The organism is Ruegeria lacuscaerulensis (genome assembly GCF_013033355.1).
In the GTDB taxonomy this organism is placed as follows: Bacteria; Pseudomonadota; Alphaproteobacteria; order Rhodobacterales; family Rhodobacteraceae; genus Ruegeria; species Ruegeria lacuscaerulensis_A.
Window position 1 is genome coordinate 115,343 of the sequence record NZ_WQDY01000009.1, and the last position, 53,304, is coordinate 168,646.

The following is a 53,304-nucleotide window of genomic DNA, read 5'->3' on the forward strand; positions in this document are numbered from 1 at the left end:
CCGCCCCAAGCAAGATGGCCGCTATGCCCCAGGACTTTTTCATGCGGCTGCTTGCTTAAGCTCTTTCAGCGCCTCTTCAAGTTCCGAGAAGCCGGGGCGGTTATGCGTCGGAGTATTCTGTCGGCCAACCTCGATACACATCGCGGCATTATGGTTGTGTAAATTGGCGACCAGTACTTCTTTGATCAACTGGTAGAAATGGTTGTCCTCTTCAACCACGGCCTTCAGCTTGCCAGCGAAGGGTCCGACCAGACCATAAGCCAGAAAAACCCCTAGAAACGTACCGACCAGAGCACCACCGATCAACTTACCCAATACCTCGGGTGGTTGGTCAATCGAGCCCATTGTCTTGATAACCCCCAGAACGGCAGCAACGATACCCAACGCGGGCAGGCCATCGGCCACCGTTTGCAAAGCATGGCTGGAATGCATGGCGTGATGGAAATTCGCCTCCATCCGCTTTTCCAGAACTTCCTCGACCTGATGCGGATCGTCGTAATTCATCGACGCGGATCGCATTGTGTCACAAATCAGGTCAACGGCTTCCTTATCCGATTGGATCTTGGGATAGGCGGAAAAAAGAGACGAGTTTTGAGGGTCTTCAATGTGCTGTTCGACCTCGACCGGGTTCGCCTTGGCAATACGGATCATCGAAAACAGAAGACAAAGCAGATCGCGATAGTCTTGGGGTTTCCACTTGGGACCTTTGAAAACCTTGCCCATATCCTTGATGGTGTGTTTTACGGCGCTCATGTCGTTACTGATCAAGAAGGCGCCCACGGCCGCGCCTCCGATCATCATCATCTCGAATGGCAATGACTTAAGGATGATCGTCATTTTGCCACCCGCAGCCAAATAGCCGCCGAACACCATGGCGAAAATGACGACGATTCCGATTATTCCGATCATGTGTGCTCTCCGACGAAGTCAAATGCGGGATTAAAGGACATAGAGTTTATTCCTGAGGGGCGGCAGCATTTCGCCCCGCCATGATGACGCTGATCGTATAGGCCGCCTCGGGGCTGAGCCCGGCAAGGACGCCGGCAGCTGCGTCCGGCGGCATGCGCGACAAAAAACCTGCTGCGAAACCCGGATCCATTGTCTCAAACAAGGCTGCGGCGTCTTTCGGTTTCATGCTTTGGTACACATCGGTCAGCCGCGTCAGATCGGTCTCTGCTGCTTTTTGGGCATAGGACAACGTTTCCCGAAGGCTCGTTTCGGCGTCCCGCAATGCAACAAGGCGCGCCTCGATCGCCTGATCAGCGATATCGAGGGCTCTTTCCTTTTCCAAAATCGCCGCCTCACGCTCTTTCAATGCTTGTTCGCGGCGCAACAAAGCAGTCAGCAATTCTCGGGTTTTGGGATGGTCGTCCATTATCGGTTTCGCGGCAGTGACCGACGGCTCAGCGGCCTTAGCCAAAGCAGGTCCGGCTTCAAGCCCAACGCGTATTGCTGCAGACCCGACCATCAACAACGAGATCACTGTAAGAACGCCGCCTTTGGGCCGGTTAGAAGCCTTGCGAGTCATGCCGTTCCCTCACCGACTTTGCGCGTATGTCGCATAAACATGAGACCCATCGCGCGTTTGGGCTCGGGCTTTACTGTCAGCTCGGTCGTGGATTCGGGTTCTGTCGAAACCTCGTCCTTCGGTAAATAAGCGGTTTCAGTCGCCCCTGCTGTGTCTGTTTCTTCAACCGCGTCTTTTTCTGGAATGACGTCGTGCATCGACGCCATCATCAACTCTAGCTGCTGGGCCACAGATTCCGCCCTGAGAGTTAGCGACTTGAGTTCATCACTGGCCTGATCTGACGTCGCACGAGCCGAATCCAGTGATTTCTTAAGTTCGTCCGCCTGCGAAGACAAAACGGCCACCGCTCCGCCAACGCCTTTTTCAAGATCCGTGAAACGCCTGAGGCGGCGCGATAGAACAAAACAATACAGGCCTGCACCAAGAGCGCTGGCAACCAGAAAAATATCTGCGATCAATTCCAATTTCGCCTCCTAGTTCAGTACGAATTCCATCACGAGAACATCGCGCACGCGGTCTTCTCCGACGACGATCCCGATTCGACGCAGCAGATGGCCGCGTATGCGCATCAGCGCCAGGGAATCTTCCAGATCCCCAACTTGAACGGCACGCAAATATCCATTCAGGACGTCCATGATTCGCGGCTTCATTTTTTCAACGTCGCTCAGGTGTTCTGGATTCACCTCAAGCTGCGCATGAAACTTCAGGTGCCGCGAATCGCCCGACTTGATCGAAACGATGACCGGCGGCAGATCGACAAAAACCACGTCGGGCAGGGCCTTGAGAGGTTTTTCCGTACCTTCTTTCACAGGTGCGTCAGCGGTTGGTTTCGGGCCAAAGGGCAACATTCCCGACGTGGTCAGGTAGTATCCGCCAGCTGCCCCGGCCACGGCTAGAATCGCACCGATAATCAACCCACTTTTCCCTGATTTTTCAGCCTCTTCTGCCTGTTTTGCAGTCGCGTCGGTCATGACGTCCTCATTCATCCGTTCCGCAACTGTCATAACCCGGCAGGGACTAACCGATTGTTAAGGGCAATCGTTCAAACAAGGGATGTGCCGGGCAGAATGCCGGCGAGTCGGAGGTGAGCGTGCAGCAGATCGGGACTGTCTGGGCAAGTTTGGACAGGCGTAAACAAATCATCGTTGCCGGTGCAGTCGTGCTGGTGTTTCTTGGGGTTCTAACGATGTCGCGACTGGTAAGCGCGCCGTCGATGACCTTGCTTTATGCGGGGCTGGAAAGTGGCGCAGCTGGCGATATCGTGCGGTCGCTGGACCAGCGTGGTGTGCCGTATGAGATTCGCGGCGGCTCGATCTATGTACCGGGTTCGCAGCGTGATGAACTGCGCATGACCCTGGCCAGTGATGGACTGCCTGCGAACGGAAATAGGGGATATGAGCTGCTAGATTCGCTGAGCGGCTTTGGCACGACGTCCCAGATGTTCGACGCTGCGTACTGGCGCGCGAAAGAGGGGGAACTGGCACGTACCATTGTCGGTGGTCCGCACATCAGTCAGGCACGGGTTCATATCGCGAACGGATCCTCGAATCCGTTCCAACGCAGCGTTGCTCCGACGGCATCGGTCTATCTGGTATCCTCAGGGGCCGACATTACTTCGGATCAGGCCAAGGCAATCCGCTTTCTTGTGTCGTCCGCTGTCAGTGGCTTGGCGCCGGAAAACGTCGCTGTGATCGACTCGAATGGTGCGGTCATTGGTGCGCAAGACAATCCTGTGGCGGGCGATACGGCCGACGACAAAGCCCAACAGCTGCGCGAGCGTGTTCTGCGCCTGGTTGAAGCCCGCGTGGGGACCGGCAACGCCGTGGTCGAAGTCAGCGTTGACACCGTTACCAAAACCGAGTCGATCCGTGAGCGTCGATTTGACCCTAGTGGCCGTGTCGCAATCAGTACCGATGTCGAAGAACGATCGGATAGTGCCCGGAACCAATCTGCAGATGTGACCGTTGCATCGAACTTGCCTGATGGGGACGGGGCCGGTGGCGATGAATCGAATTCGAATGCAACCCAAACGCGCGAGCGGGTGAATTATGAGGTTTCGGAAACCGAGCTGGAGGTCCACAACGCGCCAGGAGCCATCAAACGTTTGACGGTTGCCGTTCTGGTAAACGGTACGACATCGTCAGACGCAAGTGGCGTCGAGAGCTTTGTGCCGATGCCGAAAGTCGAGATGGAAGCACTGAAAGAGCTTGTCGCTTCGGCTGTTGGCTTCGATGCCGAGCGTGGTGATGTTATTACACTGAAGTCCATGAATTTGCCCGTGGTTGAACCGCAGGGAACCGTGGCTTCTTCCTCGATTTGGGGGAGTATCCATCTTGATGCGATGTCGTTGATCCAGATGACCATTCTGGCAGCGGTTTCGCTAATCCTTGCCCTGTTTGTCATTCGACCCATTCTGATGAAACCGGCCGCCGTGCCTGCCTTGTTGCCGGCAGGTTCCGCGACAGAACCCGAAGCGTACCTGACCGGAGAGATCGCGACCGATGAAGTTGGCCAATACCAGCCGGTGCCTCGACAAGCTCCGGCAGGTGATGTTCCGACCCTCACCAACGCGCCCGGCGCCGATCCTGTGGACCGGTTGCGAACGATGATCGGCGACAAGCAGGAAGAGACCGTGGAAATCCTGCGCAGCTGGCTTGAAGAAGGTGAGGAGCGTGCTTGATGTCGATAGCCCATCTTCTTGAGGATTTCACTCTGCAAGCCGGTGGAGGAAAGCTCCACCTGTTGGATGAAGACGCGCTTGAAGAACAGCGGTTGGCCTCATTCGAACAAGGCTACAGCGCAGGTTGGGAAGACGCTCTGCAAGCGCAAGAGCAAAGCCGTAAGCAAGCCTCAGCCGAGCTGGCCAAGTCGTTGGAGGACATGTCCTTCACCTACCATGAAGCCGTGACGCGTATGACTTTGTCGCTGGAGCCCATGTTCAACAGCCTTGTGAACGCGGTTCTGCCCGACACGCTAGATCGCGGGTTCGCCGCGCGGTTGGTTGAACAGCTCAGCGAGATGGCACAGGAACAGATCGGACAACCGATGCAAGTGTTTGCTCCCAAGGGGCGCGCGGTTGAGGTTCAGAAGTTGATCCCACCCAGCCTGTCAACGGCGGTGAAGGTGATCGAAGATCCCTCGCTCGAAGCCGGACAGGCAAGGCTGCAGGTCGGCGTGGCTCAGCGTGAAGTTGATACTGATGGGCTGCTGGCATCGGTCGCCGGGGCGTTCGACGCGTATGTATTTGAGGCAAAAGAGGCAATGAGCAATGAGTGATCCCCAAACCCCAAAACCAGAGAAAGCCAATCCGTTCGAGTCTGTTCCGATCGAAGTCACCGTATCCGTGGGGCGCGCCCGACCTTTGATCCGCGACCTGTTGAACATGGGTGAGAATGCGGTGCTCACGTTGGATAAACGTATCGAGGACCCGGTCGACCTCTATGTCGGCGACCAGCTTGTTGCACGGGGTCTTCTGGAAGAGTTGGAAGGGGATCAGCCGGGCCAACTGGCCGTACGCCTGACCGAGATTGCTGACCTGCAGAACGGGATCGGCTGATGCGCGTATTGCCGTGGCTTATCGTTGCGCTGATAGGGATGACTCCGTCCTTTGCCATGGCGCAGGAGCTATCTTTGTCGCTGGAGGACGGGGGCTCGATCTCGGCTCGGACGGTCCAGTTGATCCTGTTGATCACCGTTCTCAGCCTGGCACCCGGATTGGCGATCATGATCACCTGCTTCCCGTTTCTGATCACGGTACTAGCAATTCTGCGGCAAGGGATCGGGTTGCAACAATCGCCCCCCAACATGCTGATCGTCAGCCTGGCTTTGTTTCTGACCTATTTCATAATGGAGCCCGTCTTTACCGAAGCCTGGACCACTGGCATCCGCCCCATGGTCAATGAAACGATGGAGGTTGAGCCCGCTTTGGAACGGGCGTTGCAGCCATTTCGCGCCTTCATGGCCGCAAGGCTGGACCCCGATACATTTCACGCAATGGCTGCGCTTCGACCAGAAGGCATTACAGTCGATGTGTCACCGGATGCTCCGCTGTCGATCCTGATGCCATCTTTCATGCTGTCCGAGATCGCGCGCGCTTTTCAGATCGGCTTCCTCATCTTTCTGCCGTTCCTGATCATCGACCTTGTCGTTGGGGCGGTGCTGATGTCGATGGGTATGATGATGGTACCGCCGGCCACGGTATCACTTCCGTTCAAGCTGGCGTTTTTTGTAATTGCGGACGGATGGTCGTTGATCGCAAGCGCCTTGGTCCGAAGTTATATGGCCTGACAGATCAGTGCCGTGTAATCGTCAATCGGGCGCGCAATCCCTGATCTCCGGCCTCAAACCGCAGCGCGCCGCCATGCTGTTCCGCGACCGTCGCGGCAATGGTCAGACCCAGGCCGAACCCGTCTGACGACCCTGTATTGGTTCCGCGCTGGAAAGGGGCCATCAGAGCTTCGATATCCTGAACCGACAGATCGGTACCCTTGTCCTCGACCGTGATCGTGGCAGAATGCGCGTCGGTTTCAAGCTGGACCTCGGCATGGCGGCCGTATTTCAGCGCGTTGTCGATTAGGTTGGTCAAGGCCCGTTTCAGCGAAATCGGTCTAGCGGTGACCAGCATGCGCCGCGCTTCCTGCAAGGTGCCGTGCCCGCGCCGGGACATGAAAACGGATGGCGCACCTTCAACCGCAACAGGATCAATGTTCTGCAAGGTCACGGGGCGATCCATATCCTGGTAGTCGTCGACAACCGACTCGACCAGGGATGTCAGTGAAATCTGACGAGGCTCTTCGACACTCAGTTCGGAGCGTGTGTATGTCAGGACACTTTCAATCATGCCTGTCATCTGATCCACATCCGCTTCGAGCTTTTCACGCAGTTCGTCATCCGCGATGAGCGCAGCGCGCAATCGGACTCGGGTTGCAGGGGTTCCCAGATCATGGCTGACGCCCGAAAGGACAGTGGCACGTTGTTCCAACTGAGCGCGCTCTGCATCGAGATGGGCGTTTACGGCAGACACGATGTCCCGCAGCTCGGTCGGGCCATCCGCGTCGTAACTGTCGGGTCCCCCGCGCCTCCGACGGTCGCGCAGGGCGTGGGCAAATCGCGTGAACGTATCAGACACATTACCGACCGAGGTCAGGATCACCGCCAGCGCTACGATTCCCAGCAATATCGCGGGCAGGCGCAGATCGGCCGGGGCCGCGCCGCACCCCCAGATACCGGTTCCGTCCACGCGGTACCATGGTCCACGTCCAAACTGCGCGATCAGGATCGGCTCGCTGCAATAGGTGGCCAGCAATCGTGTCAGGTTACCCATCTTCTCGGACCCTGTCTGATCGCTACGCGAGACGATATCTGACACCGGATAGACTAGACGATCGGACAGGATTGCCAGCGTCAATTCACGCCCGTTGAGCGGCGCGGAACTGTCTGTCAGGATCGAAAGGTTGGTTAGGAACCGACGGCCCGAAGACCCAGGAAATTGTTGGAACTCTCCCTTATCGGCCAGGACGGCATCCGCCGGTGACAAGGGCGTAATGGACAGCGGGGCTGCTGGGGCCATTCCGGTGCGCAGGTCTTCGTAAACCGTAAACCCCGCGACGAAGGATTGCGTCAGGAACTGATTCCAGGCGCGGGCCGAAGCAAACCACAGGCTGGCCGATACCAGCCCTGTTGCGAAGGCTGAGATCACCCAAAACCAGCCTAAATTGCGTAGGCGCAGTGTCATTCCTCTTGCACCGACACGTCGGCGGCAAAAACATAGCCGACGCCGCGTTCGGTGCGCAGCATCTGCGGGTCCTTCGGGTTGACTTCGATCTTTGACCGCAGCCGCCCCACCAGCATGTCGATGGCGCGGCCCTGCGCCTCGGGCTTGTCGGTGCCGCCGGTGACATCCAGCGCGGCGACGATCTCATCCCGTGTCAGGGGGATATGCGGATTGGCCAGCAAAACCTTGAGCAACGCCGTCTCACGTTGTGACAGCGCCACCAAATAGCCCTCGGGCGAATGCACCTCATCGCGTTTGCCATCATAGAGCCAGCCGTCAAAGCGGAAGCTGTGGATGCGGCGGCGGTAGGCCAGTGACGATGACCGCCGCGCACGTTGCATCACTGCCCGTACGCGAGCGAGCAGAAGCTGCGGGTTGAAAGGCTTGGCGATATAGTCATCGGCCCCGACCTCATACCCCGCCATGCGCTGATGGTCGGCTGACAGGGCCGAGACCAGAATGATCGGCACATCCTGTTCGGCGCGCAGGCGGGCGCAGATCTCGACGCCGTTTTCATCGCCCAGCATCACGTCCAGCAGGATCAGGTCGATGCGGCCGGTGTTCAGGTGGCTGCGGATTTCATTTTCAGAACTGGCGGGTAGGGCGATGAACCCGTTCTGCTGCAGGAACTGGGTCATCATCGCCCGCATCTCGGGGTCGTCATCCACCACCAAAAGTCGCGGGATACTCACGCGGTTTGTCCTCCCAGTCACTGTTCCTCCGATATCGTCAATTGTAACGAACGGAAACAGATTCAATGTCAACGTAACACGCGGTAACAGAAGCGGTGAAAAATTGGGCTGATGCACGGGTTTGGCGCGGATTCCAAGTTGCCAGACGGCCCGTGCGCCCCAGTATGGCCGACATCGCTGCTGCGGCAGTCACTTCGTTCTCTAGGGAGGAGACAAGAAATGAAACGTTTTGCATTTGCCACCGTATCGACGCTGGCTGTTGTGGCCGGATCGTCGGTGTTGGCGGGTCCCCAGGCAGAAGTTCTGCATTGGTGGACATCGGGGGGCGAGGCCAAGTCGGTTGCCGTCCTGCAAGAGGAATTCGCAGCCAATGGTGGCAGCTGGACCGATATGCCCGTTGCTGGCGGTGGCGGTGATGCCGCGATGACTGCGCTGCGCGCCCGCGTTCTGTCGGGCAACGCGCCGACCGCCGTTCAGTTGAAAGGCCCCGCCATTCAGGAATGGTATGAAGAGGGCGTGCTGGCCGATATCTCGTCCGTGGCCGAGGCCGAAGGCTGGGCCGACGTTCTGCCCGCCTCGATCGCGGGTCATATGAAATGCGAGGGCACGTGGTGCGCCGCGCCGGTGAACGTACACCGCGTTGATTGGATCTGGGCCAATGCCGACGTTCTGGCCGCAAATGGCATCGAGATGCCGACCACGTGGGACGAATTCAACGCTGCCGCGGATAAGCTGCAAGCCGCAGGTGTGATCCCGCTGGCCCATGGTGGTCAGGCATGGCAGGACGCGACCGTTTTTGAAACCGTGGTACTGGGCATTGGCGGTCCCGAGTTCTTCCAGAAAGCGCTGGTTGATCTGGACCCTGAGGCGCTGACCTCGGACACGATGGTGCAGGTGTTCGACCAGATGCGCACAATGCGCGGCTACGTGGACGAGAACTTTTCGGGCCGCGACTGGAACCTGGCCACCGCGATGGTCATGAACGGTGAGGCGGCGTTCCAGATCATGGGTGATTGGGCCAAGGGCGAGTTCCTGGCGGCGGGCAAAAAACCCGGCGAGGATTTCCTGTGCGCCTCGACCCCCGGTGACGGCTATCTGTACAATGTCGACAGCTTTGCAATGTTCGATGTGGACGGAGATGACAAGAAAGCCGGTCAGGACCTGCTGGCCAAGCTGATCGTCGCACCGAACTTCCAGAAAGTGTTCAACCTGAACAAAGGCTCGATCCCGGCACGGACCGACGTGGCACTGGATGACTTTGACATCTGCGCCAACTTGTCGGCCGAAGATATGGGTTCGACCTCGGACGCAGGCTCGCTGCTGCCGTCTTATGCCCACGGCATGGCGCTGCGCGGGTCGCAGTCTGGTGCGATCACGGATGTTGTGACCGCGCATTTCAACTCGGATATGTCGTCGGCTGACGCGGTTCAGCAATTGGCGGCAGCAGTGGCTAACAGCTACTGATCCATATCGCTCTGCCCCCTATACTGACGGGGCAGAGCATCTTTCCCCGGAGGAAATCATGTCCGAATGGCTGGAAAACCACCTGCCCAAGGTGGTGCTGGCACCGTCGTTCATTGCCGTATTGATCTTTGTCTACGGCTTTATCGGATGGACGGCCTGGGTGTCACTGACTCGATCGAAACTGTTGCCGAAATACGAGATCAAGGGATTCATCCAGTATGAACGCCTGTTTGACTCGCCCCGTTGGGATACGGCGATTAACAACTTGTATATCTTTGGCGCGCTTTTCATCATCATTGCGATGGTGTTGGGTCTGCTTCTAGCCATTCTGCTGGATCAGAAGATCCGCGTCGAAGGGGCCATCCGCACGATCTATCTGTACCCGATGGCGCTGTCGATGATCGTGACAGGCACCGCGTGGAAGTGGATCTTGAACCCCGGTCTGGGGATCGAGTCCATGGTCCAGGGCTGGGGCTTTACCAATTTCGAGTTCGACTGGCTGGTGAACCCCGACTACGCCATCTACACCATCGTGATGGCCGCGATCTGGCAAAGCTCAGGCTTCGTCATGGCGCTGTTCCTCGCTGGTCTACGCTCGGTGGATGGTGAGATCATCAAGGCAGCCCAGGTCGATGGTATCCCCACATGGCGCATCTACACGGCGATCATCATACCGTCGATGGCCCCGATCTTTCTTTCGGCCTTCATCGTGCTGGCCCACCTTGCGATCAAGAGCTTTGACCTTGTCATCGCCCTCACGGGTGGCGGTCCCGGATACGCAACCGATCTGCCAGCGACCTACATGTACGCCATGGCGTTTTCGCGCGGCGATATTGGTCAGGCGGCATCGTCCGCGATGATCATGATGCTGGTCGTCTTTGCCATCGTGGTTCCTTATCTTTACTCAGAGCTGAGGGCGAAAAATGACTGATCTGTCGATGCCCCAATCCCAAACCCAAACCCGTAGCCAAAGTGCCGTTGGCAAGATTGCCCTGCGTTGGTTGCTCTACGTCCTGCTGGGTCTCTTTGCGCTGTATTACCTGATGCCGCTGTTCGTGATGTTGACCACATCGTTGAAAAGCCTTGAGGAAATCCGCACCGGCAGCCTGATTTCCTTACCGCGCGAAGTCAGCTTTGATGCCTGGAAAACCGCATGGTCCGGTGCCTGTACCGGCATTCAGTGCGAGGGCCTGCGCCCCTATTTCTGGAACTCGGTCCTCATCGCGGTGCCTGCGGTGGCGATCTCGACCCTGCTAGGTGCGCTGAACGGCTATGTCGTGGCGCAGTGGCGGTTCAAAGGCGCGAACATCATTTTCTCGCTGATGCTGTTTGGCTGCTTCATCCCGTTTCAGGTGGTTTTGCTGCCGATGGCGCGCCTGTTGGGCATGATGGGGATCGCCGGGACCATTCCGGGCCTGATCTTTGTCCATGTGATCTACGGGTTGGGCTTCACCACGCTGTTTTTCCGTAACTACTATGTCACCATCCCGTCCGAGCTGACCAAGGCCGCACGCGTTGATGGGGCCGGGTTCCTGCGGATCTTCTGGTCGATCTTCCTGCCGCTGTCGCTGCCGATCATCGTTGTGACCGTGATCTGGCAGTTCACGCAGATCTGGAACGACTTCCTGTTCGGCGTGTCGTTCAGCCAGGCGGGTACGCAACCCGTGACAGTGGCGCTCAATAACATCGTAAACTCCACCACCGGCGTCAAAGAATACAACGTCGACATGGCCGCCGCGATCATCGCGGGGCTACCGACGCTGCTCGTCTATGTCGTTGCCGGTAAGTATTTCATACGCGGCCTGACCGCTGGTTCTGTGAAGGGATAAGACCCATGGCACCCATCCTTGATATCAACAAACTCTATAAGAATTACGGTGCGACCGAGATTCTGAAGGACATCAACATCTCGATCGAGCCGGGCGATTTCCTGGTGCTCGTCGGCCCCTCGGGCTGCGGCAAGTCCACCCTGCTGAACTGCATTGCCGGGTTGGAGGAGATCACTGGCGGCACCCTGTCCATTGGGGGCAATGACATGACCCATGTCAGCCCCAAGGACCGCGACATCGCGATGGTGTTCCAGTCCTACGCTTTGTACCCGACCATGACCGTGGCCAAGAACATCACCTTTGGCATGAAAGTGCGCGGGGTCGATCAGGCGACGCAGGATGCCAAGCTGAAAGAGGTCGCCCAACTGTTGCAGATCGAACCTCTGCTGAACCGCCGCCCCAGCCAATTATCGGGCGGTCAGCGTCAGCGTGTGGCAATGGGTCGGGCGCTGGTGCGCGATCCCAAGCTGTTCCTGTTCGATGAACCGCTATCCAACCTCGACGCCAAGCTGCGGGTCGAGATGCGGACCGAGATCAAGAAGCTGCACCAAACGCTGGATGCCTCGATCGTTTACGTGACCCATGACCAGATCGAGGCGATGACACTGGCGACCAAGATCGTCGTGCTGAAAGGTGGAGTCGTTCAGCAGATCGGCACACCGGCCGAGATCTATAACAACCCGGCCAACCTGTTTGTGGCGGATTTCATGGGCTCACCCGCGATGAACCTGATCCCGGCACAGGCGCGCAAGAATGGCTCGGGCACCCAGATCGCCATCGCGCGTGAGGGTGGCGACCTGCTGTTGACAGAATCGCGTGATCTGGCCCTTCCGCAGGATGTGATCCTGGGTCTGCGTCCCGAGGACATTGCTGAGGCCGGGTTCCGCGCAGGCGACGGGGTGCAAGAGGCTGAGTGTCTTGTCGATATGGTCGAACCTGCAGGGGCCGACACCTATGTGGTCTCGGAGCTGGGCGGCAAGCAGGTCACGGCGCGTCTGCACGCGGAAACCAGCGCGCAGGCGGGGAAACCTCTGAACCTCGCCTTCGACATGAGCAAAGTGTCGTATTTCGCCAAAGAAACCGGCGAGCGCTTGAACTAAGGGTGTTCAAGCGCCAACAAAAAAAGCGCCGCGCGATGGGGGTCGCGCGGCGCTTTTGTCATGTGAACCCGATCAGCTCAGCTTGTTCTGCTTCATGTCCTTGATCAGACGGTTCAGATCGCCTCCGCGCGCGTCTAGCAGCGCGCCAACTTCGGTGCGCTCGGTCAGCAGCATGTTCACCCCTTCGATGAACATGTTGAAAAACCGGTCACGGCCCGATTTGTCCGACACCAGGAACGTCACCTCGAACGGGGACGAGCCCTGAAGTTTAACCGAGGTGCGCACCTCATACCCTGCTTTGATCTTGCGGGCGTTGCGCACGGTGACCTGACCGCCGATGAATTCACGGAAGCGGCGGCCATATTTGTTCGAGATATAGCCCTGAAAGGCGTCGGTGAATTGTCGCAGCTGCGCCGGGCTGGCAGATCGGCCATCGGCCCCCAACACGTAACGTGCCATAATTGGTACGTCGGCATATTGCGCAAAAATCTTCTCGAAATCGCGGATCATCGACTTTTCGGACTTGCCCGAGGCGATCACGCGGTTGATATCGTCCACCACACTGACCACCAGCGCCTTGGCGCTGGCTTCGGTCTGGGCGTAGGCGGGCAGGGCGGCCATCAAAACACCGGCCAGGCCAGTGGCGACAAATCCGCGTCGATTTAGATGGTTATTCAGCATAGGGGTCCTCGTAGGGGTCTAGGTAGGGGTCCCTGACAGGGTCGGTTCCGATGTCTGCGTAGGGGTCGTCATATAGGCCCAGATAGGCGTCTTCATCGTCTCGCGCCAGTTCAAACCGGCGGTTTTGCAGGTAGATGGTCTGTGACTGCGCATAACTGTCGGCGCTTTCATACAGGATCGAGTCGACCGTATCCGAGAACCGACCCCGATCCCCGGCGCGCCGCACAACCTCGGCATAGACGCCGATATTGTCGATCGGGCGCACAGGCGAAAAGTTGATCGGGTTCGAGAAAAGATTGACCACAACACCAATTGCGTCGCGCTGGGTCGATGGGCCGTATAGTGGCAGTTCCACATAAGCGCCTTCTCCGACACCCCAGACATGCAGTGTCTCGCCAAAGTCGGTGTCAACCGGCGGCAGGTTCAACTCGTCCGCAGGTTTGGATAAGCCTGCCCCGCCAACGGTAGTATTGATTGCAAAGCGTAGCAGGGCATTGCCCGACTGTTTCAGATTACCCTGCAACAGATAGTCCAGCGCCTGCCCCGGCATGGTCAGGTTTTCCGCGAAATTGCTGAAACTGGTCACAACCGGATCGGGGAAGATCTTCACATAGCCTTTCGAGGCGGGACGGAACAGAAACCGGTCAACGCCCAGATTGAACTTATGAATACCCCGATTGTTTCTTTCGTAAGGGTCAAACACCTCACCCGGAGGGGTGCCTTCCGGTGGGCGTGTAGCGCAGGCGCCGAGAGTAGCCACTAGGGACAGGAGGATAAGGGGCTTCAAGCGGATTTTGCTTAGCACGGTCTTTGCCACTCCAACACGTCAGGAACGTATGCGCCTGAACGTTCAATCAATACTGCCTTTGGCCGCTTCTAACGGCGCAATTCAATGTCACATAGGTGTTTCACAAATCTATTGAAACAGCCAGCGTGTAACCCGGTTAAGAGGTCAAGGTAAAGTGACACGAGTTCAACACTAAAGAATAAGAGAAGTCATGCTTACAGCAGCAATGACGCTTAATTCGGCGGTTTGGTGCTTTTCGAACCGGTCTTTCCCGGTTAGCGTCCGACCGACTCGAATTAAGGTGAGGACCATCACATGAGCATTGCAGCAAAACTGGACAGCATGGGCGTTACGCTGCCCGACGCGCCGGCACCGGCGGCCAACTATGTGCCTTTCGTGCGCGTTGGTAACATCGTCTATGTTTCGGGGCAGATTTCGAACGATGGTTCGATGATCATCGGCAAGCTGGGCGATGACATGGAGGTCGAAGCTGGTGCAGCAGCCGCCAAAGTGTGCGCGATCAACCTGCTGGCGCAAGTCAAAGCGGCCTGTGGCGGTGATATCGACAAGCTGGTGCGGGTGATCAAACTGACAGGGTTCGTGAACTCGACCCCTGATTTCACAGCACAGCCACAGGTCATCAACGGCGCGTCGGACTTTCTGGTCGAAGCGCTGGGTGAGGCTGGTCGCCATTCGCGCTCGGCTGTCAGTGCTGCGGCGCTGCCTCTGGGCGTGGCTGTTGAGATCGAAGGTATTTTCGAGGTCGCATGACACCCGCCTTGCCTGACGTGTTCCTGCAGGCTCCGATCGCGCATCGGGCATTGCACGACCTCTCGGACAACCGCCCGGAAAACAGCCGGGCGGCCATTCGCGCGGCTGTCGAGGCCGGATATGGTATCGAGATTGACCTGCAACGCACCAGCGACAACCGGGCGATGGTGTTTCACGACTATGACATGACCCGTCTGACGGGCCGTTCTGGCCCGATTCAGCAAATCTCGGCGGCCGAGGCGCAGACGACGCAGCTTTTGCATGCCGCAGACGGTATCCCGACGCTGGACGAGGTGCTTGACATCGTGGCCGGGCAAGTGCCTCTGCTGATCGAATTGAAAGATCAGGACGGCGCGATGGGCACTGATGTTGGCCCTCTGGAGCAAGATACCGTGCGTGCTTTGCAGGGCTATGACGGGGCCGTGGCGCTGATGTCATTCAACGCTAATTCCGTCGCCGAACTGGCACGAATTGCCCCCCATCTGCCGCGCGGCATCACAACCTGTTCGTATCAGCCCAAGGTCGAACATCTGCCACAAGCAATCTGCGACCATTTGCGTGGCATTCCCGATTTCGAACGGGTCAGCGCCAGTTTCATAAGTCATGAGGCTGCAGATCTGGCGCGTCCCCGTGTGGCCGAGTTGAAGGCGCAGGGTGTGCCGATCCTGTGTTGGACCATCCGCTCGCCCGAACAAGAGGCAGAGGCCCGCAAGGTTGCCGATAATGTGACCTTCGAGGGGTATTTGGCCGCCCACCCGGGTTGAACCCCACCCCATCCGTCACAGATAAAGACAAGACGCGGAGGGCACATGGATCAGGCGCAAATCGAGGTTCGGGTACTGGGGTCGCTGTCGCAAATCCCTGCTGCAGAGTGGGACAGTTGTGCCTGTCCCGAGGCGGCCGATGGCGGTCGCCCACTGGATCCGTTTACCACGCATCGGTTTTTGTTGGCGTTGGAAAACAGCGGCTCGGTCGGGCGCGGCTCAGGCTGGCAACCGCAATATCTGACCGCGTATCTGGACGGAATGCTGATCGGCGCGGCCCCAATGTATGCCAAGTCGCATTCGCAGGGTGAGTACATCTTTGACCACAACTGGGCGCACGCTTATGAGAATGCGGGCGGGCGCTATTACCCCAAGCTTCAAATTGCGGTGCCCTTCACACCCGCCACGGGGCGACGGTTTCTGGTGCGGCCGGGGTATGAGGGCGTTGGCCTGTCGGCCCTCGTGCAAGGTGCGGTGCAACTGGCGGCGGATAATCAGGTCTCATCCATCCACGCGACCTTTTGCACCGAGGCCGAGGCCGAAGCGGGTGAAGAAATGGGCCTGATGGTGCGTCATTCGCAGCAGTTTCACTGGCTAAATCATGACTACGCGGATTTCGACGGGTTCCTGGGGGCCCTTTCGTCGCGCAAACGTAAGAATATCCGTAAGGAACGTGCGCAGGCCTGTGGATTTGGCGGTCAGATTCGCACCTACACGGGCGATGACCTACGGCCCGAGCACTGGGATGCGTTCTGGCGGTTCTATCAGGACACAGGCGCGCGCAAATGGGGTGCGCCCTATCTGACCCGTCAGTTCTTTGACATTGCCCATGAAACCATGGCCGACGACATGGCGCTGGTTCTGGCCGAGCGTGACGGGTACCCGATTGCAGGCGCGCTGAACTTCATCGGGCGCGAGACGCTGTATGGCCGCTATTGGGGTTGTGTCGAGCACCATGCCTGTCTGCATTTTGAATTGTGCTATTATAGGGCGATCGACTTCGCCATTGCGCTGGGTCTGGCAAGGGTCGAGGCGGGCGCGCAGGGGGAACACAAGCTGGCGCGCGGTTATCTGCCAACGCGCACGCACAGTCTTCACTGGGTCAATGACCCCGGTTTTGCCGACGCGATCCGAAAATATCTGGACGCCGAGGCCCGCGCAGTGGGAGAAGAGATCGAGATTCTGACGGACTACGGCCCGTTCAGAAAAGCGAACCCGGAGGAACAGCAATGACCGAACTTTTGTCAACGGAAACGCGCGGCCCCCTTCTGGACCCTCTGTTTCAAAATGGCTGGACCATGGTGGAAGGCCGGGACGCAATCACCAAGACTTTCATCTTCCAGGATTTTGTCCACGCCTTTGGCTGGATGACCCAAGTGGCCATCTTTGCTGAGAAATGGAACCACCACCCGGAATGGTTCAATGTCTACCGAACGGTCGAGGTGACACTGTCCACCCATGATGTGGGTGGATTGTCTGCGTTGGACGCAAAGCTGGCCCGAAAGATGGACAGTCTGGTTTAACCCCGGTCGCTTGCCGAGCCGACGCCACCCGCCAGCGAGGCGGCCACACCCATTTGCCGGAATTCATCAGGCGTTACAGTGCCACTGCTCACGTCGATATTTTTCGGGATGCGAGTTTCTCGAAGGCCATTCGATCGCACCGACCGCGCCGCCGGGTTAATGTCTAGACACCGCGTGTCATAACAGGTCAGCCCGCTGGTGTTTATTTGTATCCGCTGCTGACCATCCGGTCCGGTTACAATCGGCGCTTGCGGCACGTCACACGCTGCAAGCAAAGCCAGAACACCCAGAGAAATCCATTTGTTCATAGCGCGCTCCTGTCGGGTTGGGGCGGTCCTAGTCCAACTGACCGTTCCTGTTTTTGTCGGCAGATGAGAAATCCTCAGTCATCTGCGCATCATATTCTGATCGAGAGATAACGTTATCCCGATTGCGGTCAACGCTTTGGAATTGCTTTATGTCCAGAAAGGGTTTGGCTTCCTCCAGACCCAGCGTGCCACTCTTGTCCTCATCCATCGCCTGAAATGCATAGTCTGAAAAGGCGTTGAACTCGTCTTTGGACAGAAAACCGTCATTGTTGGCGTCGATGGCTTTCAGTTCGTTCTCATGCAGCTCTGCCACGGTTTCGGCCACACTGGTGTTGGCCAATAGGGTCAGGCCAAGTGTCAAAATCCCAAGTCTCATGATGTCCTCCTCAGCACGCGAATTTCTGACCTTCGATCCCGCCGACGGCAGCCCCTGCTGCTGTCAGGATCGTCTTGCCGGACCCGCCTCCAAACTGATTGCCGATGGCGCCACCCAATAGCGCGCCGCCGACCGTGCCGCTGAGGCAGGCGATCTCATGCTGGCGGGCGGCTTGTTGTTGCGGTGTGGGGGCCGGACCGCACGCGGCCAGTACGCCTGCCGTTCCCAGACATAGGGTAATGGACTTGAGCTTCATAAAAGGACTCCCTGAACAACTAGGCCGAGTATTTGCCGTTCAGAGTTACCTATCAAGTTAAATAGGGCAAAGGCCCCGACAGAACCGGGGCCAAACCGGATCAGATGACGTCCAAAAGGCCCTCACCAGCAGAGATTTCGCACGCGCCGGGGCTTTCTTCCAGGTTCAGCGCGGTGACTTTGCCATCCTCGACCAGCATCGCATAGCGTTTCGAGCGCGCGATCAGCCCGGCCGGCGGTGCGTCGAAATCCATACCGATGGCCTTGGTGAACTCGGACGCGGCATCCGCCAGCATGGTCAGGCCCGCATCGGACGCGCCGGTGGCCTCGCCCCAGGCTTTCATCACGAAGGGGTCGTTGACCGACAGGCAGATGATTTCGTCCACGCCTTTGGCATCGAACTGATCTTTGGTGCGCATGAAGCTGGGCACATGAGCCGAATGGCAGGTGGGCGTGAACGCGCCGGGGACGGCAAAGATCACCACTTTGCGCCCGTTTGTTTTATCGGAAATCCGGACCTCCTCGGGGCCTTCCGCACCGATCTGGGTCAGTGTGGCGTCGGGCAGCGTATCACCTGTTGAAATCATTTTTGTGCTCCTGTCGTTTGGATTTGCAGAGTCGGGCTTAGCCGCAATATAGGTGGTCGCGTGGAGGAGACCACGGGAATTCGACAGGGTGAGGGGAAGATGAGCCATATTGTCGTGATCGGTGCCGGGCAGGCGGGTGCATCGCTGGTGGCGCGGCTGCGCAAAGACGGGTTTGAGGGCGATATCACCCTGATCGGGGCCGAGCCGCATCTGCCTTATCAGCGCCCGCCCTTGTCCAAGGCTTACCTGCTGGGCGAGATGGAGTTGGAGCGCCTGTTCCTGCGCCCCGAGAGCTTTTATGCCGAGAACAACATTACTCTGCGTCTGGGCCAGCGCGTGACTGCGATTGATCCGCAAGCCAAGACCGTGTCGCTGGGCGAGGAGGTCATTTCCTATGACGAACTGGCTCTGACCACCGGGTCCGACCCGCGCCGCCTGCCTGCCGCGATTGGTGGCGATCTGCAAGGCGTACATGTGGTGCGCGATCTTGCCCATATCGACGAGATGGAGCCGCGCGTGACCGACGGCGCCCGCGCGCTAATCGTAGGCGGAGGTTATATCGGGCTCGAGGCGGCTGCGGTTTGCGCCAAGCGCGGGGTCAAGGTGACCTTGGTCGAGATGGCCGACCGCATCCTGCAACGGGTCGCCGCACTTGAGACCAGCGATTATTTCCGCGCGCTGCATTCCGGATACGGGGCCGATATCCGTGAAGGCGTCGGGCTGGACCGTCTGCTGGGCGAAGATGGCAAGGTGACAGGCGCAATTTTGACCGATGGCACCGAGATTGCCGTTGATTTCGTCGTAGTCGGCGTGGGCATCGCGCCTGCGACTCAGCTGGCTGAAATGGCGGGGCTGGAGCTGGAGAACGGCATCAAAACCGACGCTCATGGCCGCACCTCGGATCCGTCGATCTGGGCGGCGGGCGATTGCGCGTCTTTCCCGCATGGCGAAGGGCGTATCCGTCTGGAGAGCGTACCCAACGCCATTGATCAGGCCGAGATCGTGGCCCAGAACATGCTGGGCGCGGCCAAGGATTACACCGCGACACCGTGGTTCTGGTCGGATCAGTATGACGTCAAACTGCAAATCGCCGGTTTGAACACGGGCTATGATCGCGTTGTGACCCGGCAGGGTGAGGGGCAGACGGTGTCCTTCTGGTATTACAAAGGCGATCAACTGATTGCGGTGGACGCGATGAATGACCCGCGCGCCTATATGGTCGGCAAACGCCTGATCGACGCGGGCAAAACCGCCGATCCGGCTGTGGTTGCCGACCCGGATGCGGACCTGAAACCGCTGCTCAAAGCGTGAGGATTATCGCTGGCGAATTCCGGGGCCGGGCCTTGGCCTCGGTCGGTAAAGGGGATGCCGGGGCGCATTTGCGACCTACGACGGACCGGGTGCGTGAAAGCCTGTTCAACGTGCTAAGCCATCAGATTGATTTCGACGGTCTGCGTGTGCTGGACCTGTTTGCGGGCACCGGCGCGCTGGGGCTTGAGGCACTGTCGCGCGGTGCGTCCCATGTGACCTTCGTGGATGACGGGCGTGTGGCGCAGGGGCTGATCCGCAAGAATATCGACCTGACTCGCAGTGCTGACCGAACCCAGTTGATTCGCCGCGATGCAACCCGGCTGGGTGACAATCCCGGCACGCCTTATGACCTGATCTTTCTTGATCCGCCTTATGGCAAGTCCATGGGCCAAAAGGCCATCGCCGCGCTGCCCGACTGGATCGAGGATGACGCCCTGATCGTGTGGGAGGAAAACGCCCCCATGCAGCCGCCTGAAGGGTTCATCCTGCAAGACAGTCGGAAATATGGCGACACGCATATCACGCTGATGTGGAAGGGTGGTACAGATGCATGATCTGGTGATCTTTGACTGCGACGGCGTGCTGGTGGACAGTGAGCCGCTGTCCAATCAGGTGCTGGTCGAAAACCTTTCACGCTATGGGCTGGACCTGACTCTTGAAGACAGTGTGGGGTTCTTTCTTGGCGGCACCATGACCGGGGTGCGTGATAAGGCTCGCGCGCTCGGCGCGGACCTACCCCAGGATTGGGTCGATGAAGTCTATGCAGAGACCTACGCGCGTCTTCGCGGCGGAGTGGACCTGATGCCGGGTGTTGCCGATCTGCTGGTCACGCTGGACGCGCAAGATATCCCATTCTGCGTCGCCTCAAACGGCAGTCCCGACAAGATGCAGATCACACTGGGCCAAAACGGACTGTGGGACAGGTTTCGGGATGTGGCCTTCTCGGCCCATGTTCTAAAGGTGGCGAAACCCGATCCAACCCTGTTTCTAACGGCGGCTGAACAGTTTGGGGCGAAAGCTCCCGTCGTGATCGAGGACAGCCCTAGCGGCGTCACCGCCGCAATGCGCGCCGATATGCGCTGTCTGGCTTATGCGCCACAGGGCGGAGGGCAAAAACTGGCTGATCTGGGGGCCGAGCTGTTTACGGATATGGCTCAAGTTCCGGTGATTTTGGGACTCTGACCCGGATGTGGTAAGCTGCGGTATGGATCGCGCACTCACCCCTCCGTTCTGGGCACCTTCGCAGGATGCCGACACCTCAACCAGCCCCGAGCGCAAGCCCTTGCGCGCCCCTGTGTTCATCCATGACGCCGTCATCCCGTGGCGGGATGAAACTTTGTTGCTGAAACTGCTCCGCGATCAGGCGCTTGATCAGGACGAATAGGTCGGGTGGAACATATCGCCCGGTGACAGGGTGAAAATCTCGACCCCATTGGCCGTTACACCCACCGAGTGTTCAAACTGCGCTGACAACGACTTGTCGCGAGTCACGGCGGTCCAGTCATCGGCCAGCGTCTTGGTCTCGGGTCGGCCCAGATTGACCATCGGTTCTATGGTGAAGAACATGCCCTCTTCCAGAACGGCACCGGTGCCGGGACGGCCGTAATGCAACACGTTGGGCGGTGCGTGGAATACACGCCCCAGACCGTGACCGCAGAAATCGCGCACGACGCTCATCCGGTGCGCCTCGACATAGGCCTGAATCGCGTGGCCGATATCACCGAAGGTGTTGCCGGGCTTGACCATCTCGATGCCCTTGAACAGGGCGTCATGGGTCACTTGAATCAAACGCTCGGCTTTGCGGGGCAGCTTACCGGCCACATACATGCGTGAGGTGTCGCCAAACCAGCCATCCACAATAACCGTGACGTCGATATTCAGGATATCGCCGTCTTTCAGCCGCTTGTCGCCGGGAATGCCGTGGCAGACAACATGGTTTACGCTGATGCAGCTGGCGTGCTGATAGCCCTTGTATCCAATGGTTGCCGAGGTCGCGCCCGCGTCCTCGACCATCTGGGTGATCAACCCGTCAATCGCGCCGGTGGTCTGGCCCGGGAACACATGCGGGGCGATATCATCCAGAATCCGTGCAGCCAAGGCCCCTGCCGCATGCATGCCGGCAAAGTCACCCTGTTCATAGATGCGGATACCGTCCTTGGTCAGGCGGCCACGATGCTCTTTCATCGACGCTAGGCTCCAAATGTTTCGCGCAGCACTTTGTTTACGCTGCTTGTGCAGAAAGTTCCAGAGGGCGATGGGTCGCGGGTCTGCAGATCAGTAAAAATGGTTTGATACTGCAGAAATTCAAGCATGCCTGCAGTTTAGATGCAATTGGATTGGCAGTCGGCGAGTAATTTCGCGCAGATCTTGTGATCTGCGCACTCGCAGAATGACGATAGATTCACGCTGTGCAACAAAGGACACGACGTTTGAAAAGAAACCTGATCCTCGCCCTTTGCGTCCTTGCCGGGTGCCGAGAGGAGGTGCAGATGCTGTCCGCGGATGACCTGTCTGCTTTGTTGACAACGGACCGCAAAATCGCGTTTCAGCGGTTTCATATCACCGGATCCGCCCGGATACATAGCGACGGCGGATTTCAAATCCGTGTGCCGCAGCTGGGGCAGGACACTGGCGATTGGTGGTTGGAAGGGAGTGAAATTTGCAGCCGTTGGGCCACTTTCCGACAGGGCCGCAAGCTGTGCGCGGTCGTGGGACTGGCAGAAGATGGCAGTTATCGCGGGTTCAATCCGCAAACCGGTGCATATCTGGGCGAATTCCGGTTCTCTGGTTAAGTTATGTGATTTGCCAGTCTTTGCCTGCGTCGACCCAAACACCTTGGGGCGAAATCGCCGTGCCGCAGATCAGCCGCTCCACTCCTCTAGCGGCTTCAAAAGCTGCCACATAGGCGGGATCGATGTCTGCAGCCAGAGCAAACCTGCCGCAATCGGTGCGCTGCACCAGATACAGCATGATTGCCCGATGTCCTTGTGTTGCCATCTCAGCCAACTCGCCCAAATGTTTGGTGCCACGCGCCGTGACGCTATCGGGAAACTCGGCCAGACCGGGTTGGCGCGACAAGGTAACGCTTTTGACCTCGACATAGGCGTCGGGCAGGCCGGGTTGGGTCAGTAGAAAATCAACGCGGCTGTTTTGTCCGTATTTGACCTCGGGCCGTACGGTTTCATAGGCAGCCAAAGCCGGGATGTCACGAGCCTGCAGTGCGGCGCGCAAGGCTTTGTTGGGAACGGATGTATCCACCCCGGTGAAATGCCCGTTTTCATGGTCGACCAGCCGCCAGCCGTATTTCAGCTTTTTCTTCGGGTCGTCATTGGGTTCCAGCCAGATTTTCTGGCCAGGCTCCGCTAGCCCCATCATCGAGCCCGGATTGGCACAATGGGCAGTCACCTCGCGCCCGTCTTCCAGCTGGCAATCGGCGAGAAAGCGTTTGTAACGGCGGATCAGGCGGGCGGGGACAAGAGGGGTTTCAAATCGCATGTCCCACGGCCTATACCTGCCCGTAGGGTCGATCAAGAGAGGGTATGCGCCATGGCCAATCCAACCGCTGCAATGCTGGTGATCGGGGATGAAATCCTGTCGGGCCGCACACGCGATGCCAATATGCACTATCTCGCCGGTGAGCTAACCAAACAAGGCATCGACCTGAAAGAGGTGCGCATTGTCAGCGACGACGCTCCGGCGATCGAGGCGGCCATCAAAGCGTTGGCGGACGCACATGACCATGTTTTTACCAGCGGTGGAATCGGCCCGACACATGACGATATCACTGCCGATTGCATCGCACGGGCCTTTGGTGCGGCCATTGATGTGCGCGCTGACGCCCGGGCTCTGCTTGAAGCACATTATAAAAATTCCGGGTTAGAGCTGAACGCGGCTCGCTTGCGCATGGCACGCATCCCGGATGGCGCGACCCTGATCGACAACCCGGTATCGACAGCACCCGGTTTCACGATCGAGAACGTGCATGTCATGGCCGGGGTGCCTTCGGTGTTTCAGGCCATGGTGGCCAGCGTTTTGCCGGGCCTGACCGGTGGAAGCCCGCTACTGTCTCAGACGCTGCGCGTCAATCGCGGCGAAGGCGACATCGCGGGGCCTCTGGCCGTCTTGGCTGCTGATTTTCCAGATTTGGCGATTGGCAGCTATCCATTTCAGGTCAACGGTGTCTTCGGTGCCAATATTGTCGTCCGAGGCACCGATGGGCCGCAAGTCGATGCCGCAATCACCCGGCTTGCGAAAGAGCTTCAGCTTTGACGCGCTGGGCCAGTATCGTTGATGGCACATGGCCTGCCGCACGGTACGAACGGCTTGGGCCGTTTCAACTGCGCGAAGGGCAGGGCGGCGGTTCTCGTGTGTCGGCGGCCAGTGCTCTTGGACCGGCGACCGAGGCACAGATCGACTCGGCCGAGACGGCGATGCTGGCGATGGGTCAGAAGCGCATCTTTTGTTTGTGGCCCGGCGATGAGGTGCTTGATCGGCAACTCGAGAACCGAGGCTATGAGGTTCTGGACGCCGTCAATATCTATTCCTGCCCGGTTGGTCACTTGACGGATATCCCGATTCCGCGTGTGACAGCCTTTGCCATCTGGGATCCGCTGGCCATCATGAATGAGATCTGGGCCAAAGGCGGGATCGGACCTGCGCGATTGGCCGTGATGGCTCGTGCCACGGGGCCGAAAACGGGTCTGCTCATGCGGCGTTCGGATCAACCCGCAGGTACGGGTTTTGTCGCCATGCATGACGCTATTGCCATGGTCCATGCGTTGGAGATCCTGCCCGATCATCGTCGCCACGGGTTGGGAAAATGGGCGATGCGTGCAGCTGCGTTCTGGGCGCAGGAACAAGGCGCGCAAGCCCTAAGCGTAATCTGCACCAAGGCAAATGCTGGGGCCAATGGTCTCTATCACGCACTTGGAATGGAGATCGTCGGAGAATACCATTACCGTCAGTGTATCTAAGGAGAAAAGCCTGACGTGACCGACCATCCTTTGCCGACTGCGCTGAATTTACCGATGGCTGATCCTCTGCCACCCGAAACGCAGAGGTATTTCGATATCTGCGTCGAAAAGCTGGGATTTGTGCCTAACGTGTTGCGGGCCTATGCCTTTGATGTCGACAAGCTGAACACCTTTACCGCCATGTATAACGATCTGATGTTGGCCGATAGCGGGTTGTCCAAGCTTGAACGTGAGATGATTGCAGTGGTCGTTTCGGCCATCAACAAGTGCTTTTACTGCCTTGTGGCGCATGGGGCTGCGGTGCGGCAGATGTCGGGCAACCCCCAACTGGGCGAGATGCTGGTGATGAACTACCGGGTCGCGCCTCTGGACGCGCGGCAACGGGCGATGCTGGACTTTGCACGCAAAATAACAACCGCCAGCGCCGAGATCGAGGAGCCCGACCGCCAGCTTTTGCGCGACGTGGGGTTCAGCGATCGCGATATCTGGGATATCGCCAACGTCACAGGCTTTTTCAACATGTCAAACCGGGTCGCCAGCGCAACAGCGATGGCTCCGAATGACGCGTATCACGCGCAGGCCCGATGATCCGCCGCGCGGTCCTGATATCCATGTTGCTGGCGGGGTCGGCGGCGGCGCAGGAAGTTGCTTTGCCGTCGGGGTCGCGTCTGGTGAGCGATCGCACCAGCGCACTGGACAGTTATAACATGCCCATCGGTCGCTTTGAATCGGGCAAAGTCCCAGATCGCGTGATTGAAGGCCGGGTTGAGCGGTTGACGTGGCGATTGCAGTCCGGGTCCAGTACGACCCTGCAGATACTGGCGCCACTGCGTCAGCAAGTCGTGGATCAGGGTTTTGACATAGCATTCGAATGCGAGGCGATTACCTGCGGTGGCTTCGATTTCCGTTTTGGCACCGAAGTCGTACCCACGCCCGACATGTATGTGGCCATTCAGGACTATCGCTTTCTGTCCGCCACACGCGGCGAAGAGGCCCTGAGTTTGCTGGTAAGTCGTACCCCCCCCGATGGCTACGTGCAGATGATCCGTGTGACGCCTGTGGATGCACCCGAACCGCCTGCGCTGGTTGTCGAAGAAACGGTAAATCAGGCCGGTGGTCTGCTGTCCGAGCTGGAGCAGAACGGTCATGTCATTTTGGACGACCTGCATTTCAGAACCGGAGAGATTACGCTGGGCGAAGGTCCCTTTCCGTCGCTGGCGTTGATTGCGGCCTATATGTCCGAAAATCCCGATGTTCGGCTGGCGCTTGTCGGGAACACCGACGATACCGGCACGCTCGAGGCGAATATCTCGGTCAGCACGGGGCGGGCGCAGGCTGTCCGGGTCCGATTGATTGAGGGTCATGGCGTTGCGGGAAATCGTCTTGAGGCCCGCGGGATTGGGTATCTGGCACCGATGACAACGAACGCGACGCCAGAAGGCCGTGATCAGAATCGAAGGGTCGAGGCAGTCCTGCTGGTGAATTGAAAAAAAGGCCCGCACTTTCGTACGGGCCGTTCAGTCTTCACCGGGGAGAAATTACCAATCCATTGGTCCTCTGTCCTTGAAGGACTCGACCAGGAAATCAATGAATGCACGTACTTTGGGTTGCGTAAAGCGACCAGGCGGATAGACCGCAAAGACACCCTGAACCTCGTCTGGCAAAGATGGCATCGCGTCCAGAACTTTGCCGGATTTCAACGCACTGGCATAAAGGTAGCTGGGCAAATGCGCGATCCCAAGGCCCGAGATCGCCGCGTTCAGCAGAGACTGCCCATCATTCACGCTCAACCAGCCGGCGGTCCGAACCTGACGCTTTTCGCCAGACGGGGCGGTCAGCTTCCAGACATTGCCCGAAGACTGGCTGGAATAGTGCAGCAGCTTATGTTCGTTCAGGTCATCAATCTTCTGCGGTAAGCCGTATTTTTCCATATAGCTTGGCGCAGCAACCATTCGTTTCACGGTTTCTGTTAGTTTGCGTGCGCGCAAGGTGCTGTCTTCCAGCTCTCCGATACGCACCGCGACGTCGAAACCTTCCGAGATCAGTTCAACGTAGCGGTTGTTGAGGACCATGTTGACGGTGATATCGGGATAAGCTGACAAAAACTCGGACAGAACCGGTGACAGGTGATTGACGCCGAAATCGGTCGCCACACTGATCCTGAGCAGGCCGGACGGAGCGGACTGCATTGACGTAACCAACGCATCGGCTTCGCCTGCGTCATTGAGCACCCGACGGGCACGGTCGTAATACGCAAGGCCAATCTCGGTCGGTGAAACACGGCGCGTTGTGCGGTTTAAAAGGCGTGCGCCCAAGCGCGCCTCCAAGCTCGAGACGTGCTTTGACACGGCCGATTTGGAGATGCCCATTTTTTTCGCCGCATCAGTGAAGCCACCCTGGTCCACCACGTTGGCAAAGGCTTCCATTTCGGTCAGTCTGTCCATTCTCGTTCCCCAGGTCTTTTCGTTTCAACCAGTTTGGCCAGCAATCTGGGCGGAAACAGGGCATATTCGGGATAATAAAAGGGATTTAAAACGGATCGTTCGAATATAGGAAACGTGGAAACGGTGGTTTCTAAATTCGCCACAAACCCAATAAACGCTGGGTTTTATGGGGATCAAGGCAAATATGCTAAGATGAGAATGGCAAATTTGTGACCAAGGAGGAGATTATGAAAGCCTTTTTTTCCATCGTTGCTCTGATGTTTTCTGCCAGCATCGTTCTGGCCGCAGGAGAGACCCCATCGAACCCAGATGCCGAGGTTTATTTCGTTAATCTGTCCGACGGTGATTCCGTGCAATCCCCAGTAACAATCGTCTTTGGCCTGAACGGCATGGGTGTGGCGCCTGCCGGGACAGAGGCCGAAAATACCGGCCATCATCACCTTTTGATTGACCGTCCGCCTCTGGGGCAGGGCGAGGATGGCGCGGATGAGCTGGCCTATGGTCTGCCCGCAGATGACAACCACATCCATTTTGGCGGCGGCCAAACCGAGGTGACGCTTGAGATGGCCCCTGGAGAACACACGCTGCAGCTGGTGTTGGGTGATGCGGGACATGTGCCCCATAATCCGCCCATCGTCTCCGAGGTGATCACAATCACCGTCGAATAAAAGCAAGTCGGGCCCCGCAACGAGGCCCGGCTTGCCGCTTTAGAAACCAGCCGCCAGTCGTGTACCCTGATTGATTGCGCGTTTGGCGTCCAGCTCCGCCGCCACATCCGCGCCGCCGATCACATGCGGGGTGATACCGCGTTCGATCAGCGCATCCGCAAGGCTGCGGTCCGAGACCTGACCGGAACACAAAACAATCGTATCCGCCGCGATCACGGTCGGGTCGGCACGCTCTTCGCCAAAGCTGACATGCAGGCCGTCATCGTCGATGCGTTCATAATTCACGCCGCCGACGAAATTGACGTCCTTCATCTTCAGCGTGGCGCGGTGGATCCAGCCGGTTGTTTTACCCAGACTCTTGCCATGCGCTTGCTTCTTTCGCTGCAGCAGAGTCACCTGGCGCGCAGGCGCGGCGGGTTGCGGGCCTTCGGGGGCCAGACCGGCGCGATGCTCGGCGGGGTCGGTGACGCCCCATTCCTTCATCCAGGCAGGCAGGTCAGTGGTAATGCTGTGGCCGTCCTCCAGCAGGAATTCGGACACGTCGAACCCGATACCACCCGCGCCGATCACGGCGACGGATTTGCCGACCTCGGCCTTGTGGCGCAGCACGTCAATATAGTCGATCACGTTGTCCCGATCCTGTCCCGGAATCTGCGGGTCGCGCGGGGTGACGCCGGTGGCAATGACCACCTCGTCAAAGCCGGTCAGGTCGTCAGCCGTGACTTCGCGGTTCAGTTCGACCTTTACTCCAAGATCAGCGATCATGGTGCGGAACCAATCGACCAAACCCCAGAACTCTTCCTTGCCGGGCACCTGTTTGGCCATGTTCAGCTGGCCGCCAATTTCGCTGGCGCGGTCGAACAGGGTAACGTCATGGCCGCGCTGGGCGGCGGTCATTGCGGTGGACAGACCCGCGGGGCCTGCACCGACGATGGCCACGGTTTTGCGGGTCTCGGCGGGTTCGATCACCAGCTCGGTCTCGTGACAAGCGCGCGGGTTGACCAGACAGGATGTCAGCCTGCCGCTGAACGTGTGGTCCAGACAGGCTTGGTTACAGGCAATACAGGGCGCGATCTTGGCCGCGTTGCCGTTCATCGCCTTGGCGACGAAATCCGCATCCGCCAACATCGGACGGGCCAAGGAAACCATGTCAGCACATCCGGTCGATAGAACGTCTTCTGCCACTTCGGGCGTGTTGATCCGGTTCGAGGTGATCACCGGAATGCTCACCTTGCCCATCAGCTTTTTCGTCACCCAGGCAAAGGCCGCGCGGGGAACGGATGTGGCAATGGTCGGAATCCGCGCCTCATGCCAGCCGATGCCGGTGTTCAGGATAGTGGCACCGGCCTTTTCGATCTCTTGCGCCAGTTGCACAACCTCATCATGGGTCGAGCCATTGGGCACCAGATCAATCATCGACAGGCGATAGATGATGATGAAATCGCTGCCCACGGCCTCACGCGTGCGGCGCACGATTTCAATCGGCAGGCGCATCCGGTTTTCATATGATCCGCCCCAACGGTCGGTGCGTTTGTTGGTATGGGTCACGAGGAACTGGTTGATGAAATACCCCTCGGACCCCATGATCTCGACGCCGTCATAGCCTGCCTTTTGGGCCAGCGTGGCGGCGTTGACGATATCGGCGATCTGCTTTTCGATCCCGTCCTCATCCAGCTCATTGGGCGGGAAGGGTGAGATGGGCGATTTCACCGGGCTGGGGGCCACGCATTTAGGACCATACGCATAGCGGCCCGCGTGCAGGATCTGCATGGCGATCTTGCCGCCCGCCTCGTGTACGCGCTGGGTCACGATGGAATGCTTGGCGACCTCATCTTCATTGGTCATCATAGACGCGCCGGGCAGGACCGAGCCTTCGAGGTTCGGGCCAATCCCGCCCGTCACCATCAGCCCAACTTCGCCGCGTGCACGGTCGGCATAAAACTCGGCCACCCGGTTCCAATCGCCCGTTTCCTCGAGCCCCGTATGCATCGAACCCATCAGGACCCGGTTTTTCAGAGTGGTGAAGCCCAGATCCAGCGGGGCCAGCATGTTTGGGTACGCAGTCACGGCGAACTCTCCCTCTCGGTTGTTTGAGCGTTAGATTGACGTTCACGTCAACGTTGTCACGTGAAACCTAACGTCAAAGTCTTTGCTGTTAGTCTGGCAGTTGATACAGAACCTGCATAGGAAAATTACGAGGCCGAGCATGACCCCCGACCAGATCGCTAAACTGCCCTATCGTCCCTGTGTCGGGTTGATGCTCATGAATGCAGAGGGCAAGATTTTCGTCGGGCAACGTAATGACCGCCACAAGGACGCATGGCAGATGCCGCAGGGTGGTGTGGACAAAGGTGAAGACCCGCACGATGCCGCCCTGCGCGAGTTGTGGGAAGAAACCGGCGTGACCGCAGATCTGGTCGAGGTGGTGGCCGAAACCCCCGGCTGGCTGCCATATGATCTGCCTCATGACATCGTGCCGAAGATCTGGAAGGGGCGCTATCGCGGGCAGGAACAGAAATGGTTCCTGCTGCGTTTCACGGGGCGCGATGATCAGATCAATATCGAAACTGAACACCCGGAATTCACCCAATGGAAATGGCAGGAGCCCGCACATCTGGTGGACGAGATCGTGCCTTTCAAGCGGGGCGTTTACGAACAAGTGGTCGCCGCTTTTGCGGATCACCTGGACTGAGCGATTTGTTCAAACCCGTCCGGTTTGAGCCGCACATGTGCATTCTGACCAGCGGGGTCCAACTCATATAATTCAGGCTTGGATTTCAGGTATTGCCGCCAGGTTTTCTCGGGGCGGTCGCTAATCCTGATGCCGTGCTGCCGGTGCATTTTGGCCCCAAGGATGGTCAGTTGCATCCCTGTCCCGGTTTTGCTGTTGCTCGCAATAATATTGCGGATTTGGCAATCCAAATCCGAGACCGATTTGGGTCGCAGCGCCTTAGGTTCCGAAAGTATTAACTCGACGAAACGAACACAGGACGCGCGTATGCTTTCAGGAGTTTTGCCCTCACCTGCACCGATTGTGGTCACGCCACGCTCGCGCAATCTCCGGTGCAGGTGAACGAAGTCCCCGTCCGAGCTTGCGATCACGACAACGTCGATACCTTGTTGCAGAGCCACGTCCATCGCGTCGATGGCAAGCAAAAGATCGGTCGCGTTCTTTCCGCTTCCGCTGTGGATCAGTTGAAAAGCGCCGACCTCATGCCAGGAGGAATTGCGCCTTGCATTCATGTATACCCGCGCGAAGTCCACCCGACCCGCCTGATGACCGGCCTGTAGGATCATATCGCTGTGATGGGCACTCAAATTGTCGCCATCGACCAATACGGCAACGCGCTGTGTCATGCGTATTAAATATCCTTTGTTCAATTCTCGGTTTGATAGTTTCGGTTTAAGGCGAAACTTGGGCCCCCCCCCTTCACTCACCCTGCGACAACTTGCCGTGAGGGGGCGTAGTTCGCACGTCGGCCCGTCTCTAGCTTGGTGCGCATGAGAGACACCGTTCACAGCCCCCCCGCCATCGTCCCCGCCGGGCGCAAATTCACCGGTTCCGACCGCCGCGCGCCTCTGCGCGAGGGATTGCAAAGCTGTGGGGAATATCACGCCGGGCAGACGGCGGGGCGGTTCTATCCTATCGCCTGCGTCGCGCTTGAGGTCACGCAGCGATGTAATCTGGATTGCACGCTGTGCTATCTCTCGGACCGGGCCGAGATGACCTATGACCCGCCTCTTTCGGTTCTGTTCGCGCGGTTGAAGACGATCTACAGCCACTATGGTACCGGAGTGTCGGTTCAGCTGACTGGGGGCGACCCGACCCTGCGCAAGGTCGAAGACCTTGAGGCGCTGTGCCGCGAAATCAAGCGCTTGGGGATGCGGTCGTGCCTAATGACCAATGGTATCCGCGCCAGCCGCGCTTTCCTGACGCGGTTGGCGGCGGCGGGGCTGGATGATGTGGCTTTTCACGTGGATATGACGCAAGAGCGCAAGGGGTTCACCTCCGAGGTCGAGCTGAACACCGTCCGCCGTGCTTATATCCGACGCGCGCGCGGGTTGGGCCTGCGCATCCTGTTCAACACCACCGTGTTCGAGGGGAATTTTGATGACCTTCCCGCATTGGCGCGGTTTCTGCGTGACCGACCCGAGGTCGCCTTTGTCTCGTTCCAGATGCAGGCCGATACCGGGCGCGGTGTGTTGCGCGAACGGCCCGAGATGATCACGCAGGACAGCGTCGCGCGTTCGATTGAAGCTGGATACGAGGCCCCGCTGCATTTCGGCACGGCAGCTGTAGGGCATTCCAAGTGCAACAGTTATGCCAGTGTTGTAACAGCAGGCGGGCGGGCTGTTTCGTTGTTGTCAAACCAACCGCTGGTGCATCGGGTGATGACAGCGCTGGAAGGGGTGGACGACAATCAGGATGCCCATATCCGCATTCGTCCCAAGGTCATGCGAATGATCCGGCGGCATCCTTTGCTGGCCTTGCGCGCATTGGGTCAACTTGGGCTGAGCATCACTCGTCTGGGCACTGGTCTGCTGCGTGGCCCGGTGAGGAGGCAGGCGGTTTTCATTCACAATTTCATGGCGGCAGATCAGTTGGACGAGGATCGCTGCGCCTCGTGTGTGTTTATGGTGGCCACGGCGAATGGGCCGCTGTCGATGTGCGCCCACAACGCTCAACGCGATATGCACTTGGCCAGTCCTGATCGTCTTGACGGGCCCACCGGCCCAAGCTGGTGGAACGCCGCTGTTCCGCGCTTGTCGAATGGGCCGGACCTGCCCGAGCTTAGCGACCCAGCTCTTGCCCCGATGAAACGGCTGAAAGGGCAGATGCGCGCCCTGCGCCAAATCCGAAAGGATGCCTCATGAGACGTTTGCTGATCCTTCTGTTGCTGCCCTTGCTGCCCGCCTGTGCCAGTGTCGAACGACTGGCCCTTCCCGCGCCCGAGCCTTTGGCAAATAGCGCTCTGACCCGCGCAGCCCAACCACCCGGAGAGCGTGTGGATCACCGCGACTGGACCGCCTTTCTGAACCGCTATGTCGCACCCGATGCGCAGGGGGTGAATCGCGTGGCTTACGGGCAGGTCTCGGCCGACGACAGGGTGCGTCTGGACGGGTATATCGAAGATTTGCAAGCGGTGGACCCTGCGGCGCTGACCCGTGATCAACAGTTGGCCTATTGGATCAACATGTACAACGCGGTGACGGTGGATGTGATCCTTGAAAACTACCCCGTCGCCTCGATCCGCGACATCAAGGACGGGCCGCTGTCGATCGGGCCGTGGAACCGGCCTCTGGTCACGGTCGCTGGGCAGAGCTTGACTCTGAACGAGATCGAGCACCGCATCATCCGCCCTGAATTCAACGAGCCGCGCATTCATTATGCCCTGAACTGTGCCGCGGTGGGCTGCCCCAACCTGATGGACCGTGCCTGGCAGGCCGACACGCTGGAACGTGACTTTGCCGCCGCCGAACGCGCCTATATCAACGACACGCGCGGGGTCCGATTCAATGACAATGGCGGGCTGATCCTGTCCAAGATCTTCATCTGGTTCCGAGAGGATTTCGGACCGAACGAGCAGGCGGTTCTGGCGTATATCCAGACTGCCGCCGATCCGGATCTGAAGGCACGATTGCAGGACGTGCCGCGTGTTCGGGCCTATCAATATGATTGGGCCCTGAACGACGCGGCAGCGGGGTCTTAGGCGCTTACAGCAAGCCTTCTGCCCGCAGCAGCTCCTGCATGTTTGCCTCGGGGCGGGGGCCGATATGGCTGATCACTTCGCGGGCGCAGACGTTGCCGATCTTGGCGCAGGTCTCGTAATCGCGGCCCGTGGCCATACCAAACAGGAACCCTGCCGCGAACTGATCGCCCGCACCGGTGGCGTCCACGGGCACAACCTTTTCCACTGGTACATCCACGCGCTGACCGCCGAACAAAACCGTCACGCCATCACCCGACCGGGTACATACGACCAGAGGGCAAATCGCGGCGGTTTTGGCCAGAGCGTCCTCAAGATCATCGGTTTCGAACAGCGATTTGATCTCGGCCTCGTTGCCGATCACGAAATCCAGCTCGTTCTCGATCAGCAGCAGGAAATCGACCCGGTGACGTTCCACGCAGAACGGATCGGAAATCGCGATCCCCGCCTTGCCTCCGCCCCTGTGACAGGTGCGCGCGGCCTCAAGAAACGCGGCTTTGCCCTTTTCCTTGTCGAACAGATACCCCTCAAGGAACATGATCTGGCTGTTGCCTGACACGTCCTCGGATACGTCCAGAGATGACAGTTCCGATGAAATGCCCAGATAGGTGTTCATTGACCGTTCGCCATCGGGCGAGACAAAGATCATCGAGCGTGAGGTCGGCAGCTCGCCACCCGGCACCGGCGGGTTGACGAAATCAACCCCGTCCTCGTTCATCGCATCCGCATAGAACCGCCCCAGCGCGTCGTCATGCACCCGGCCAATGAAGGCCGCATCCAGGCCCAACGCACCTGCACCCGCGATTGTATTCGCGACCGAGCCACCCGGCGTCTGCACGCGCCCCTCCATCGAGGCATAGAGCACTTCACCGCGTTCCTGCTCGATCAGCTGCATGATGCCTTTTTCGATGCCCATCAGCTCCAGAAAGCTGTCATCGGCCTGAGAGATCACGTCCACAACGGCGTTGCCGATACCGGTGAGTTGATACGTTTTCATAGGGTCTTGTCCTCGAATTGACAGAGATCGCGGATGATACAGGTTCCGCACAGTGGTTTGCGCGCCTTGCAGTGATAGCGCCCATGAAGGATCAGCCAGTGATGCGCGTGAAGTTGAAAATCTGCGGGAATATTGTCTTCGACGGCGCGCTCGACCGCGTCCACGTCTTTGCCGGGGCAGATACCGGTACGGTTCCCGACGCGAAAGATATGCGTGTCCACCGCCTGTGCCGGTTGCCGCCACCACATGTTCAGCACCACATTGGCCGTCTTGCGCCCGACACCGGGCAGCGATTGCAGCGCGGCGCGGGAATTGGGCACTTCGCCACCATACTCATCGACCAGAATACGACTGAGTTTGATGACGTTCTTGGCCTTCTGGCGGAACAGGCCGATGGTCTTGATATGCTCGGTCAGGCCCTCTTCGCCCAGATCCAGCATCTTTTGCGGCGTGTCGGCGATTTTGAACAGCTCTTTGGTGGCTTTGTTGACGCCCGCATCGGTGGCCTGCGCCGACAGCGCGACGGCGACGACCAGAGTGTAGACGTTCACATGATCCAACTCGCCCTTGGGTTCGGGGTCGGCGTCCTGAAAACGCGTAAAGATCTCGCGGATCGTGTGGTAGTCGAGTTGCTTTGCCATCCGGGCCTTAATGCCGCCCAAGGGCCTGTGACACAAGCCCAAAGCCAATGCGCAGGTTTCGGGTCGCGGGGATGAGCGTGGCGGGATATGGTCGGGGACAGAAGATGAGGTGAGATATGAACGTCCAGACACCGGAAAGCGGATACCATTACAACGTCATGCGCCGCGCGATCGAGTTGATTGATCAGGGCGGCGAATCCCTGTCGCTGGACGAGCTGGCCCGCCAGATGGACATGAGCCCGGCCCATTTTCAGCGCCTGTTCTCGCGCTGGACCGGGGTATCGCCGAAACGCTATCAGCAATATCTGACGCTGGGCCACGCCAAGGCGCTGCTGCGCGAGCGGTTCACCACGTTGGAGACGGCGCATAACGTGGGGCTGTCCGGGTCCGGTCGCCTGCACGATCTGTTCCTGAAATGGGAATCCATGAGCCCCGGCGAATATGCCCGCAAAGGCGATGGCCTGACGATTTGCTGGGGCTGGTTCGACTGCCCCTTTGGCCCGACTTTGGTGATGGGCACCGACAAGGGCATCTGCGGCATGGCCTTTGGCGCGGAAACCGGCGAAGCGGCGGCGATGGAGGATATGACCTCGCGCTGGCCCAAAGCCCGCTATGTCGAGAGTGCCGAAAAACTGCGCCCCTGGGTCCAGGCGTCATTTGGTGCCGATCGCGCGGTGACGCCGCTGCACCTGATCGGCTCGCCCCTGCAGATCAAAGTGTGGGAAGCGCTGATGCATATCCCTTCGGGGCAGGTCACGACCTATTCCGAGATCGCGCAGCGGGTGGGGTCACCACAGGCGGTGCGGGCCGTGGGCACGGCGGTTGGGCGCAACCCGGTCAGCTGGCTGATCCCCTGTCACCGGGCGTTGCGCAAATCGGGCGGCCTGGGCGGTTATCACTGGGGTCTGCCCGTCAAACGTGCGATGCTGGCCTATGAAGCCGCGCAGGCGGATGCCTGAAACAGAGCGAGGCACCGCAAGGTGCCTCACTATTGGATCACTAGGGATGCTTACTCGGCGGCCCAGCCGCCGACGGCTTTGACCTCAAGGAAATCCTCCAGCCCCCAAACGCCGCCTTCGCGCCCGTTGCCGGATTGCTTCATCCCGCCAAACGGAGACCCAGCACTGCGCGACTGGCCGTTCATCTCAACCATGCCGGATCGCAGCACGCGGGCCATGCGGTTGGCGCGGTCACCGTCCTGTGTCTGGACATAGTTGGTCAGGCCATAAGGCGTGTCATTGGCAATCTCGACGGCCTCTTCTTCGGTGTCGAAGGGGATCATGGTCAGGACCGGGCCAAAGATTTCCTCTCGCGCGATGGTCATCTGGTTGGTGGCGTCGGCAAAGACGGTGGGGCGCACGTAGTAGCCCTTGTTCAGACCCTCGGGCCGTCCGGTGCCACCGGCAACCAAACGAGCGCCTTCGTCGATGCCCTTCTGGATCAGGTCTTGTATCTTAGTCCACTGCAGTCCGTTCACTACGGGGCCGATATGGCGACCTTCTTCCAGCGCGGGACCGACGGCGACTTTGGCGGCCACCTCGGCTGCGGTTTCAACCGCTTGGTCATAGATCGGGCGCTGAACCAACATACGGCTTGGCGCATTACAACTTTGGCCGGTGTTGTTCATCATGTGCAAAACGCCACGTTTGACCGCTTTTTCATCGGCGTCCGCAAAGACAACGTTTGCGCCTTTGCCGCCTAGTTCCAGATGCACTTTCTTCAGTGTATCTGCTGCATTCTTGGAAATCGCAGTTCCCGCGCGGGTCGAACCTGTAAAGCTGATCATATCCACGTCCGGGTGCGCCGACAGCTGAGACCCCACGCCCACACCATCACCGTTCACCAGATTGAACACGCCTGCAGGAAAGCCTGCCGCGTCCATCATCTCGGCGAAGATCATCGCGTTCAGGGGGCTTTGCTCGGACGGCTTCAGCACCATCGTACAGCCTGCAATCGCCGCTGCGCCAACTTTCAGGGTAATCTGGTTCATCGGCCAGTTCCATGGCGTGATCAATGCGGCAACACCCACCGCCTCGTAGATGATCCGGTCATTGGGCGCATGATCGCCCAGCGGGCGTTCAAATTGGAATGCCTTTGCGGCGCGGATAAAGTTCTTAAGATGGTAAACCCCTGCGCCTGATTGCTGCGTACGGGCCATGTCGATTGGCGCGCCCATTTCCATAGACATCGCCTGCGCAAGGTCTTCTGAACGTGATGCGTAGACCTCGACCAGTTTCTCGACCAGAGCGATGCGGTCTTCTACCGGGGTTCCCATCCAGCCCGGGAGGGCCGCCTTTGCCGCCGCTACAGCAGCGTCGGTATCCGGTTGTGATCCAAGGGAAATGACCGCACAGGGCTCTTCGGTCGAGGGGTTGATGACTTCGAAATCATTGGTCGCTGCAGGACTTGTCCATTCGCCATTGATGTAGAAGTTACGCTTTTCGATCATGCTGCAACCCTTTCGTAGTTGACCCGACCGGTTGGTCGGTTTTTCGCCGCAACCTTGTCACCATGGTAGACGCCGGGCAAGGGACAATTCCGTGTGGGCTTCAAATCGAAATGCGTGAATTTAAACTCGATCTGGAAACAGCAGTTTAACTTATGGGCAAATTGATTAAGTTCTCATCAGGCTTACCAGTATCAGAAGGAGAGGCCCCATGGGTTTGCGTATCAATGACACCGTCCCGAATTTCACCGCAGAAACGGATCAGGGCACCATTCAGTTTCATGACTGGATTGGCGATAGCTGGGCGATTCTGTTCTCGCACCCAAAGGATTTTACCCCTGTCTGCACCACCGAGTTTTCCGCCGTTGCGCAGTTGAATGACGAATGGGCGGCGCGAAACACCAAGGTTCTTGGCGTCTCGGTCGACGGCGTAGAGGACCACAAGAAGTGGAAAAAGGACATCGAGGCTTACGGCAACGCCAATCCCGGTTTCCCTATCATCGCTGATGACGGGCTTGCGGTTTCAAAAGCCTTTGACATGCTGCCCGCCGAAGCGTATTTGCCCGACGGCCGTACCCCTGCAGACAGCGCCACGGTGCGCTCTGTCTTTATCATTGGCCCCGACAAGCAATTGAAGCTGTCGATGACCTATCCGATGACAGTGGGCCGCAACTTTGCGGAAATCCTGCGTGCGCTGGACGGTCTGCAAATGAGCAGCAAGGGCGTTGCAACCCCGGCCAACTGGGTACCGGGCGAGGACGTGATTATCCCGCCTGCAGTTTCCAACGAAGAAGCCAAAGAGAAATTCGGCGAGTTCGAAACGATCTTTCCCTATCTGCGCAAAACCAAAGCGCCAAGCTAATACACAGAGCGGGGCGTAAAGCCCCGCTTTTTTAACTGCGCGTGTTAGGCGTTAACCCGCTGAGGGTGTTGCATCAGTTTTGCCCTGTATGCCGCGCGTTTGAACTCGCGTGTCAGCTTGTCGCTGACCGGGGGTCGGAATTGAATAGTCGAGCCGCCAATCTCGCCCGCGACTTCCTGATTGCCGCTGCCTTGCAAAGAATGGATCGGTTGTCCGGTAAGCCAATGCATCTGCAGGAACGTATCTATCGGGCGGTCGATTCGATTTGTCACCGCAAGCAAACGTTCCGCAGCCCGACGCCCGACCAGTTGGCAGACGCATTGCAAGCCAATGACTTTGGGCAAAATAAGCCTCAAATCCTTTCGTCTTGCCAGCACCTCCGCAGCGGTTTCACGCTGTTTGACAGGGATACGTATGTAGTGATCCGGAGTGGCAATCGGCTTGATCAGCTCAAGGGCCTGCTTCATGCGTTCTGGGTCGATGCGCAGGTCGTCTTCGGTGGTGATGGCCAGATCAATCTTTTCATCGACCATTTTTTGCCAAATTCGCCGATGGCTTTGAAACACTCCGATCTCGGCCGGGCGCAATTTAAACGGGTATTCGGGGCGGTGCAGATTACCCGGAAATAGTTGGACATCGTTTATTTGTTGCGGATCGCGACCATCCACGGCCTCGATTAACTCGCCATTTGGCAGATCCTGGCACAGCTTTGCAGCGTTCTTCTGCCGGGCGGTGCTGGAGGACATATGAATGATAAATGAACGCATGCCCCCGTGCATAGAGCACAGGAACACGCGGGGGAAGAGAAACCGGAGAGAAACTCTTCCCCTATGCTATCAGAACTGCTGGCGGACACCGAAATTTACGCTAAACGCGTCGATATCGTCTTCGACAGTTCCGGTCAGCGCTCCGTTCGGGGCCAGACGATCAGACGAAACGTCAAAGGCGCGCGAATAGCGGGTATCCAGCGTCAGAGAGGTGTTGGCGCTGACGTCATAAGATACACCTGCGATGATCTGGGCTGCAAAGGTCGTGTCGCTGTCGTCCAGTTCGACACCCGGACCATAGGCGAAATCCAGGTCGGTATAGGTCGCACCCAGGCCCAGGCCTACGTAAGGGGTGAAGGCCCCGGCCTGCTTGAAGTCGACCAGAACGTTCGCAAACAAAGAAGTCTGGGTCACATCGCCCGAAACGTTGCCTTCGGCGGCCGGGCCGTTTCCGGAAAAGTTCACACCGTCCACATCGTTGTCACGATAAGACAGTTCCAGTTCGATCCGGGTACCAATGGTGTCGTTGCTCCATTGCGGGATCTCTTTGCCAACGGCCACACCCAGGCCGAAACCACCGTCGAAATCGGTGTCGACATTTTCTGGGCCGCCATTGACGGTGCCGCTGAAGTCGCTGTCCTGCAGCTGGCTGTAACCAGCGAAGCCCTGAATATACAGGCCGTCTGCCAGACTCTGTGCCGACAATGCCGATGCGCTGATCGTCAGTGCCGCCGAGGCGAGAAGAATACGCTTAACCATGTCCATGTCCTTTGTTCCAAATGGTTATGAGCGCACATGTGGGCGAACGCTTCGGCAATAGGAAGGCATGAAGGCTTCACTTCGATTCACAGGTATTTGGGGCTGTGTGAGCGAATAATCGCAACCCGTGTTGTCATACGTTTTGCGGGGCTGACAATTCCACCGGTTGCATTACTGCATCCTGAATTGCGCGTACAGGTTGAACGGGCCGCAGTCGGTCATAAACGATGTGAAATACATAGGTATAGACGGAGTATGTGATCGTCAGGCCGAGGTTGAAGGCCAGCGCGGTTTTTAACGAATGCCCTCCGACATACATCATCAACGGGCACGTGATGATCACCGCTGTGACCTCGTGCAGAACGGCGTGAATAATTCGCATCCGGTGCGGCCGGGCGCAGGCCAAACGGCAGGTTTGGTTCCTTTCCAGCAGGTCGAACAAGGTGTTGAAGACCGGAGACCATATCAGAATGACGATGGACAGCAGTGTGATCAACGCAAATCCATGCGCCATAGAAGATCCGGCGATATAAGCGTAAACCGGTGAGACAAAAGCAATGCCTATAAGCTCAAAACTGCCGGTTTGAATGACGCGTTCTTTGAACGTCCTCAGTGTCATGACCCATCCCTTCACACACATGATGACCTTGCTAATTCGGTCTTTTGTCCGAACCTGTCTTGTAGGTCGGCAGGAAATTGTTTCCCTTGGGTAAACTGTCATGCTGAGATCTCGTTGGCTGTGAACTTGGACACAGACCTTTGAGGCGTTTCAGATGATTGGCGCCTTGGTTCGGAGTTCTGGGTTAAATGTGCTAGGATACCGGCGTCGGGGCAGATGAAGACAGGTATAGGGCTTTCACTTCAGGAGGGTCACGATGGCACTTACAGATTGGTACGTTGAGGGCGCGGCATTCGGGAACTGCAATTGCGGTTACGCCTGTCCCTGCCAGTTCGAAGAACTACCCACCCATGGGAATTGCCGAGGGTTCGAAGTGCTCGAGGTGTCCAAAGGGCATTTCGGCGAGATCGACCTGACGGGCACCAAGGCGGCACTGATATATGCCTGGCCCGGCCCGATTTTCGAGGGCGGAGGGGAAATGCAGGTGATCATTGATCCGGGTGCGACAGACGCGCAGCGGAATGCGCTGGAGAAAGTGTTCCACGGGGAAGAAACCGACGAAATGGCCACCCATTGGTTCGTGTTCCGTGCCATGTGCAAAACCGTGCATGATACCCTGTATCTGCCGATAGACTTCGATATCGACATCGAAGGGCGCAAGGCCAATGTCACAGTAGGCGACGTGTTGCGATCAACCGGGCGCCCGATTCAGGCCCCGCATGGTGGCGGAGAGCACCGGGTGCGCATTGATATTCCCGGTGGGATCGAATTCACCATCGCCGAGATCGGCAGCGCCTCGACCACGGCGAATGCTGCGATCACGCTGGACCTCAAGGATAGCTTTGGCCAGTGGCATGTGTTGAAACACGGGCCGTCGGGGGTCGCCCACTAGGGGCGTTCTGACCGTTTCCGCCCCCTGTTTCACTGAGCCGTTAACGCGCTGCTTCAATGCGGTAAAAGCGTTTCGCCGTGTTGTGAAAGACATCGGTATGACTGGCGACCGGGACGATGGCCTCATGCCGGGATACGGTATCCTGATATGTCGCGCTTAGGCTGTCGACCGGGAAATTCGACCCGAACATGCAGCGGTCAGATCCGAATTGGGACAGGCAGGTCTTTATGATGGGCGAAACGCTGTTGGCGCTCCAGCTGTGATCAAACATCCCCAAACCGGACAGCTTGCAATAAACCTGCGGCAAACAGGACAACGACGTCATGGCATCGGACCACTGGCGCAAGCCTTCATCCGTTCGATCATGCGGTGATCCGGCATGGCACAATGCCACCTGCGTCTCGGGGGACTGGGCAAGAACGGCAGCGGTCTGTTGCATCAACTCGGGCAGAAGTTGCAGGTCAAAGGACAGGCCACGCGCCCCCAATTGTTGAAGGCCGGATAGGAATTTGGGGTCCTCTAGCAGTGCATTGGTGCCAGTGACTGCGTCCTCGCCAGGCGCGCGGCCTATGATCTGTCGAACACCGCGCAGGGACGGCAAGGTTTGAAGGCGATCGAGTTGTTCACTCAGATCATCAGCCGTCAGATCGCAGAAGGCCACCTGTACCAGAGGCCAGTCCGGAAACTGGTCGGCCACGGATTGAACCCAACGCGCTTCGGCCCACGGGTCTGCTGCTCCTACCTGGATATGTACCGACGCGCCAAAGCCCTGGGCTTCGGTATCCGCGCGGAACTCTGGCAGCAGATAATCCCGTTGGATAGACGCGGGGTCACCAAAAAATCGAACAACACCTTTTTCGACCAGCCACGGATATGTCACAGCGGACAGGTCCCAAAGGTGGTGATGCGCATCTATCTTCATGGCGTTTCTATCCCTGTGCTGCGTTCCAGAATGTCGACGCCTTGCCCTTTCCAGAAATGCAGCAGGTCAATGAAAATCCAGTTCTCAGCCAATTTGTCACCATCACGGCGATAAATATCGATCACCCGAAATTCGCCGGTCTGGCCGGTGGCCGGCATCCCCATGAAACCGCCGGTTGGAATGGCCGTAAAGTTGGGCCAGCCAAAAAAGCCGCCGTAATGTCCCTCGGCCAGTCGGCAAATATGATTGGTCTTGGAACGGTTCGTGAAAGCGGCGCGGAACGGGCCGGAGTGCTGCTTGGCATAGCGTTCGATCGTATAGGTCGCGCCGATACCTTCGGGGCCCCACCACAGCATGTCGTCGTGCCAGCTTTGGGCCAGTTCATCCTCAAGCGATAGCCCGCTGTTCCATTGGCCCAGATCTGCAATCATCGCATTGATCACGGTCAGAGTTTTCTGCCCCTCTTCGATGGGCTGTTCAGCTATCAGCAGCCCGTCATGCGTTCTTGGACCTGGCTGCACCACATGCATGGCGGTCTGCGGTGGGAAGGGGTTCTGCCCGGCCTGCACCATCAGATGCGGAATGTCGAAATACATAGCTGTTTCGACAATCTGCCCCTCGGCGATCCGATAAAAGGCACAATATCGTAGGAAAGTCAGCTTGCCTGTCGGGCGGATGCCCAACCACGGTTGGTCAAACAACCCCATAAGATGCCCCATTGAGACGACCCAGATATCGGCCTCGTCCCGCAATGAGTTCTGTCCGGCAAACAGAATGTCCTCGCGTATTTGAAGATGGGCTAAACTGTGTTTGAGCGGCTGCCAGAATCGGTCCCCTACTTGCGCGGAACCGCTAAGCTGATTGAATGGATGAAAGCCACGCCACAGCATATCTGGTGCGCAAAATTGGCCCAGAACCTGCGTGATTTGATGCTTGCCTGCGCCTTCCAACTTCTTGTGAAAGGCAATGATTAATTTTTTTGCTTTCTGAAAGTGTTCGGAATTTACCATGTTTCTCAGTGTTTTATCAGGTTCATCCGCCAGGGATGAGTCGGGTTTCAGCTTCATTTTTGCATACGTATGCAAAAAAGTCTTGCTCGATTTGATACATGCGAATTACAGTTTTGCAAACGTATGCAAAGCGAATCCTTGTTGGGGGCACCATGGCGGAAATCAAATTGCGCAACGTCGGCAAACGCTGGGGTACCTTCGTGGGGGTCCACAATTTTGACCTGACGATCGCAGATCGCGAGTTTCTGGTGCTGTTAGGCCCGTCGGGCTGCGGCAAGACCACCACGATGCGGATGATCGCCGGGCTTGAGGATGTGACCGAGGGCGAGATTCTGATCGACGGCAAGGTCGTCAACGATCTGGAGCCCAAGGATCGTGATGTTGCGATGGTGTTCCAAAGCTATGCGCTTTATCCCAACATGAACGTCTATGAAAACATCCGCTTTCCGCTGAAGGTGCGCGGCATCGACCCAGCGACCCATGACGACAAGGTGCGCCGTGCCAGCGCGATGGTTGAACTGGACGATTTCCTGCATCGCAAACCGGCCGAACTGTCGGGCGGTCAGCGGCAGCGTGTGGCGCTGGCCCGCGCCATTGTGCGCGAGCCCAACGTGTTTCTGATGGACGAGCCGCTGTCGAACCTTGATGCCAAGCTGCGGGTTTCGACCCGCGCGCAGATCAAGAACCTCAGCCACGAACTGGCGGTGACGACGATCTATGTAACCCACGACCAGATCGAGGCGATGACACTGGCTGACCGCGTTGTGGTGATGAAACAGGGCGTAGTGCAGCAGGTCGGCAGCCCGACCGAAATCTATGACCGACCAGCGAATACCTTTGTGGCCAGCTTTATCGGCTCACCGGCCATGAACCTGATGGAGGGTGAGGTCGCGGGCGGGGTGTTCCGCGCGGAACATGTGGAGATACCGGTGGACGCGCCGGACGGCCCCATGACGCTGGGCTTCCGGGCCGAGGATGCCAGCCTTGCCGAAGGCTCGGGCCAGATTACCGCGCCGATTTACACGCTCGAATTGCTGGGCGACGCGACCATGATTTCGGTCCGGGTTGGCGGGGCTTTGGTGTCGGTCAAGGCCGATAAATCTTTCCGCGCCGAGATTGGGGACAACGTCTCGTTCTCGGTGCCAACGGAAATCTGTCACCTTTTCGAAGCTGGAAGCGGTGCGCGGATCGGGGGCTAACCCCAAAAACAGCCCATACGGGCATAACAGCGGTCCGGACGTCGACGACGGACCCATCCTGACAGGGAGAAACGCATGAAACTCAAGACGATCCTAATGGCAGGCGCCATGGCCATCGCGGCAAGCGGTGCATCTGCGGCCTGTTCTTACGAAAATGAAGTTCCGCTGAAATCGCTTTCGGCAGGGTTTGAGGCCTGGAAAGCCGTCACCGATGCGATGGCCGAATGCGGCAATTTCAGCGCATCGCTGGATCAGGAATTCCGCGAGAAGCAGCCCGAAGCCTTTGCGGCCGACCCGTCACTGTATCAGATTGGCGGCGTTGCGAATGAAACCATGATCCCGCTGCTAAACGCGGGCACGATCCGTCCGCTGGATGATCTGGTTGCGAAATACGGTCAGGACCTGCTGCCCAACCAGTTGATCAAGGTAGATGGCAAGGTGATGGCGATTGCTATGATGGTGAACGCGCAGCACCTGATGTACCGCAATGACGTTCTGGCCGATCTGGGCATCGAAGAGCCCGCCACCTATGACGATGTTCTGGCGGCGGCGGCCAAGATCAAAGAGGCCGGCGTGATGGAATACCCCATCGGCGGTACATTCAAGACAGGTTGGAACCTGGCCCAGGAATTCGTCAACATGTATATGGGCGAAGGCGGCACGTTCATCGGCGAAGGCAACATGCCCTCGATCAACAATGAAAAGGGTGTCAAAGCGCTTGAGACGATGAAGGCCATGACCGAGTTCATGGATCCGGAATATCTCGTGTCCGACTCCACCTATGTTCAGCAGCAGTTCCAGCAGGGCAAGATCGCCATGGCGAACCTGTGGGCCAGCCGCGCAGCTGCCATGAATGACGAGGCCGAAAGCCAAGTGGTTGGCAAAGTCACCATGGCCTCGGCCCCGATGGGGTCCGAGCGTCCCTCTACCACGATCTGGTGGGACGGCATCGTTCTCGCCTCGAACATGAGCGATGAAGAGGCCGACGCTGCTTTCCGTCTGGTCATGGAAGGCATCGACGGTGACATGGTCAGCGCCAACAATGACACCGCCGTCTGGCTGAACGCCGCCTATAAGCCCGGCGATCTGGCCGCTGGCGCTGCGGCTTCGGCGGAAAACGGTGCTGGGGCCTACCCGGCCAGCGCCGCAATGGGTGTTCTTCACAGCGCATTGGGCAATGGTCTGGCCGATTACCTGACCGGTGCCAAGGACGCACAGACCGCGCTGGCCGATATCGAGGCGGATTACATCACCGCAGCGAAAGAGGCTGGTCTGATCAGCAACTGATCCTCTCTGGGGAGGGCCCCGTGCCCTCCCTCTTTTCCCACTTGAGAACCATGAGAAAGGCAGAGCCATGAATTTCCGGACATTTGCCGCCTTTGTTGGCCCCTCTGTCTTTATGATGCTTCTCTTTATCGCGTTCCCGTTGGTCAGCGTGTTCAAACAGAGCTTTTACATCACCCAACCCGTCTATGAGACGGTCGAGGTCGAAACCTGCACCCCCGGCTTCCTGACCCAAACCTGCGTGATCGAGCAGAAATCGCAGCCCAAGCTGGATGAACACGGCGAGGTGATCACCCAGACCGAATATGTCGGCCTGCAAAGCTATCGCAATGTGCTGGAGCCTGAACGCGCGTGGCGCGCGATCACCGAGGGCAACTGGTCGGTCCTGTCCACCATCAACTTCTGGAAGGCGCTGCGGTTCACTCTGACGTTCACGCTGATCACGCTGCCTCTGGTCATCGGGTTCGGGCTGGGCATCGCGGTTTTGATCAACAACGCCGCGCGGTCGATCCGTGGGCCGGTGATCTTTATCTCGCTGCTGCCCTTCATCATCACGCCGGTGATCGGTGCGCTGTCGATCAACTGGCTGTTCCGTGGGGACGGCATCCTGACGGCGCTGCTGGAGTGGTGGCTGAACCGCGACATAGCTCTGTTTGCGCAGGCGTGGACGATTGAAATTCTGATGATGTTCTACCGCGTCTGGCACGTGGCCCCGTTTGCGGCCGTGGTGTTCTATGCCGGGCTTCAGACCGTCAATCAGGACAGTCTGGAAAGCGCCGTGATCGACGGAGCGACCCGCTGGCAGCGCATGAAGTACATCGTCATTCCGCATCTGATGCCGCTGATCATCTTCGTGTCGATGATCCACCTGATGGACGCCTACCGGGTGTTCGAAGAGATCGTCGGTTTCTCCAGCCAGGCTTACGTCATCTCACTGCAATGGCTGACCTTCGACTTCCTCGTGCCGGATCAGGCGGGCAACCGGTCGATCAGCCGGGCCTCGGCCAGCGCGATGCTGACCATGATCGGGATCGTCCTTCTGCTGATCCTGCCGCTGCGCCGCACTTGGCGCGACCATAAAGGAGGCCACTGATATGTCCTCGCGCGCGCTTCGCCAACCTCTCAGCCTGCGGCTGACCTCGAACATCTTCCTCGCGTTCTGGTGTCTTGTCGCCGCCTTCCCGATCGTCTGGATCGCGATCATGAGCGTCAAATCCCCCGTTGACGCCTATGACAGCAACGCGCTGAACGTGATCTTTGGCCCGGCGACGCTGGCCACAGGGAACGGGCTTTCGGTTCTGGATATCATCGTTGGCATCGCGGTGATCTGGGGCGCGGCCATGGTCGTGACCAAAGTGCTTCCCGCGAAGATCAAGGAATACACGTCACCGGGCCAGGAATGGTTCGGTTGGGTGGTCGGAGTGCTTGTCGCCCTGATCGCCTTCCTGCTGGTGTTCTTTGTGGTCTTGCCTGCGGTTCTGAATGTGCTGAACCCGCTGTTCGGTCCCCTGGGTCGCGACGTACTGGGCATGACTACTGAACACTATAAAACCGTCTGGGTCGATCGGGGCTTTTCCAACAACTTCAAGAACTCGCTGATCGTGACCGCCGGGGTTGTGACCGTATCGCTGACCGTAGGCACACTGGCCGGTTATGGTCTGGCGCGGTCGGGCTCGACACTGGCCTTCTGGATCCTGCTGATCGCGCTGATCTTCCGCGCGCTGCCCCATTCGGTTCTGGTTGCGGGCTATCTGCCGGTCTTCATCAACTCGGCCGAATGGCTGGCGCCTATTCTGGGTGAAAATGCACCGACGCTCTATGGCAAGCCTTTCGCCGTGATCGCGGTGCTGGTGGCGATCAACCAGCCGTTCACGATCTGGATGCTGCGCTCGTTCTTCCAGAATATTCCGGCCGAACTGGACGAGGCTGCACGGGTTGATGGCTGCAACCACTTTCAGGCTTTCCGCCGCGTGATCATGCCGGTGATGTGGCCGGGGGTGATCACGACCGGGCTGTTCAGCTTCCTGCTGGCATATAACGACTTTCTTGTGACCTCGCTGCTGCTTGATGCACAGAACCAGACGATGGTCCCCGCCATTGCGGGCATGTTCAACCGCGAGACAACGACGACCGATCAGGTGGTCGCTGTGGCCGCTGCGGTGTCGATCATCGCCCCGCTGTTCTTCCTTGTGATGATCTTCCAACGCCAAATCGTTAGTGGCCTGACCGCTGGCGCAGTAAAAGGATAAAGAAATGAAGGGTTCCCGCCCGGAACAAGCCGTTCTGACCCGTGATACGGACATGTCCAAAACGGATGAAACGCGCCGTGTGATCGAGACGATGGTCGATGGTCTAAATGACCACCGCATTGATGATATCGGCGAGTTCTTCTCGCAAGGATTCCGCTGGTTGGGCAATCAGGGCTGCGGTACCAAGACCGGCTTGAAAGAGTTTCAGGACAACTGGCAGCGCCCCTTCCAGGCCGCGTTTTCCGACAAGACCTGCATCGATGAGGCTCGTCTTTACATGGGCGAATGGGCCGCCGCCTTTGGCCGGCAAGAGGCCACGCATTCCGGCGAGTTTCTGGGCATCGCCCCCACCGGCAAGCGGGTTGAAATCCGGTACATGGATTTCTGGAAAGTGGTCGATGGCAAGATCGTCGACAACTGGGTGAATGTGGATTTCGCCCATGTGGCCGCACAGCTGGGGGTCGATCTGTTCAATGGCGAGGGCTGGGAAGCCTATGACCGGGGTGAGAAAACCGCCCCCCGCCCCGACAAGTAAGGATCAGGACTATGGCAATCGAGTATCTCAAACGCGGCAAATCCGACGCTGACCGGGCCGAGGATGACGCCAAGACCCGCGCCGTGGTCGAGGCCACGCTGAAAGACATCGAAACCCGTGGCGACGCCGCCGTGCGCGAGCTGAGCGAGAAGTTCGACAATTACTCGCCCGCCTCGTTTCGCCTGTCGCCAGATCAGATCGACGAGCTGATCGGCCAACTGACCGAGCGTGAGCTGGACGATATCAAATTCGCGCAGGAACAGGTGCGCAACTTTGCGCAGGCGCAGCGGGACTCGATGCTGGATATCGAGGTTGAAACCCTGCCCGGCGTCATTCTCGGCCACAAGAACATCCCGGTGCAATCGGTTGGCTGCTATGTGCCCGGCGGCAAGTTCCCAATGGTGGCTTCGGCTCATATGTCGGTGGCGACAGCCAGCGTGGCGGGTGTGCCAAGGATCATCGCCTGCACACCTCCGTTTCAGGGTAAACCGAACCCGGCAGTGATCGCCGCCATGCATCTGGGCGGCGCGCACGAGATTTACGTCATGGGCGGCATTCAGGCCATCGGCGCGATGGCGCTGGGGACCGAAACCATCGACCCGGTTCACATGTTGGTCGGTCCCGGCAACGCCTTTGTGGCCGAAGCCAAGCGCCAGTTGTTTGGCCGCGTGGGGATTGACCTCTTCGCAGGTCCTACCGAGACCATGGTGATCGCAGATGAGACTGCAGCGGATGCAGAGCTTTGCGCCACCGACCTGCTGGGTCAGGCCGAACATGGCTATAACAGCCCCTGTGTGTTGCTGACCAATTCGCGCAAGTTGGCCGAAGATACTCTGGCCGAGGTCTACCGCCTGCTGGGTATACTGCCAACCGCCGACACCGCGAAAGTGTCCTGGGAAGAATATGGCGAGGTGATCGTTTGTGACACCTATGATGAGATGCTGCAGGTCGCCGATGACATCGCCTCTGAGCATGTGCAGGTGATGACCGACCGCGATGACTGGTTCCTTGAGAACATGACCTGCTACGGCGCGCTGTTCCTTGGGCCGCGCACCAATGTGTCGAATGGGGACAAGGTAATTGGCACTAACCACACACTGCCCACCAAAAAGGCCGGGCGCTATACCGGCGGGCTTTGGGTGGGTAAGTACCTGAAAACGCACAGCTACCAGAAGGTTCTTACTGATGAGGCGGCGACGCTGATCGGCGAATATGGCTCGCGCCTGTGTATGCTGGAAGGCTTCGTGGGCCATGCCGAGCAATGCAATGTCCGCGTCCGCCGCTATGGCGGGATTAACGTCCCTTATGGCGAGGCGGCCCCGTATCGGGACGCCGCCGAATGAGCGACCCCCATACACAGCACAAGGCCCTGATCGCGCAGGTCAGGGCGGCTATGTATGACTTTACCGAAACGGGTGTGCGGCAGGCGCTGGCCAAGGTCAGCGCTCCGGATGCCCTGTTTCGGTTGTGCCATCCGTTTGGCGACAGCACCGGCAGCGATGCCTTCTACGACACTGCCTTTAAGGGTCTGCTGGACGCATGGCCTGACTTGGAGCGGCGCGACTACATCGTCATGGCCGGGCCGGATGAACACGGTGCGGATTGGGTCGGTTGCGGCGGCTATTATACCGGTACCTTCACCGGGCCGTGGTTGGATATCCCGCCGACCGGCCATCAGGTGACAATGCGGTTCCATGAATTCTATCGCTTCCGTGACGGCAAGATCGTCGAGATGCAGGCGCTGTGGGACATCCCCGAAGTGATGATGCAGGCCAACGCCTGGCCCATGGCCCCCAGTCTTGGGCATGAATGGCAGGTGCCGGGCCCCGCGACGCAGGATGGTCTGGTGCCGGGGCCATATGATGCCGATAAAGGTCAGCAGACATGCCAGCACATCATCGACATGCTGGATCACCTCAAGAAACACCCATCAGAAGGTGGGCCGGAGGTGATGGAGATGGAAAAGTTCTGGCATCCCCGCATGAACTGGTACGGCCCCGCCGGGATCGGAACCGGGCGCGGCTATGCTGGGTTTCGCAACTGGCACCAGATTCCGTTCCTGAACGGGATGCCGGATCGCGGGAAGTATGTGGATGACATCACCTATCACTTCTTTGGCGATGGCGAATACGCCGCCGTCACCGGCTGGCCGAACATGATCCAGACGGTGACCCATGACGGTTGGATGGGGATTGCGCCCTCGGGCCAGCGGATCACCATGCGCAGCCTTGATTTCTGGCGGCTCGAGAATGGCCTGATCCGCGAAAACTGGGTTCTGGTAGATCTTCTAGACGCATACCGCCAACTGGGAGTTGACGTGTTCGCCCGTCTGCGGGAATTCAACAAGGCCCGAAATATGGGCCGTATTGAAATACCGGATGGAATGAGCTGATGACTGACCTGCCCCGCACCCCTTCGTTTTCGCTAAGCGGTAAAACCGCGCTGGTTACCGGCGCCTCGTCGGGTATCGGTCAGGGCTGCGCCGTGGCGCTTGCCGAGGCCGGGGCGCATGTGGTCTGTGCTGCGCGCGGGGTGGATCGGCTGGCTGAGACCGTCGCCGCGCTGCAGGCGCAGGGCTGGTCGGCCGAGGCTGCGGTGGTGGATCAGGGCGACTTGCAGGCGCTGAAACAGCTGTTCGAAGGCCGCACTTTTGACGTGGTCGTCAATTCCGCCGGAACCGCCCGCCACAGCCCGGCTGTCGAGACCACGCCTGAAGATTTCGACGCAGTTACCAGCGTCAATCTGCGTTCGGCCTATTTCCTGTCGTCCTATGCGGCCAAGGCGCTGCTGGCGGCGGACAGGCCGGGGTCGATCATTCATATCTCAAGCCAGATGGGCCATGTGGGCGGCGTGGACCGGGCGCTTTATTGCGCCACCAAACACGGGCTTGAGGGCATGGTCAAAGCGATGGCTATCGAATGGGGCAAACAGCGCATCCGCATCAACACGGTCTGCCCAACCTTCATCCGCACGCCACTGACACAATCCACGTTTGATAACCCCGAACGCGCCGCGTGGATCATGGACAAGATCAAGCTGGATCGCGTGGGAGAGGTCGAAGATATCATGGGTGCCGTAACCTATCTGGCCTCGGACGCTTCGGCGCTGGTGACGGGCACCTCGATGTTGATTGACGGGGGGTGGACGGCGGACTGATGCGCTATGACGACAAGGATATCAGCATTCAACGCCGTCTACGGGATGCGATCCTTGATGCTATCGTCGAAGAAGGCAAAACGATGATCTATCGACCCTCTGCCGGGATGGCGAATGAAGAACCGCATCACTTTTGGGGGCGTTTTGGCCCGATCTTGGACGAATACGGATTGAAACAGATCGACAAAGACTCTGTTCGGGAAGATGCGCAGCAACGGATCGGTAAACTGAACGAACCCGATGCCGATACGGTGCATCAGCTATTTGTTCAGTTTCTGGGCGAGCGCCCCGGAAGCCAACTGCCGGACACCCGGGGTGACTTTCAAGTACCGGACAGTCTGCGTGGGGTCATGGATGCCTGTTGCGATTTGACCTTTGCGGTTCCTACGATCTCGCGCGGTTTTCGTTGGACCGAGCGGGTTGCCCCCGTCATGCGTGACGCAAAACGTTGGGACCATGAAGGTGTGTCCAAGCAGGACGAAAGCCAGGCTATGGTTTCCGAATTTCGTGCGCAACGTGAACAGCGCGGTCGTGAGTTTGAAAAAACGGCACCGATCCATGCCATAGACGGTCTGCGGGACATAGCAAAAGCCGAAGGCCCAATGGCAGCATTGCAATCCCTGAATCAATACCACGATGGCAATGCATGGCTGAGCATTCACGACCCGACCGTACCGCGTGGTATGCCGACGATGGGGCTAGATGCTGGGATGATATTGCTGGCTGCATTGTTGAGAGAGAAACCGGATGGCTGAAAAGGTCACATCCCTGCAGGTTGCGCAACTGGCCGGTGTCAGCCAGTCAGCGGTCAGCCGGGTTTTCACGCCCGGTGCCTCGGTCAGCAAAAAGACCGAAGACAAAGTGCGCAAGGCAGCTGCTGAGCTGGGTTACAGGCCCAATGTTCTGGCCCGTGCCATGGTCTCGGGCAAAAGCCGCATCATCGGTTTGGTGGTGGGGTATCTTGAGAATTACTTCTATCCCGAGGCGCTTGAGAAGCTCTCCAACGCGCTGCAGGAACAGGGCTATCACGTGCTGATCTTCATGGCCTCACGCTCGGCCGGGAATATTGACGACGTGATGGATGAAATTCTGGATTATCAGGTCGATGGGGTCGTTCTGGCCTCGGTTCCAATGTCGTCGGATATCGCCACGCGCTGTCAGCAGGCCGGCGTTCCGGTGGTGCTGTTCAACCGCACGCAGGATCTTGACGGGATCACCACAGTGGCCTCGGACAACTATGCGGGCGGGCGCAAAGTGGCCGAGTTTCTGCTGGCCGGAGGGCATGAGCGCATTGCTTATGTTGCGGGCTGGCAGGGCGCCTCGACCCAGCGCGACCGCGAGGCGGGGTTCCGCGCGGCATTGGCTGAAGGCGGGCAGGATGTGTTCGCCCATGATGTCGGAGATTTCCATACTGAGAACGCCCG

General features: G+C 58.5%; 64 protein-coding genes (2 of these 64 only partly in view). 38 read left to right on the top strand and 26 right to left on the bottom strand.

All coding sequences use genetic code 11. From position 1 onward, the window contains the following. The 5 genes in view from GOW48_RS15865 to GOW48_RS15885 are tightly spaced (at most 46 nt apart) and all read right to left on the bottom strand, a layout consistent with a single transcriptional unit that may run on beyond the window. Positions 1–43, bottom strand: partial view of a hypothetical protein gene (locus GOW48_RS15865; RefSeq protein ID WP_170755202.1) — the start only. It extends 2,099 nt beyond the left edge of the window; only the first 43 of its 2,142 coding nucleotides appear in the window; the start codon lies at positions 41–43; the stop codon falls past the left edge of the window. Then, positions 40–909 carry a flagellar motor stator protein MotA gene (motA, locus tag GOW48_RS15870; protein ID WP_170755203.1) on the bottom strand — a complete coding sequence of 290 codons (870 nt, stop codon included), beginning with the start codon at positions 907–909 and terminating at the stop codon, positions 40–42. Before motA ends, GOW48_RS15865 begins: the two co-directional genes overlap by 4 nt. A 46-nt stretch (positions 910–955) precedes the next feature. Next, positions 956–1,528 carry a MotE family protein gene (locus GOW48_RS15875; RefSeq protein WP_170755204.1) on the bottom strand — a complete coding sequence of 191 codons (573 nt, stop codon included), beginning with the start codon at positions 1,526–1,528 and terminating at the stop codon, positions 956–958. After that, positions 1,525–1,992 (bottom strand): hypothetical protein, encoded by a 468-nt coding sequence (locus GOW48_RS15880; protein ID WP_170755205.1) that lies wholly within the window; start codon positions 1,990–1,992, stop codon positions 1,525–1,527. Before GOW48_RS15880 ends, GOW48_RS15875 begins: the two co-directional genes overlap by 4 nt. Positions 1,993–2,001: 9 nt before the next feature. Continuing rightward, positions 2,002–2,499 carry a flagellar basal body-associated FliL family protein gene (locus GOW48_RS15885; RefSeq protein ID WP_170755206.1) on the bottom strand — a complete coding sequence of 166 codons (498 nt, stop codon included), beginning with the start codon at positions 2,497–2,499 and terminating at the stop codon, positions 2,002–2,004. A 119-nt stretch (positions 2,500–2,618) separates the two neighbouring features. On the opposite strand from GOW48_RS15885, the gene fliF reads away from it, so the two are divergent. From fliF to fliP, 4 genes are read left to right on the top strand one after another with little or no spacing between them, the layout of a single operon-like run. Further along, complete coding sequence (gene fliF, locus GOW48_RS15890; protein WP_170755207.1) at positions 2,619–4,208, top strand: flagellar basal-body MS-ring/collar protein FliF; 1,590 nt, start codon at positions 2,619–2,621, stop codon at positions 4,206–4,208. Continuing rightward, positions 4,208–4,804: an ABC transporter ATP-binding protein gene (locus GOW48_RS15895; protein WP_170755208.1), complete on the top strand. Its 597-nt coding sequence runs from the start codon at positions 4,208–4,210 to the stop codon at positions 4,802–4,804. Before fliF ends, GOW48_RS15895 begins: the two co-directional genes overlap by 1 nt. Then, on the top strand, positions 4,797–5,084 hold the full coding sequence (locus GOW48_RS15900; RefSeq protein ID WP_170355916.1) for a FliM/FliN family flagellar motor switch protein: 288 nt from the start codon (positions 4,797–4,799) through the stop codon (positions 5,082–5,084). Before GOW48_RS15895 ends, GOW48_RS15900 begins: the two co-directional genes overlap by 8 nt. Continuing rightward, positions 5,084–5,815 (top strand): flagellar type III secretion system pore protein FliP, encoded by a 732-nt coding sequence (gene fliP, locus GOW48_RS15905; RefSeq protein ID WP_170755209.1) that lies wholly within the window; start codon positions 5,084–5,086, stop codon positions 5,813–5,815. The genes GOW48_RS15900 and fliP overlap by 1 nt, the downstream gene beginning before the upstream one ends. 4 nt (positions 5,816–5,819) lie before the next feature. On the opposite strand, the gene GOW48_RS15910 is transcribed toward fliP, so the two are convergent. Continuing rightward, a complete protein-coding gene (locus GOW48_RS15910) occupies positions 5,820–7,262 on the bottom strand; it encodes a sensor histidine kinase (protein ID WP_170755210.1) in 1,443 nt (480 codons plus the stop codon). Next, positions 7,259–7,993 carry a response regulator transcription factor gene (locus GOW48_RS15915; RefSeq protein WP_170755211.1) on the bottom strand — a complete coding sequence of 245 codons (735 nt, stop codon included), beginning with the start codon at positions 7,991–7,993 and terminating at the stop codon, positions 7,259–7,261. Before GOW48_RS15915 ends, GOW48_RS15910 begins: the two co-directional genes overlap by 4 nt. 219 nt (positions 7,994–8,212) lie before the next feature. Between GOW48_RS15915 and GOW48_RS15920 the strand changes: the two genes are divergently transcribed. From GOW48_RS15920 to GOW48_RS15935, 4 genes are read left to right on the top strand one after another with little or no spacing between them, the layout of a single operon-like run. Beyond that, complete coding sequence (locus GOW48_RS15920) at positions 8,213–9,457, top strand: ABC transporter substrate-binding protein (protein WP_170355923.1); 1,245 nt, start codon at positions 8,213–8,215, stop codon at positions 9,455–9,457. A gap of 58 nt (positions 9,458–9,515) precedes the next feature. Then, positions 9,516–10,388 (top strand): carbohydrate ABC transporter permease, encoded by an 873-nt coding sequence (locus tag GOW48_RS15925; RefSeq protein WP_170355925.1) that lies wholly within the window; start codon positions 9,516–9,518, stop codon positions 10,386–10,388. Next, positions 10,381–11,286: a carbohydrate ABC transporter permease gene (locus GOW48_RS15930; protein WP_170755212.1), complete on the top strand. Its 906-nt coding sequence runs from the start codon at positions 10,381–10,383 to the stop codon at positions 11,284–11,286. Before GOW48_RS15925 ends, GOW48_RS15930 begins: the two co-directional genes overlap by 8 nt. Positions 11,287–11,291: 5 nt before the next feature. Beyond that, the gene (locus tag GOW48_RS15935) at positions 11,292–12,386 is read left to right on the top strand and encodes an ABC transporter ATP-binding protein (RefSeq protein ID WP_170755213.1); all 1,095 of its coding nucleotides are present in this window, start codon (positions 11,292–11,294) and stop codon (positions 12,384–12,386) included. Positions 12,387–12,458: 72 nt separating this feature from the next. Here the strand turns inward: GOW48_RS15935 and GOW48_RS15940 are convergent, their stop codons facing one another. Both GOW48_RS15940 and GOW48_RS15945 read right to left on the bottom strand, forming a co-directional pair. Next, positions 12,459–13,067: an MlaC/ttg2D family ABC transporter substrate-binding protein gene (locus GOW48_RS15940; protein ID WP_170355932.1), complete on the bottom strand. Its 609-nt coding sequence runs from the start codon at positions 13,065–13,067 to the stop codon at positions 12,459–12,461. Further along, positions 13,057–13,854 (bottom strand): MlaA family lipoprotein, encoded by a 798-nt coding sequence (locus GOW48_RS15945; RefSeq protein ID WP_174821920.1) that lies wholly within the window; start codon positions 13,852–13,854, stop codon positions 13,057–13,059. The genes GOW48_RS15940 and GOW48_RS15945 overlap by 11 nt, the downstream gene beginning before the upstream one ends. Before the next feature lie 315 nt (positions 13,855–14,169). On the opposite strand from GOW48_RS15945, the gene GOW48_RS15950 reads away from it, so the two are divergent. Genes GOW48_RS15950 through GOW48_RS15965 form a run of 4 tightly spaced genes read left to right on the top strand, consistent with a single transcriptional unit; the run spans position 14,170 to position 16,912 of the window. Beyond that, positions 14,170–14,625 carry a RidA family protein gene (locus tag GOW48_RS15950; protein WP_170355934.1) on the top strand — a complete coding sequence of 152 codons (456 nt, stop codon included), beginning with the start codon at positions 14,170–14,172 and terminating at the stop codon, positions 14,623–14,625. After that, on the top strand, positions 14,622–15,389 hold the full coding sequence (locus tag GOW48_RS15955) for a glycerophosphodiester phosphodiesterase family protein (protein ID WP_170755214.1): 768 nt from the start codon (positions 14,622–14,624) through the stop codon (positions 15,387–15,389). The genes GOW48_RS15950 and GOW48_RS15955 overlap by 4 nt, the downstream gene beginning before the upstream one ends. 45 nt (positions 15,390–15,434) lie before the next feature. Continuing rightward, a complete protein-coding gene (locus GOW48_RS15960) occupies positions 15,435–16,622 on the top strand; it encodes a GNAT family N-acetyltransferase (protein WP_170755215.1) in 1,188 nt (395 codons plus the stop codon). Beyond that, on the top strand, positions 16,619–16,912 hold the full coding sequence (locus GOW48_RS15965) for a 4a-hydroxytetrahydrobiopterin dehydratase (protein ID WP_170355939.1): 294 nt from the start codon (positions 16,619–16,621) through the stop codon (positions 16,910–16,912). Before GOW48_RS15960 ends, GOW48_RS15965 begins: the two co-directional genes overlap by 4 nt. Here the strand turns inward: GOW48_RS15965 and GOW48_RS15970 are convergent. From GOW48_RS15970 to GOW48_RS15985, 4 genes are all read right to left on the bottom strand, one after another. Next, positions 16,909–17,220 (bottom strand): hypothetical protein, encoded by a 312-nt coding sequence (locus tag GOW48_RS15970; protein WP_170355941.1) that lies wholly within the window; start codon positions 17,218–17,220, stop codon positions 16,909–16,911. The genes GOW48_RS15965 and GOW48_RS15970 overlap by 4 nt on opposite strands. Before the next feature lie 28 nt (positions 17,221–17,248). Continuing rightward, entirely contained in the window at positions 17,249–17,596 is a 348-nt protein-coding gene (locus GOW48_RS15975; RefSeq protein WP_170755216.1) for an EF-hand domain-containing protein, read from the bottom strand. Between the two features lie 10 nt (positions 17,597–17,606). Next, positions 17,607–17,852 carry a glycine zipper 2TM domain-containing protein gene (locus tag GOW48_RS15980; RefSeq protein WP_170755217.1) on the bottom strand — a complete coding sequence of 82 codons (246 nt, stop codon included), beginning with the start codon at positions 17,850–17,852 and terminating at the stop codon, positions 17,607–17,609. A gap of 100 nt (positions 17,853–17,952) precedes the next feature. Beyond that, on the bottom strand, positions 17,953–18,438 hold the full coding sequence (locus tag GOW48_RS15985) for a peroxiredoxin (RefSeq protein WP_170755218.1): 486 nt from the start codon (positions 18,436–18,438) through the stop codon (positions 17,953–17,955). A gap of 99 nt (positions 18,439–18,537) precedes the next feature. On the opposite strand from GOW48_RS15985, the gene GOW48_RS15990 reads away from it, so the two are divergent. From GOW48_RS15990 to GOW48_RS16005, 4 genes are read left to right on the top strand one after another with little or no spacing between them, the layout of a single operon-like run. Further along, positions 18,538–19,749, top strand: coding sequence for an NAD(P)/FAD-dependent oxidoreductase (locus tag GOW48_RS15990; protein ID WP_170755219.1), 1,212 nt, complete (start codon positions 18,538–18,540; stop codon positions 19,747–19,749). Continuing rightward, complete coding sequence (rsmD, locus tag GOW48_RS15995; RefSeq protein WP_170755220.1) at positions 19,746–20,303, top strand: 16S rRNA (guanine(966)-N(2))-methyltransferase RsmD; 558 nt, start codon at positions 19,746–19,748, stop codon at positions 20,301–20,303. The genes GOW48_RS15990 and rsmD overlap by 4 nt, the downstream gene beginning before the upstream one ends. Further along, positions 20,296–20,931, top strand: coding sequence for an HAD family hydrolase (locus tag GOW48_RS16000; RefSeq protein WP_170755221.1), 636 nt, complete (start codon positions 20,296–20,298; stop codon positions 20,929–20,931). Before rsmD ends, GOW48_RS16000 begins: the two co-directional genes overlap by 8 nt. 22 nt (positions 20,932–20,953) lie before the next feature. Further along, positions 20,954–21,133: a hypothetical protein gene (locus tag GOW48_RS16005; protein ID WP_170755222.1), complete on the top strand. Its 180-nt coding sequence runs from the start codon at positions 20,954–20,956 to the stop codon at positions 21,131–21,133. Here GOW48_RS16005 and map read toward each other — a convergent pair. Then, positions 21,121–21,933 carry a type I methionyl aminopeptidase gene (gene map / locus GOW48_RS16010; protein WP_170755223.1) on the bottom strand — a complete coding sequence of 271 codons (813 nt, stop codon included), beginning with the start codon at positions 21,931–21,933 and terminating at the stop codon, positions 21,121–21,123. The two genes, GOW48_RS16005 and map, sit on opposite strands and share 13 nt — an antisense overlap. A 305-nt stretch (positions 21,934–22,238) precedes the next feature. On the opposite strand from map, the gene GOW48_RS16015 reads away from it, so the two are divergent. Then, positions 22,239–22,541 (top strand): hypothetical protein, encoded by a 303-nt coding sequence (locus tag GOW48_RS16015; RefSeq protein ID WP_170355958.1) that lies wholly within the window; start codon positions 22,239–22,241, stop codon positions 22,539–22,541. A gap of 1 nt (position 22,542) precedes the next feature. Here GOW48_RS16015 and sfsA read toward each other — a convergent pair whose 3' ends face one another. Further along, positions 22,543–23,244: a DNA/RNA nuclease SfsA gene (sfsA, locus tag GOW48_RS16020; RefSeq protein ID WP_170755224.1), complete on the bottom strand. Its 702-nt coding sequence runs from the start codon at positions 23,242–23,244 to the stop codon at positions 22,543–22,545. A gap of 51 nt (positions 23,245–23,295) precedes the next feature. Here sfsA and GOW48_RS16025 point away from each other — a divergent pair, with 51 nt between their 5' ends. The 4 genes from GOW48_RS16025 to GOW48_RS16040 are packed head-to-tail and all read left to right on the top strand — an operon-like array spanning position 23,296 to position 26,209. Beyond that, positions 23,296–24,018: a competence/damage-inducible protein A gene (locus tag GOW48_RS16025; protein ID WP_170755225.1), complete on the top strand. Its 723-nt coding sequence runs from the start codon at positions 23,296–23,298 to the stop codon at positions 24,016–24,018. Beyond that, the gene (locus GOW48_RS16030; protein ID WP_170755226.1) at positions 24,015–24,722 is read left to right on the top strand and encodes a GNAT family N-acetyltransferase; all 708 of its coding nucleotides are present in this window, start codon (positions 24,015–24,017) and stop codon (positions 24,720–24,722) included. Before GOW48_RS16025 ends, GOW48_RS16030 begins: the two co-directional genes overlap by 4 nt. Before the next feature lie 15 nt (positions 24,723–24,737). Next, complete coding sequence (locus GOW48_RS16035) at positions 24,738–25,310, top strand: peroxidase-related enzyme (protein WP_331251826.1); 573 nt, start codon at positions 24,738–24,740, stop codon at positions 25,308–25,310. After that, entirely contained in the window at positions 25,307–26,209 is a 903-nt protein-coding gene (locus GOW48_RS16040) for an OmpA family protein (RefSeq protein WP_170755227.1), read from the top strand. The genes GOW48_RS16035 and GOW48_RS16040 overlap by 4 nt, the downstream gene beginning before the upstream one ends. Before the next feature lie 51 nt (positions 26,210–26,260). Here GOW48_RS16040 and GOW48_RS16045 read toward each other — a convergent pair whose 3' ends face one another. Beyond that, entirely contained in the window at positions 26,261–27,166 is a 906-nt protein-coding gene (locus GOW48_RS16045; protein WP_170355969.1) for a LysR family transcriptional regulator, read from the bottom strand. A 227-nt stretch (positions 27,167–27,393) separates the two neighbouring features. Between GOW48_RS16045 and GOW48_RS16050 the strand changes: the two genes are divergently transcribed. Next, positions 27,394–27,834, top strand: a complete 441-nt coding sequence (locus GOW48_RS16050) for a DUF4399 domain-containing protein (protein ID WP_170755228.1) — start codon at positions 27,394–27,396, stop codon at positions 27,832–27,834. A gap of 39 nt (positions 27,835–27,873) precedes the next feature. Here GOW48_RS16050 and GOW48_RS16055 read toward each other — a convergent pair whose 3' ends face one another. Beyond that, positions 27,874–29,901, bottom strand: a complete 2,028-nt coding sequence (locus GOW48_RS16055) for an NADPH-dependent 2,4-dienoyl-CoA reductase (RefSeq protein WP_331251827.1) — start codon at positions 29,899–29,901, stop codon at positions 27,874–27,876. 139 nt (positions 29,902–30,040) lie between these two features. On the opposite strand from GOW48_RS16055, the gene GOW48_RS16060 reads away from it, so the two are divergent. Then, the gene (locus tag GOW48_RS16060) at positions 30,041–30,526 is read left to right on the top strand and encodes an RNA pyrophosphohydrolase (RefSeq protein WP_170755229.1); all 486 of its coding nucleotides are present in this window, start codon (positions 30,041–30,043) and stop codon (positions 30,524–30,526) included. Here the strand turns inward: GOW48_RS16060 and GOW48_RS16065 are convergent. After that, a complete protein-coding gene (locus tag GOW48_RS16065; RefSeq protein WP_170755230.1) occupies positions 30,514–31,191 on the bottom strand; it encodes an NYN domain-containing protein in 678 nt (225 codons plus the stop codon). The two genes, GOW48_RS16060 and GOW48_RS16065, sit on opposite strands and share 13 nt — an antisense overlap. Before the next feature lie 144 nt (positions 31,192–31,335). Here GOW48_RS16065 and GOW48_RS16070 point away from each other — a divergent pair, with 144 nt between their 5' ends. Together GOW48_RS16070 and GOW48_RS16075 are read left to right on the top strand one after the other, a co-directional pair. After that, on the top strand, positions 31,336–32,709 hold the full coding sequence (locus GOW48_RS16070; RefSeq protein WP_170755231.1) for a radical SAM protein: 1,374 nt from the start codon (positions 31,336–31,338) through the stop codon (positions 32,707–32,709). Continuing rightward, positions 32,706–33,545, top strand: coding sequence for a DUF547 domain-containing protein (locus GOW48_RS16075; protein ID WP_170755232.1), 840 nt, complete (start codon positions 32,706–32,708; stop codon positions 33,543–33,545). Before GOW48_RS16070 ends, GOW48_RS16075 begins: the two co-directional genes overlap by 4 nt. A 4-nt stretch (positions 33,546–33,549) precedes the next feature. Here the strand turns inward: GOW48_RS16075 and GOW48_RS16080 are convergent, their stop codons facing one another. Together GOW48_RS16080 and nth are read right to left on the bottom strand one after the other, a co-directional pair. Then, positions 33,550–34,539 carry an adenosine kinase gene (locus GOW48_RS16080; protein WP_170755233.1) on the bottom strand — a complete coding sequence of 330 codons (990 nt, stop codon included), beginning with the start codon at positions 34,537–34,539 and terminating at the stop codon, positions 33,550–33,552. Then, the gene (gene nth, locus GOW48_RS16085) at positions 34,536–35,180 is read right to left on the bottom strand and encodes an endonuclease III (RefSeq protein ID WP_170355982.1); all 645 of its coding nucleotides are present in this window, start codon (positions 35,178–35,180) and stop codon (positions 34,536–34,538) included. Before nth ends, GOW48_RS16080 begins: the two co-directional genes overlap by 4 nt. A 116-nt stretch (positions 35,181–35,296) precedes the next feature. On the opposite strand from nth, the gene GOW48_RS16090 reads away from it, so the two are divergent. Continuing rightward, entirely contained in the window at positions 35,297–36,139 is an 843-nt protein-coding gene (locus GOW48_RS16090) for a bifunctional helix-turn-helix domain-containing protein/methylated-DNA--[protein]-cysteine S-methyltransferase (protein WP_170755234.1), read from the top strand. Between the two features lie 50 nt (positions 36,140–36,189). Here GOW48_RS16090 and GOW48_RS16095 read toward each other — a convergent pair whose 3' ends face one another. After that, positions 36,190–37,629 carry an aldehyde dehydrogenase family protein gene (locus tag GOW48_RS16095; protein ID WP_170755235.1) on the bottom strand — a complete coding sequence of 480 codons (1,440 nt, stop codon included), beginning with the start codon at positions 37,627–37,629 and terminating at the stop codon, positions 36,190–36,192. A 208-nt stretch (positions 37,630–37,837) separates the two neighbouring features. Here GOW48_RS16095 and GOW48_RS16100 point away from each other — a divergent pair, with 208 nt between their 5' ends. Next, positions 37,838–38,488 carry a peroxiredoxin gene (locus tag GOW48_RS16100; protein WP_170355987.1) on the top strand — a complete coding sequence of 217 codons (651 nt, stop codon included), beginning with the start codon at positions 37,838–37,840 and terminating at the stop codon, positions 38,486–38,488. A 44-nt stretch (positions 38,489–38,532) separates the two neighbouring features. Here the strand turns inward: GOW48_RS16100 and GOW48_RS16105 are convergent, their stop codons facing one another. The 3 genes from GOW48_RS16105 to GOW48_RS16115 form a co-directional block, all read right to left on the bottom strand. Further along, positions 38,533–39,255 carry a glycosyltransferase family 25 protein gene (locus GOW48_RS16105; RefSeq protein ID WP_170755236.1) on the bottom strand — a complete coding sequence of 241 codons (723 nt, stop codon included), beginning with the start codon at positions 39,253–39,255 and terminating at the stop codon, positions 38,533–38,535. A 69-nt stretch (positions 39,256–39,324) separates the two neighbouring features. Continuing rightward, positions 39,325–40,014 carry an outer membrane protein gene (locus GOW48_RS16110; protein ID WP_170755237.1) on the bottom strand — a complete coding sequence of 230 codons (690 nt, stop codon included), beginning with the start codon at positions 40,012–40,014 and terminating at the stop codon, positions 39,325–39,327. 133 nt (positions 40,015–40,147) lie between these two features. Continuing rightward, positions 40,148–40,633: a PACE efflux transporter gene (locus GOW48_RS16115; protein ID WP_170755238.1), complete on the bottom strand. Its 486-nt coding sequence runs from the start codon at positions 40,631–40,633 to the stop codon at positions 40,148–40,150. A 256-nt stretch (positions 40,634–40,889) separates the two neighbouring features. Here GOW48_RS16115 and GOW48_RS16120 point away from each other — a divergent pair, with 256 nt between their 5' ends. Continuing rightward, the gene (locus GOW48_RS16120; protein WP_170755239.1) at positions 40,890–41,525 is read left to right on the top strand and encodes a DUF1326 domain-containing protein; all 636 of its coding nucleotides are present in this window, start codon (positions 40,890–40,892) and stop codon (positions 41,523–41,525) included. Between the two features lie 40 nt (positions 41,526–41,565). Here GOW48_RS16120 and GOW48_RS16125 read toward each other — a convergent pair whose 3' ends face one another. Then, a complete protein-coding gene (locus GOW48_RS16125; RefSeq protein WP_170755240.1) occupies positions 41,566–42,447 on the bottom strand; it encodes an amidohydrolase family protein in 882 nt (293 codons plus the stop codon). After that, complete coding sequence (locus tag GOW48_RS16130) at positions 42,444–43,457, bottom strand: ester cyclase (RefSeq protein WP_170755284.1); 1,014 nt, start codon at positions 43,455–43,457, stop codon at positions 42,444–42,446. Before GOW48_RS16130 ends, GOW48_RS16125 begins: the two co-directional genes overlap by 4 nt. Before the next feature lie 152 nt (positions 43,458–43,609). Here GOW48_RS16130 and GOW48_RS16135 point away from each other — a divergent pair, with 152 nt between their 5' ends. The 10 genes from GOW48_RS16135 to GOW48_RS16180 all read left to right on the top strand — a co-directional run. After that, positions 43,610–44,656 (top strand): ABC transporter ATP-binding protein, encoded by a 1,047-nt coding sequence (locus tag GOW48_RS16135; protein WP_170355998.1) that lies wholly within the window; start codon positions 43,610–43,612, stop codon positions 44,654–44,656. Between the two features lie 75 nt (positions 44,657–44,731). Then, positions 44,732–45,943: an ABC transporter substrate-binding protein gene (locus GOW48_RS16140; RefSeq protein WP_170356000.1), complete on the top strand. Its 1,212-nt coding sequence runs from the start codon at positions 44,732–44,734 to the stop codon at positions 45,941–45,943. 67 nt (positions 45,944–46,010) lie between these two features. Then, on the top strand, positions 46,011–47,033 hold the full coding sequence (locus tag GOW48_RS16145; protein WP_170755241.1) for a carbohydrate ABC transporter permease: 1,023 nt from the start codon (positions 46,011–46,013) through the stop codon (positions 47,031–47,033). A 1-nt stretch (position 47,034) separates the two neighbouring features. Beyond that, positions 47,035–48,189: a carbohydrate ABC transporter permease gene (locus GOW48_RS16150; RefSeq protein WP_170755242.1), complete on the top strand. Its 1,155-nt coding sequence runs from the start codon at positions 47,035–47,037 to the stop codon at positions 48,187–48,189. Between the two features lie 4 nt (positions 48,190–48,193). Further along, positions 48,194–48,724: an ester cyclase gene (locus tag GOW48_RS16155; RefSeq protein ID WP_170755243.1), complete on the top strand. Its 531-nt coding sequence runs from the start codon at positions 48,194–48,196 to the stop codon at positions 48,722–48,724. A gap of 11 nt (positions 48,725–48,735) precedes the next feature. Further along, on the top strand, positions 48,736–50,067 hold the full coding sequence (gene hisD, locus GOW48_RS16160; protein ID WP_170755244.1) for a histidinol dehydrogenase: 1,332 nt from the start codon (positions 48,736–48,738) through the stop codon (positions 50,065–50,067). Beyond that, entirely contained in the window at positions 50,064–51,116 is a 1,053-nt protein-coding gene (locus tag GOW48_RS16165) for an ester cyclase (RefSeq protein WP_170755245.1), read from the top strand. Before hisD ends, GOW48_RS16165 begins: the two co-directional genes overlap by 4 nt. Beyond that, complete coding sequence (locus GOW48_RS16170; RefSeq protein WP_170755246.1) at positions 51,116–51,880, top strand: SDR family NAD(P)-dependent oxidoreductase; 765 nt, start codon at positions 51,116–51,118, stop codon at positions 51,878–51,880. The genes GOW48_RS16165 and GOW48_RS16170 overlap by 1 nt, the downstream gene beginning before the upstream one ends. Beyond that, complete coding sequence (locus GOW48_RS16175; protein WP_170755247.1) at positions 51,880–52,635, top strand: hypothetical protein; 756 nt, start codon at positions 51,880–51,882, stop codon at positions 52,633–52,635. Before GOW48_RS16170 ends, GOW48_RS16175 begins: the two co-directional genes overlap by 1 nt. Then, on the top strand, positions 52,628–53,304 hold the 5' portion of the coding sequence (locus tag GOW48_RS16180; protein ID WP_170755248.1) for a LacI family DNA-binding transcriptional regulator. Its footprint extends 367 nt past the window's final position; the window shows 677 of its 1,044 coding nt (coding positions 1–677); its start codon is at positions 52,628–52,630; its stop codon lies off the right edge, out of view. Before GOW48_RS16175 ends, GOW48_RS16180 begins: the two co-directional genes overlap by 8 nt.

What these genes read in the sequence shown, in the direction of transcription:
- motA (WP_170755203.1), bottom strand. Translation starts at nt 909, where the DNA reads ATGATCGGAATAATCGGAATCGTCGTCATTTTCGCCATGGTGTTCGGC.
- GOW48_RS15950 (WP_170355934.1), top strand. Translation starts at nt 14,170, where the DNA reads ATGAGCATTGCAGCAAAACTGGACAGCATGGGCGTTACGCTGCCCGAC.
- GOW48_RS15980 (WP_170755217.1), bottom strand. Translation starts at nt 17,852, where the DNA reads ATGAAGCTCAAGTCCATTACCCTATGTCTGGGAACGGCAGGCGTACTG.
- GOW48_RS15990 (WP_170755219.1), top strand. Translation starts at nt 18,538, where the DNA reads ATGAGCCATATTGTCGTGATCGGTGCCGGGCAGGCGGGTGCATCGCTG.
- nth (WP_170355982.1), bottom strand. Translation starts at nt 35,180, where the DNA reads ATGGCAAAGCAACTCGACTACCACACGATCCGCGAGATCTTTACGCGT.
- hisD (WP_170755244.1), top strand. Translation starts at nt 48,736, where the DNA reads ATGGCAATCGAGTATCTCAAACGCGGCAAATCCGACGCTGACCGGGCC.
- GOW48_RS15960 (WP_170755215.1), top strand. Translation starts at nt 15,435, where the DNA reads ATGGATCAGGCGCAAATCGAGGTTCGGGTACTGGGGTCGCTGTCGCAA.
- GOW48_RS15930 (WP_170755212.1), top strand. Translation starts at nt 10,381, where the DNA reads ATGACTGATCTGTCGATGCCCCAATCCCAAACCCAAACCCGTAGCCAA.
- GOW48_RS16080 (WP_170755233.1), bottom strand. Translation starts at nt 34,539, where the DNA reads ATGAAAACGTATCAACTCACCGGTATCGGCAACGCCGTTGTGGACGTG.
- GOW48_RS16130 (WP_170755284.1), bottom strand. Translation starts at nt 43,457, where the DNA reads ATGGTAAATTCCGAACACTTTCAGAAAGCAAAAAAATTAATCATTGCC.
- GOW48_RS16000 (WP_170755221.1), top strand. Translation starts at nt 20,296, where the DNA reads ATGCATGATCTGGTGATCTTTGACTGCGACGGCGTGCTGGTGGACAGT.
- GOW48_RS16150 (WP_170755242.1), top strand. Translation starts at nt 47,035, where the DNA reads ATGTCCTCGCGCGCGCTTCGCCAACCTCTCAGCCTGCGGCTGACCTCG.
- GOW48_RS16140 (WP_170356000.1), top strand. Translation starts at nt 44,732, where the DNA reads ATGAAACTCAAGACGATCCTAATGGCAGGCGCCATGGCCATCGCGGCA.
- GOW48_RS16025 (WP_170755225.1), top strand. Translation starts at nt 23,296, where the DNA reads ATGGCCAATCCAACCGCTGCAATGCTGGTGATCGGGGATGAAATCCTG.
- GOW48_RS16065 (WP_170755230.1), bottom strand. Translation starts at nt 31,191, where the DNA reads ATGACACAGCGCGTTGCCGTATTGGTCGATGGCGACAATTTGAGTGCC.
- GOW48_RS16005 (WP_170755222.1), top strand. Translation starts at nt 20,954, where the DNA reads ATGGATCGCGCACTCACCCCTCCGTTCTGGGCACCTTCGCAGGATGCC.
- GOW48_RS16135 (WP_170355998.1), top strand. Translation starts at nt 43,610, where the DNA reads ATGGCGGAAATCAAATTGCGCAACGTCGGCAAACGCTGGGGTACCTTC.
- fliP (WP_170755209.1), top strand. Translation starts at nt 5,084, where the DNA reads ATGCGCGTATTGCCGTGGCTTATCGTTGCGCTGATAGGGATGACTCCG.
- GOW48_RS15895 (WP_170755208.1), top strand. Translation starts at nt 4,208, where the DNA reads ATGTCGATAGCCCATCTTCTTGAGGATTTCACTCTGCAAGCCGGTGGA.
- GOW48_RS16045 (WP_170355969.1), bottom strand. Translation starts at nt 27,166, where the DNA reads ATGGACAGACTGACCGAAATGGAAGCCTTTGCCAACGTGGTGGACCAG.
- GOW48_RS15935 (WP_170755213.1), top strand. Translation starts at nt 11,292, where the DNA reads ATGGCACCCATCCTTGATATCAACAAACTCTATAAGAATTACGGTGCG.
- GOW48_RS16090 (WP_170755234.1), top strand. Translation starts at nt 35,297, where the DNA reads ATGAACGTCCAGACACCGGAAAGCGGATACCATTACAACGTCATGCGC.
- GOW48_RS16040 (WP_170755227.1), top strand. Translation starts at nt 25,307, where the DNA reads ATGATCCGCCGCGCGGTCCTGATATCCATGTTGCTGGCGGGGTCGGCG.
- GOW48_RS15940 (WP_170355932.1), bottom strand. Translation starts at nt 13,067, where the DNA reads ATGCTGAATAACCATCTAAATCGACGCGGATTTGTCGCCACTGGCCTG.
- GOW48_RS16165 (WP_170755245.1), top strand. Translation starts at nt 50,064, where the DNA reads ATGAGCGACCCCCATACACAGCACAAGGCCCTGATCGCGCAGGTCAGG.
- GOW48_RS16050 (WP_170755228.1), top strand. Translation starts at nt 27,394, where the DNA reads ATGAAAGCCTTTTTTTCCATCGTTGCTCTGATGTTTTCTGCCAGCATC.
- GOW48_RS16155 (WP_170755243.1), top strand. Translation starts at nt 48,194, where the DNA reads ATGAAGGGTTCCCGCCCGGAACAAGCCGTTCTGACCCGTGATACGGAC.
- sfsA (WP_170755224.1), bottom strand. Translation starts at nt 23,244, where the DNA reads ATGCGATTTGAAACCCCTCTTGTCCCCGCCCGCCTGATCCGCCGTTAC.
- GOW48_RS16100 (WP_170355987.1), top strand. Translation starts at nt 37,838, where the DNA reads ATGGGTTTGCGTATCAATGACACCGTCCCGAATTTCACCGCAGAAACG.
- GOW48_RS15965 (WP_170355939.1), top strand. Translation starts at nt 16,619, where the DNA reads ATGACCGAACTTTTGTCAACGGAAACGCGCGGCCCCCTTCTGGACCCT.
- GOW48_RS15925 (WP_170355925.1), top strand. Translation starts at nt 9,516, where the DNA reads ATGTCCGAATGGCTGGAAAACCACCTGCCCAAGGTGGTGCTGGCACCG.
- GOW48_RS15970 (WP_170355941.1), bottom strand. Translation starts at nt 17,220, where the DNA reads ATGAACAAATGGATTTCTCTGGGTGTTCTGGCTTTGCTTGCAGCGTGT.
- GOW48_RS16145 (WP_170755241.1), top strand. Translation starts at nt 46,011, where the DNA reads ATGAATTTCCGGACATTTGCCGCCTTTGTTGGCCCCTCTGTCTTTATG.
- GOW48_RS16095 (WP_170755235.1), bottom strand. Translation starts at nt 37,629, where the DNA reads ATGATCGAAAAGCGTAACTTCTACATCAATGGCGAATGGACAAGTCCT.
- GOW48_RS16175 (WP_170755247.1), top strand. Translation starts at nt 51,880, where the DNA reads ATGCGCTATGACGACAAGGATATCAGCATTCAACGCCGTCTACGGGAT.
- map (WP_170755223.1), bottom strand. Translation starts at nt 21,933, where the DNA reads ATGAAAGAGCATCGTGGCCGCCTGACCAAGGACGGTATCCGCATCTAT.
- GOW48_RS16110 (WP_170755237.1), bottom strand. Translation starts at nt 40,014, where the DNA reads ATGGTTAAGCGTATTCTTCTCGCCTCGGCGGCACTGACGATCAGCGCA.
- GOW48_RS15985 (WP_170755218.1), bottom strand. Translation starts at nt 18,438, where the DNA reads ATGATTTCAACAGGTGATACGCTGCCCGACGCCACACTGACCCAGATC.
- GOW48_RS16075 (WP_170755232.1), top strand. Translation starts at nt 32,706, where the DNA reads ATGAGACGTTTGCTGATCCTTCTGTTGCTGCCCTTGCTGCCCGCCTGT.
- GOW48_RS16170 (WP_170755246.1), top strand. Translation starts at nt 51,116, where the DNA reads ATGACTGACCTGCCCCGCACCCCTTCGTTTTCGCTAAGCGGTAAAACC.
- GOW48_RS15900 (WP_170355916.1), top strand. Translation starts at nt 4,797, where the DNA reads ATGAGTGATCCCCAAACCCCAAAACCAGAGAAAGCCAATCCGTTCGAG.
- GOW48_RS15885 (WP_170755206.1), bottom strand. Translation starts at nt 2,499, where the DNA reads ATGACCGACGCGACTGCAAAACAGGCAGAAGAGGCTGAAAAATCAGGG.
- GOW48_RS16060 (WP_170755229.1), top strand. Translation starts at nt 30,041, where the DNA reads ATGACCCCCGACCAGATCGCTAAACTGCCCTATCGTCCCTGTGTCGGG.
- GOW48_RS16070 (WP_170755231.1), top strand. Translation starts at nt 31,336, where the DNA reads ATGAGAGACACCGTTCACAGCCCCCCCGCCATCGTCCCCGCCGGGCGC.
- GOW48_RS15875 (WP_170755204.1), bottom strand. Translation starts at nt 1,528, where the DNA reads ATGACTCGCAAGGCTTCTAACCGGCCCAAAGGCGGCGTTCTTACAGTG.
- GOW48_RS15910 (WP_170755210.1), bottom strand. Translation starts at nt 7,262, where the DNA reads ATGACACTGCGCCTACGCAATTTAGGCTGGTTTTGGGTGATCTCAGCC.
- GOW48_RS16115 (WP_170755238.1), bottom strand. Translation starts at nt 40,633, where the DNA reads ATGACACTGAGGACGTTCAAAGAACGCGTCATTCAAACCGGCAGTTTT.
- GOW48_RS16015 (WP_170355958.1), top strand. Translation starts at nt 22,239, where the DNA reads ATGCTGTCCGCGGATGACCTGTCTGCTTTGTTGACAACGGACCGCAAA.
- GOW48_RS15920 (WP_170355923.1), top strand. Translation starts at nt 8,213, where the DNA reads ATGAAACGTTTTGCATTTGCCACCGTATCGACGCTGGCTGTTGTGGCC.
- GOW48_RS15955 (WP_170755214.1), top strand. Translation starts at nt 14,622, where the DNA reads ATGACACCCGCCTTGCCTGACGTGTTCCTGCAGGCTCCGATCGCGCAT.
- GOW48_RS16105 (WP_170755236.1), bottom strand. Translation starts at nt 39,255, where the DNA reads ATGCGTTCATTTATCATTCATATGTCCTCCAGCACCGCCCGGCAGAAG.
- GOW48_RS15975 (WP_170755216.1), bottom strand. Translation starts at nt 17,596, where the DNA reads ATGAGACTTGGGATTTTGACACTTGGCCTGACCCTATTGGCCAACACC.
- GOW48_RS16120 (WP_170755239.1), top strand. Translation starts at nt 40,890, where the DNA reads ATGGCACTTACAGATTGGTACGTTGAGGGCGCGGCATTCGGGAACTGC.
- GOW48_RS16125 (WP_170755240.1), bottom strand. Translation starts at nt 42,447, where the DNA reads ATGAAGATAGATGCGCATCACCACCTTTGGGACCTGTCCGCTGTGACA.